This window comes from Peribacillus sp. TE19612 (genome assembly GCF_056279465.1).
This window is the reverse complement of sequence record NZ_JBWCCL010000009.1, coordinates 1-57671: the sequence shown is the minus strand read 5'-3', so window position 1 is coordinate 57671 and position 57671 is coordinate 1. Positions and strand designations below refer to the sequence as shown.

56 protein-coding genes, 1 pseudogene and 1 other annotated feature (1 of these 58 running past the window's edge) are annotated in these 57671 nt (G+C 41.8%); of the genes and pseudogenes, 45 read left to right on the top strand and 12 right to left on the bottom strand.

Translation table 11 applies throughout. The features are described 5' to 3' along the window. The 5 genes from ACZ9AO_RS16615 to kynU all read right to left on the bottom strand — a co-directional run. On the bottom strand, positions 1 to 326 hold the 5' portion of the coding sequence (locus tag ACZ9AO_RS16615; RefSeq protein ID WP_251541936.1) for a LysE family translocator. Its footprint begins 307 nt before the window's first position; only the first 326 of its 633 coding nucleotides appear in the window; its start codon is at positions 324 to 326; the stop codon falls past the left edge of the window. A 147-nt stretch (positions 327 to 473) separates the two neighbouring features. Further along, positions 474 to 1100, bottom strand: a complete 627-nt coding sequence (kynB, locus tag ACZ9AO_RS16610; RefSeq protein WP_476109492.1) for an arylformamidase — start codon at positions 1098 to 1100, stop codon at positions 474 to 476. Between the two features lie 39 nt (positions 1101 to 1139). After that, positions 1140 to 1994, bottom strand: coding sequence for a tryptophan 2,3-dioxygenase (gene kynA / locus ACZ9AO_RS16605; RefSeq protein ID WP_048679521.1), 855 nt, complete (start codon positions 1992 to 1994; stop codon positions 1140 to 1142). Between the two features lie 50 nt (positions 1995 to 2044). Further along, positions 2045 to 3466, bottom strand: coding sequence for an amino acid permease (locus tag ACZ9AO_RS16600; protein ID WP_251541932.1), 1422 nt, complete (start codon positions 3464 to 3466; stop codon positions 2045 to 2047). Positions 3467 to 3555: 89 nt separating this feature from the next. Next, positions 3556 to 4833: a kynureninase gene (kynU, locus tag ACZ9AO_RS16595; protein WP_430115815.1), complete on the bottom strand. Its 1278-nt coding sequence runs from the start codon at positions 4831 to 4833 to the stop codon at positions 3556 to 3558. Positions 4834 to 5005: 172 nt separating this feature from the next. Here kynU and ACZ9AO_RS16590 point away from each other — a divergent pair, with 172 nt between their 5' ends. The 7 genes from ACZ9AO_RS16590 (at position 5006) to ACZ9AO_RS16560 (ending at position 10005) form a co-directional block, all read left to right on the top strand. Next, entirely contained in the window at positions 5006 to 5620 is a 615-nt protein-coding gene (locus tag ACZ9AO_RS16590; RefSeq protein ID WP_476109491.1) for a TetR/AcrR family transcriptional regulator, read from the top strand. Between the two features lie 375 nt (positions 5621 to 5995). Next, positions 5996 to 6343 (top strand): lmo0954 family membrane protein, encoded by a 348-nt coding sequence (locus ACZ9AO_RS16585; protein ID WP_476109490.1) that lies wholly within the window; start codon positions 5996 to 5998, stop codon positions 6341 to 6343. Positions 6344 to 6362: 19 nt separating this feature from the next. After that, positions 6363 to 6998 carry a PspA/IM30 family protein gene (locus ACZ9AO_RS16580; RefSeq protein WP_034309579.1) on the top strand — a complete coding sequence of 212 codons (636 nt, stop codon included), beginning with the start codon at positions 6363 to 6365 and terminating at the stop codon, positions 6996 to 6998. Positions 6999 to 7155: 157 nt separating this feature from the next. Then, positions 7156 to 7902 (top strand): cell wall-active antibiotics response protein LiaF, encoded by a 747-nt coding sequence (gene liaF / locus ACZ9AO_RS16575; RefSeq protein ID WP_251541931.1) that lies wholly within the window; start codon positions 7156 to 7158, stop codon positions 7900 to 7902. Continuing rightward, complete coding sequence (locus tag ACZ9AO_RS16570; RefSeq protein WP_251541930.1) at positions 7899 to 8945, top strand: sensor histidine kinase; 1047 nt, start codon at positions 7899 to 7901, stop codon at positions 8943 to 8945. The genes liaF and ACZ9AO_RS16570 overlap by 4 nt, the downstream gene beginning before the upstream one ends. Beyond that, positions 8938 to 9579, top strand: a complete 642-nt coding sequence (locus ACZ9AO_RS16565; RefSeq protein ID WP_476109489.1) for a response regulator transcription factor — start codon at positions 8938 to 8940, stop codon at positions 9577 to 9579. Before ACZ9AO_RS16570 ends, ACZ9AO_RS16565 begins: the two co-directional genes overlap by 8 nt. Positions 9580 to 9705: 126 nt before the next feature. Further along, positions 9706 to 10005, top strand: a complete 300-nt coding sequence (locus ACZ9AO_RS16560) for a hypothetical protein (protein ID WP_230176629.1) — start codon at positions 9706 to 9708, stop codon at positions 10003 to 10005. A gap of 60 nt (positions 10006 to 10065) precedes the next feature. Here ACZ9AO_RS16560 and ACZ9AO_RS16555 read toward each other — a convergent pair whose 3' ends face one another. Next, positions 10066 to 11229 (bottom strand): MFS transporter, encoded by a 1164-nt coding sequence (locus ACZ9AO_RS16555; RefSeq protein ID WP_048679493.1) that lies wholly within the window; start codon positions 11227 to 11229, stop codon positions 10066 to 10068. A gap of 188 nt (positions 11230 to 11417) precedes the next feature. Between ACZ9AO_RS16555 and ACZ9AO_RS16550 the strand changes: the two genes are divergently transcribed. From ACZ9AO_RS16550 to ACZ9AO_RS16530, 5 genes are all read left to right on the top strand, one after another. After that, positions 11418 to 11651, top strand: coding sequence for a hypothetical protein (locus tag ACZ9AO_RS16550; protein WP_476109488.1), 234 nt, complete (start codon positions 11418 to 11420; stop codon positions 11649 to 11651). 146 nt (positions 11652 to 11797) lie between these two features. After that, positions 11798 to 12286 carry a hypothetical protein gene (locus tag ACZ9AO_RS16545; protein WP_476109487.1) on the top strand — a complete coding sequence of 163 codons (489 nt, stop codon included), beginning with the start codon at positions 11798 to 11800 and terminating at the stop codon, positions 12284 to 12286. Positions 12287 to 12621: 335 nt separating this feature from the next. Beyond that, positions 12622 to 12858: a binding site (T-box leader), on the top strand. A gap of 59 nt (positions 12859 to 12917) precedes the next feature. Continuing rightward, positions 12918 to 14267: an amino acid permease gene (locus ACZ9AO_RS16540; RefSeq protein WP_053536072.1), complete on the top strand. Its 1350-nt coding sequence runs from the start codon at positions 12918 to 12920 to the stop codon at positions 14265 to 14267. Between the two features lie 227 nt (positions 14268 to 14494). Continuing rightward, positions 14495 to 15151 (top strand): phosphatase PAP2 family protein, encoded by a 657-nt coding sequence (locus tag ACZ9AO_RS16535; protein WP_476109486.1) that lies wholly within the window; start codon positions 14495 to 14497, stop codon positions 15149 to 15151. Positions 15152 to 15298: 147 nt separating this feature from the next. Beyond that, positions 15299 to 16501, top strand: a complete 1203-nt coding sequence (locus ACZ9AO_RS16530) for a hypothetical protein (RefSeq protein WP_476109485.1) — start codon at positions 15299 to 15301, stop codon at positions 16499 to 16501. Between the two features lie 139 nt (positions 16502 to 16640). Here ACZ9AO_RS16530 and ACZ9AO_RS16525 read toward each other — a convergent pair whose 3' ends face one another. Continuing rightward, entirely contained in the window at positions 16641 to 18029 is a 1389-nt protein-coding gene (locus ACZ9AO_RS16525; protein ID WP_072273439.1) for an L-cystine transporter, read from the bottom strand. A 296-nt stretch (positions 18030 to 18325) separates the two neighbouring features. On the opposite strand from ACZ9AO_RS16525, the gene ACZ9AO_RS16520 reads away from it, so the two are divergent. From ACZ9AO_RS16520 to ACZ9AO_RS16505, 4 genes are all read left to right on the top strand, one after another. Further along, on the top strand, positions 18326 to 18835 hold the full coding sequence (locus ACZ9AO_RS16520) for a GNAT family N-acetyltransferase (protein WP_476109484.1): 510 nt from the start codon (positions 18326 to 18328) through the stop codon (positions 18833 to 18835). A 205-nt stretch (positions 18836 to 19040) separates the two neighbouring features. After that, positions 19041 to 19499, top strand: coding sequence for a VOC family protein (locus tag ACZ9AO_RS16515; RefSeq protein ID WP_251541924.1), 459 nt, complete (start codon positions 19041 to 19043; stop codon positions 19497 to 19499). A 251-nt stretch (positions 19500 to 19750) separates the two neighbouring features. Continuing rightward, entirely contained in the window at positions 19751 to 20593 is an 843-nt protein-coding gene (locus ACZ9AO_RS16510; RefSeq protein ID WP_476109483.1) for a pentapeptide repeat-containing protein, read from the top strand. A gap of 553 nt (positions 20594 to 21146) precedes the next feature. After that, on the top strand, positions 21147 to 21884 hold the full coding sequence (locus ACZ9AO_RS16505; protein ID WP_476109482.1) for a MerR family transcriptional regulator: 738 nt from the start codon (positions 21147 to 21149) through the stop codon (positions 21882 to 21884). A 260-nt stretch (positions 21885 to 22144) separates the two neighbouring features. Here the strand turns inward: ACZ9AO_RS16505 and ACZ9AO_RS16500 are convergent, their stop codons facing one another. Then, entirely contained in the window at positions 22145 to 22369 is a 225-nt protein-coding gene (locus ACZ9AO_RS16500) for a hypothetical protein (protein ID WP_476109481.1), read from the bottom strand. Between the two features lie 85 nt (positions 22370 to 22454). Here ACZ9AO_RS16500 and ACZ9AO_RS16495 point away from each other — a divergent pair, with 85 nt between their 5' ends. Next, complete coding sequence (locus ACZ9AO_RS16495) at positions 22455 to 22892, top strand: UPF0715 family protein (RefSeq protein ID WP_251541921.1); 438 nt, start codon at positions 22455 to 22457, stop codon at positions 22890 to 22892. Positions 22893 to 22908: 16 nt separating this feature from the next. On the opposite strand, the gene ACZ9AO_RS16490 is transcribed toward ACZ9AO_RS16495, so the two are convergent. Continuing rightward, complete coding sequence (locus tag ACZ9AO_RS16490) at positions 22909 to 23589, bottom strand: copper homeostasis protein CutC (protein WP_476109480.1); 681 nt, start codon at positions 23587 to 23589, stop codon at positions 22909 to 22911. Between the two features lie 218 nt (positions 23590 to 23807). Here ACZ9AO_RS16490 and ACZ9AO_RS16485 point away from each other — a divergent pair, with 218 nt between their 5' ends. The 4 genes from ACZ9AO_RS16485 to ACZ9AO_RS16470 all read left to right on the top strand — a co-directional run bounded on the left by ACZ9AO_RS16485 (position 23808) and on the right by ACZ9AO_RS16470 (position 26101). Next, positions 23808 to 24074: a transporter suffix domain-containing protein gene (locus ACZ9AO_RS16485; protein WP_034309540.1), complete on the top strand. Its 267-nt coding sequence runs from the start codon at positions 23808 to 23810 to the stop codon at positions 24072 to 24074. Positions 24075 to 24113: 39 nt separating this feature from the next. Further along, on the top strand, positions 24114 to 24740 hold the full coding sequence (locus ACZ9AO_RS16480) for an NUDIX hydrolase (RefSeq protein ID WP_476109479.1): 627 nt from the start codon (positions 24114 to 24116) through the stop codon (positions 24738 to 24740). A gap of 371 nt (positions 24741 to 25111) precedes the next feature. Continuing rightward, entirely contained in the window at positions 25112 to 25573 is a 462-nt protein-coding gene (locus ACZ9AO_RS16475; protein ID WP_063594528.1) for a DUF2690 domain-containing protein, read from the top strand. Positions 25574 to 25657: 84 nt separating this feature from the next. After that, a complete protein-coding gene (locus tag ACZ9AO_RS16470) occupies positions 25658 to 26101 on the top strand; it encodes a DUF2690 domain-containing protein (RefSeq protein WP_476109478.1) in 444 nt (147 codons plus the stop codon). 25 nt (positions 26102 to 26126) lie between these two features. On the opposite strand, the gene ACZ9AO_RS16465 is transcribed toward ACZ9AO_RS16470, so the two are convergent. Both ACZ9AO_RS16465 and ACZ9AO_RS16460 read right to left on the bottom strand, forming a co-directional pair. Continuing rightward, complete coding sequence (locus ACZ9AO_RS16465; protein WP_476109477.1) at positions 26127 to 26669, bottom strand: methylated-DNA--[protein]-cysteine S-methyltransferase; 543 nt, start codon at positions 26667 to 26669, stop codon at positions 26127 to 26129. Further along, positions 26659 to 27255 (bottom strand): bifunctional transcriptional activator/DNA repair enzyme AdaA, encoded by a 597-nt coding sequence (locus ACZ9AO_RS16460; RefSeq protein WP_476109476.1) that lies wholly within the window; start codon positions 27253 to 27255, stop codon positions 26659 to 26661. The genes ACZ9AO_RS16465 and ACZ9AO_RS16460 overlap by 11 nt, the downstream gene beginning before the upstream one ends. A gap of 181 nt (positions 27256 to 27436) precedes the next feature. Between ACZ9AO_RS16460 and ACZ9AO_RS16455 the strand changes: the two genes are divergently transcribed. From ACZ9AO_RS16455 to ACZ9AO_RS16365, 19 genes and pseudogenes are all read left to right on the top strand, one after another. Further along, entirely contained in the window at positions 27437 to 28363 is a 927-nt protein-coding gene (locus ACZ9AO_RS16455) for a DNA-3-methyladenine glycosylase family protein (protein WP_285856584.1), read from the top strand. 361 nt (positions 28364 to 28724) lie between these two features. Continuing rightward, a pseudogene (locus ACZ9AO_RS16450) lies at positions 28725 to 28925 on the top strand (collagen-like protein); the annotation flags it as partial. 283 nt (positions 28926 to 29208) lie between these two features. Next, positions 29209 to 30786 carry an ATP-binding protein gene (locus ACZ9AO_RS16445; protein ID WP_072273434.1) on the top strand — a complete coding sequence of 526 codons (1578 nt, stop codon included), beginning with the start codon at positions 29209 to 29211 and terminating at the stop codon, positions 30784 to 30786. A gap of 11 nt (positions 30787 to 30797) precedes the next feature. Further along, complete coding sequence (locus ACZ9AO_RS16440; protein WP_251541912.1) at positions 30798 to 31487, top strand: response regulator; 690 nt, start codon at positions 30798 to 30800, stop codon at positions 31485 to 31487. 134 nt (positions 31488 to 31621) lie between these two features. Continuing rightward, positions 31622 to 32503: a helix-turn-helix transcriptional regulator gene (locus ACZ9AO_RS16435; protein ID WP_289353483.1), complete on the top strand. Its 882-nt coding sequence runs from the start codon at positions 31622 to 31624 to the stop codon at positions 32501 to 32503. Positions 32504 to 32707: 204 nt separating this feature from the next. Further along, positions 32708 to 34000 carry a CitMHS family transporter gene (locus tag ACZ9AO_RS16430; RefSeq protein WP_063594521.1) on the top strand — a complete coding sequence of 431 codons (1293 nt, stop codon included), beginning with the start codon at positions 32708 to 32710 and terminating at the stop codon, positions 33998 to 34000. A 200-nt stretch (positions 34001 to 34200) separates the two neighbouring features. Next, the gene (locus ACZ9AO_RS16425) at positions 34201 to 36144 is read left to right on the top strand and encodes a PTS mannitol transporter subunit IICBA (protein ID WP_048683178.1); all 1944 of its coding nucleotides are present in this window, start codon (positions 34201 to 34203) and stop codon (positions 36142 to 36144) included. Positions 36145 to 36230: 86 nt separating this feature from the next. Continuing rightward, entirely contained in the window at positions 36231 to 38321 is a 2091-nt protein-coding gene (locus ACZ9AO_RS16420) for a BglG family transcription antiterminator (protein ID WP_476109475.1), read from the top strand. A 5-nt stretch (positions 38322 to 38326) separates the two neighbouring features. After that, complete coding sequence (locus tag ACZ9AO_RS16415; RefSeq protein WP_251541908.1) at positions 38327 to 39469, top strand: mannitol-1-phosphate 5-dehydrogenase; 1143 nt, start codon at positions 38327 to 38329, stop codon at positions 39467 to 39469. Between the two features lie 796 nt (positions 39470 to 40265). Then, positions 40266 to 41795 (top strand): nickel ABC transporter substrate-binding protein, encoded by a 1530-nt coding sequence (gene nikA / locus ACZ9AO_RS16410; RefSeq protein WP_251541907.1) that lies wholly within the window; start codon positions 40266 to 40268, stop codon positions 41793 to 41795. After that, on the top strand, positions 41796 to 42749 hold the full coding sequence (gene nikB / locus ACZ9AO_RS16405) for a nickel ABC transporter permease (RefSeq protein WP_034309495.1): 954 nt from the start codon (positions 41796 to 41798) through the stop codon (positions 42747 to 42749). Next, a complete protein-coding gene (gene nikC, locus ACZ9AO_RS16400) occupies positions 42740 to 43579 on the top strand; it encodes a nickel transporter permease (protein WP_394803348.1) in 840 nt (279 codons plus the stop codon). The genes nikB and nikC overlap by 10 nt, the downstream gene beginning before the upstream one ends. Beyond that, entirely contained in the window at positions 43576 to 44373 is a 798-nt protein-coding gene (locus tag ACZ9AO_RS16395) for an ABC transporter ATP-binding protein (RefSeq protein WP_063590346.1), read from the top strand. The genes nikC and ACZ9AO_RS16395 overlap by 4 nt, the downstream gene beginning before the upstream one ends. Then, on the top strand, positions 44370 to 45134 hold the full coding sequence (locus tag ACZ9AO_RS16390) for an ABC transporter ATP-binding protein (protein ID WP_251541902.1): 765 nt from the start codon (positions 44370 to 44372) through the stop codon (positions 45132 to 45134). The genes ACZ9AO_RS16395 and ACZ9AO_RS16390 overlap by 4 nt, the downstream gene beginning before the upstream one ends. A 68-nt stretch (positions 45135 to 45202) precedes the next feature. Then, entirely contained in the window at positions 45203 to 46540 is a 1338-nt protein-coding gene (locus ACZ9AO_RS16385) for an MATE family efflux transporter (protein WP_048683215.1), read from the top strand. Beyond that, entirely contained in the window at positions 46518 to 47336 is an 819-nt protein-coding gene (locus tag ACZ9AO_RS16380; RefSeq protein WP_476109474.1) for a nicotianamine synthase family protein, read from the top strand. The genes ACZ9AO_RS16385 and ACZ9AO_RS16380 overlap by 23 nt, the downstream gene beginning before the upstream one ends. A 140-nt stretch (positions 47337 to 47476) precedes the next feature. Further along, complete coding sequence (locus ACZ9AO_RS16375) at positions 47477 to 47881, top strand: DoxX family protein (protein WP_063594512.1); 405 nt, start codon at positions 47477 to 47479, stop codon at positions 47879 to 47881. Between the two features lie 4 nt (positions 47882 to 47885). Next, positions 47886 to 48731, top strand: a complete 846-nt coding sequence (locus ACZ9AO_RS16370) for a VOC family protein (RefSeq protein WP_476109473.1) — start codon at positions 47886 to 47888, stop codon at positions 48729 to 48731. 38 nt (positions 48732 to 48769) lie between these two features. Beyond that, positions 48770 to 49456 (top strand): FMN-dependent NADH-azoreductase, encoded by a 687-nt coding sequence (locus ACZ9AO_RS16365; RefSeq protein WP_251541896.1) that lies wholly within the window; start codon positions 48770 to 48772, stop codon positions 49454 to 49456. A gap of 578 nt (positions 49457 to 50034) precedes the next feature. Here the strand turns inward: ACZ9AO_RS16365 and ACZ9AO_RS16360 are convergent. Beyond that, positions 50035 to 51447 (bottom strand): sigma-54 interaction domain-containing protein, encoded by a 1413-nt coding sequence (locus ACZ9AO_RS16360; protein WP_476109472.1) that lies wholly within the window; start codon positions 51445 to 51447, stop codon positions 50035 to 50037. 381 nt (positions 51448 to 51828) lie between these two features. Here ACZ9AO_RS16360 and pruA point away from each other — a divergent pair, with 381 nt between their 5' ends. The 5 genes from pruA (at position 51829) to ACZ9AO_RS16335 (ending at position 57514) form a co-directional block, all read left to right on the top strand. Beyond that, positions 51829 to 53376: an L-glutamate gamma-semialdehyde dehydrogenase gene (pruA, locus tag ACZ9AO_RS16355; RefSeq protein WP_476109471.1), complete on the top strand. Its 1548-nt coding sequence runs from the start codon at positions 51829 to 51831 to the stop codon at positions 53374 to 53376. An 18-nt stretch (positions 53377 to 53394) separates the two neighbouring features. Further along, positions 53395 to 54588, top strand: a complete 1194-nt coding sequence (locus tag ACZ9AO_RS16350) for an ornithine--oxo-acid transaminase (RefSeq protein ID WP_034309472.1) — start codon at positions 53395 to 53397, stop codon at positions 54586 to 54588. A 22-nt stretch (positions 54589 to 54610) separates the two neighbouring features. Continuing rightward, on the top strand, positions 54611 to 55876 hold the full coding sequence (locus ACZ9AO_RS16345) for a Glu/Leu/Phe/Val family dehydrogenase (RefSeq protein ID WP_048686806.1): 1266 nt from the start codon (positions 54611 to 54613) through the stop codon (positions 55874 to 55876). Between the two features lie 37 nt (positions 55877 to 55913). Beyond that, positions 55914 to 56168, top strand: a complete 255-nt coding sequence (locus tag ACZ9AO_RS16340) for a biotin/lipoyl attachment domain-containing protein (protein WP_048686804.1) — start codon at positions 55914 to 55916, stop codon at positions 56166 to 56168. Positions 56169 to 56833: 665 nt separating this feature from the next. After that, positions 56834 to 57514 carry a DUF975 family protein gene (locus tag ACZ9AO_RS16335; RefSeq protein ID WP_476109470.1) on the top strand — a complete coding sequence of 227 codons (681 nt, stop codon included), beginning with the start codon at positions 56834 to 56836 and terminating at the stop codon, positions 57512 to 57514. Positions 57515 to 57671: the final 157 nt, after the last annotated feature.

The window sequence follows — 57671 nt, the reverse complement described above, 5'->3', positions numbered from 1 at the left end:
TACTTACTTTTGACCGTCGTTTCCGCCGCTGCGGCCACTTGCTTATTCCTTAATCCCCATAGTGTCTTGAAGCCTAGATATACCAAGTAAACGGCACCGACATACTTGAAGATGGAAAATAATAAAGCGGATTTCACAATGATTGCTGAAAGTCCGAACACGGCAGCAGATGTATGAATAAGCAGGGCACAGCATGTGCCGAACATCGTTTTAAAACCTCCCGACGTCCCAACGGTAACGGTGTTCCTTGTGGCTATTGCTGTATCTGGACCAGGTAAGATGATGAGAAGGATGCACATGATGATGAACAGATAAAAGTTTTCCATATTCGGACCTCCACTCTTAGTGATGAATTCTGAAAATTATAACATAGATGCCCGTGGTTTAGGGAGATAAATTTGATAGTTAATGATTACAACAAAAAACAAGCCAAATCAGTTTTTGATCTGGCTCGTTTTTTTGAAAACATTTTGTCAGGGCGACTTTTTCAACACAGCACGTACAGGACTTCCATCAGCTTCAACCAAAGGAAGAGGGAGGGCTGCCAACTCATAATTACCCGGTTCGATGCCGTCTAATACAAGTCCTTCCAAAATGTGAATGCCATGATCGGCAAGTTCATGGTGGGCAGACAGCTCTTTACTATCCAGTGGATCTACTGATGGTAAATCAAGTCCAATTAGACGGACGCCGTGTTCTGAAAGATATGCCGCTAATTCTGGATGGATATGTGGAATGGTTTGTGGAAACACACTTCGATCCTTCCATGCATCCGTGCGAATTAACAGACGGGTAACGCCTTGTAGATCTATATGGGATAATTCATTGACTCCGATGCTTGTCTTGTTTGGTAAATGGATAACTCGGGCATTTCCCATATATAAGTCGAGATCCAAATCAATCACTCTTTTTCCATCATCATCAAAATGAAAAGGTGCATCAATATGGGTACCGGTATGGATACTCATATTGATTTGACCTACATTGACAGATCCGCTCTGTTCTTTACTCCAATTGACTTTATAAGAGAAAGGTGTATCTCCAGGCCAGACTGCAACGTTATCATCCAGACGTTGTGAAATATCAATCCATGTCCCCATGCATTTACCTCCGTCTCTACTGGCTGTTTCTTGAATATCTTATAGCTTCGTTCTTAGACTCCATAGCTCTGGGAAAAAGTGTTGATCCAGTGCTCTTTTTAAATACGTTACACCTGATGATCCGCCAGTACCTTGTTTATTACCAATGATTCTTTCCACTGTAGTCATATGATTAAAACGCCATAATTGCTGTTGGTGGCCAATGTCCACTAACTTTTCGCCCAGCTCATATAAGTCCCAATATTGCTCAACATCGCGGTAAACTGTCAGCCAAGCCTCTTCAACACTGGCATTTGGTTCATACCTTTGTGACCAATCCCTGCTGATGGCTTCTTGATCAATAGGTAATCCGCGCGCCACAAGAGCATTGATCGCCGCGTCATAAATACTTGGCTCATGAAGGGCCTGCTGCATTTGCTCGTATAAATCCGTTTGGTGCTGATAGACGGATAGCGTATGGACATTTTTGTTTCCTAATGCAAATTCAATCAAGCGATTCTGATAAGATTGGAATCCGGAAGATTGTCCCAGTTTATCCCTGAACTCCATGTATTCAGCCGGCGTTAAAGTTGAAAGGACATTCCATGACTGGATCAATTGTTGCTGGATCCTAGAAACGCGGGACAGCATTTTAAACGAAGGTTCCAACCTGTTTTGGCGGATGGACTCAGTTGCTGCTGTCAATTCATGCAAAATGAGCTTCATCCATAGCTCACTCGCTTGATGGATAACGATAAATAGCATTTCATCATGATGATCGGAACATCTATGCTGACTGGTTAAAATCTTATCAAGGTGGAGGTAATCTCCATAGGACATCGATTTTTGAAAGTCGGTTTGAATTTCTTTCTCTAAACCCGTTATTGTTTGTTCATTTTTATCTGTATTCTTCATTCCGCAATCTCCTCACTTTTCCATATGCAAAAACTATTTATTCCGTCATTCTATTCTATCTTCTTTTCCAGAGATTCTTCCATTACATTATGGTTAATATTTCTTCTTTTTGAAACAGAATAAGCAACAGCTAAAAATAGTAACCAAGGTATCCCGAATTGAAGCATGATCTTGAAATCTGTAAACCATGTTGTAATCATTAAGCTGAATAGAAGAACGGCTCCTAGTATCGTTAAATAGGGAAAACCGATCATCCTTACAGGTAATTTGCGTCCGCCGGTTTTCTCCCATTTCACCCTGAAAAACAAATGGGAAATGAAGATCATGAACCAAGTGAACATAGCACCGAACATGGAAATCCCCATCATGAATGCATAGGATGATCCAGGAAGTAACGCATGAACGCCTGCAGCAATGAAAATCCCCGTTGTAGAGACAGCAAGCGCTTTTCCCGGAACGCCCCTTTTGTTTAACTTTCCTAAAAAGCTAGGTGCATGTTTTCCGCGTGCCAATGAAAACATCATCCGTGTTGAAGCATAGAGCTGAGCGTTCATGGCAGATAAAGCAGCCGTTAAAATAATAAAGTTCATGATCCCGGATGCACCAGGAATGTTCAAGATTTCCATTACTTTTACGAATGGACTTTCCTCGATCCCAGCTGTTTTCCACGGAACGATCATCAGCATGATGCCGATTGTCAACACATAGAAGGTGGATAAACGGAACACGGTCGCTTTTAATGCTTTTGGAACTGCTGCATCCGGATCTTTTGCTTCCCCTGATGTAACCGCTATCATTTCGGTTCCAAGAAAGCTGAATAAAGAAATAAATACGGCTACCCACATTCCCCACCAACCAAATGGGAAAAAACCGCCTTCATTTACAAAGTTCTCAGGTCCTATATGTGGCTGATCGGATGAACCGAATAGTACATAGGATCCAAGAAGGATAAACCCAACAATGGCACTTATTTTAATAAAGGAGAACCAATACTCAAATGTAGCGAATGTATTCACGCTGGTAGCATTTACATAAATCAGGACACCTGCAAACAGCAAAATCCATACGATTCCCGGTACGGTCGGAAACCAATACTTCATATACACGCTGACTGCACTTACTTCAACCCCAACAGCCAAAACATTGGCAATCCAATAAGAATAGCGGACAAGATAGCCTGCCATTGGAGACATGTACTTTTCAGCAATGGCCCCAAAAGATCCGGAAGTAGGATGGGCAACCGTCATTTCCGCTAAACAGCCCATCAACAGTAAAACAATGAACGCCCCGAGTGCATAGCTCAGCAATACACTTGGTCCTGCCGCTTGAATGGCAAGCCCGCTGCCAAGGAATAGACCTGTCCCGATGGCACAGCCCATTGCGATCATGGAAAGCTGATTTGTTTCCAGCTCACGTTTTAATCCTTTTTCTGGCTCATCTTTAAAGTTCGATTGAGTATTTTTGTTCTCCATAGTTCATCCCCTTTTTATCAAAAAAGATTTTATCCTGCCCTTATTAACTAACCATTTGAGGGATGAGCCCCATCTGGCGGAACTCCGGGTTATGCGACCACTTCACGCTCATTCTTGTATTTTTCATATTGTTTTTCTGACATGATTTTCTTGAGTATTTGTACAACTTCCCAAACTTCCGCATAAGAAGTATAGAGTGCAACCGGGGCGAGGCGAATGATGTTAGGTGCACGGAAATCTGGAATGACACCGTTCTCTTTCAGTGCCTTGCATATCCGTGCAGCTTCTTTATGCTCGAGGCTTACATGACCACCGCGGCGGATGTCTTCTCTGGGAGTTCCAATGAAAAATCCCATGTCTTCCAATTCGAATTCGACTAAATCCATTAAATATTGATTGATTTTCAGGGATTTTTCACGAATATTTTCAATTCCAGCTTCTATAAAAATGTCCAAAGACCCAATCAAAGGTGCACAACTTAACACATGCGGCGTGCCAATTTGATACGCTCCTGCTGATTCAGCTGGTGTTAAGGTATGTTCCATATCGAATTGTTTATCTTTTTTGGAGCCGAACCATCCAGCCAATCCAGGCATCGTCCCAAAATGTTTTCGATTTACATATAAACCGCCAACACCTCCAGGGCCGCCATTTAAATGTTTATAATTGCACCAATAAGCAAAATCCACATCCCATTCGCTGAATGAATGCGGGATGGCACCGATGGAATGACATCCGTCAAATCCGATTACAATTCCTCTTTTATGAGCTTCATCAGTCAATCGTTTCATATCCAGTATTTGACCGCTGCGATACAGGACCGTTGGCAAGATGATCAAAGCGATGTCATCGGTCATTGCTTCGATAATGTCATCCTCTTCAAGAAATCGGCCATCACGGCTTTTTACGCGGATGAGATCGGTTTCCGGATCGTATCCATGTGTACGCAGCTGACTTTGAAGAGCATAAATATCAGTCGGGAAGGTTAATTCATCAGCCAAAATCTTTCTGCGCATTCCTTCAGGCTTATAAAAAGTAGCTACTAGCTGATGCAGATTTACAGTTGTGGAGCCGGTTACAATAACTTCCTCGGGAGAAGCTCCGACCAATTGGGACATCTTCGCGCCCAATTTCTCAGCCATGAAAAACCATGGATGATTCCCTTGCGTCCATCCATCAATCCCATGCTCCTTCCAATCTTCCAAAGACTCCAGAAGAGTGCGTTCAGCCCTTTTCGAAAGAAGCCCCAATGAGTTTCCATCCATATAGATGGAATCCGGCTTTAAATAAAACTCTTCTCGAAAACCTTTAAGTGCATCATTCTCATCCATTTGTTTAGCGTGATCCAATGTATATTCAGAAACCATAATCATCCTCCTATATTAGTTTTTTTAAAATTCTAGGAGAATCGTACCAAAGAATATGACATGATGTCAATAAGTTAATTCAGAAAATTATAAACATTGAAACAAACTTTCCAACAAATGTTTTTTATTTTATGGAAATCCTTTATCCTAGAAGATAAGGGGAGGAATAAGCATGGAGAATGGCAAAGTAGGAGATAAACGGCATTTACGCTCGATCATGACACGACAAAAGCTATTGGAAGCTGCAAAGGAAATATTTCTTGAAGAAGGTTATCAAGCTGCGCTTATTTCCCAAATGATCAAAAGAGCAAACATCGGATACGGAACGGCCTATGTTCATTTTAAAGGGAAAGAGGATCTGTTAATTGTATTAATGGAGAATGTAATGGAGCAATTCTATGAAATTGCCGAGACCTCTTTCTTTCCAAAATCAAAAGACGAAGCAAAACATATCATCAACAGACAAGCTAATGCATTTTTGAAAATGGCAGAAGCTGAACGCAATATGATGCAAGTTTTCGAACAGGCCATTGGCATATCAACCATTATTTCAGATAAATGGAAAGCGATCCGCATGAAGTTCATCCAGCGAATTTCACAGGACGTCGCCTATGCACAGCAAAATGGGCTGGCAAGAACTGAACTAAACCATAAGCTTGTGGCAAGAGGATGGTTTTTCACAAATGAAATGTATCTGTGGGAAATCGTCCGAAACGAACATCAAAGTTCAGTAGAAGAAATTGCTCAAACCATTACCTCAGTTTACGTCGAAGGCTTATATGTGTAATGATAATGCAGCTCACCAATCTTCCGGTTATATACAATCGGAAGATTTTTTTATTTTCAAAACTCACGAGTAAAGCCGTAGAATTCAGGAGTAAATGCAAATTTACGAGTAAACTGCTCAAACTCACGAGTAAATAGCGCAAACTCAGGAGTATATCGCTCAAACTTTCGAATATATCGCTCAAATTCACCTATATATCACTCAAACTTACAAGTAAGTGCAAATTCCCGAGTAAACCAAACCGCCAAAACACTCTCATTAGCACCGGACTTACAGCGTCTACGCCTTAAGTCTTACTAGAAAATATAGCTAAGGCTCATTATACGAACCTGTAAAAGTAGATAAGATATAAACATAGAAAGGAGGACGAAAACAATGAAGAAATTTGGTTTATTTATTGTAGGACTGATCGCACTTTTCCTGTTGCTGGCGAACGTTGGTCCACTGATCAGCCTGGCGATTTGCTTGGCGATCCTATACTTTGGGTTCAAGCAGTTCATGAAGTCCGAATCGACAGGGGCGAAGATTGCGTGGGGGGCAGTCTCCATTATCGTGCTGATCGTTTCTATTTCCCATATCCCGGCAATATTGGGACTGGTGGCAGCTTATGTTCTTTACCTGGTTTATAAAAAATGGAATGAAAATGATGAAAGTGCATCATCGAAAGAAAGTGACCCATTCTCAAATTTTGAAAGAGAGTGGAAAGAGTTGAATAAGAACTAATAGAAGGGATGTAATGGGAATGGGTAATTTATTTTCAAGAATGAAACAAACGATTTCGGCTGATTTTCACGATCTGTTGGATAAAAAGGAGCAAAAAAATCCAATTGGGATGTTAAATCAATATTTGCGTCAATGTGAGCAGGAGACGGAAAAGGTCGGTAAGTTGCTTGAACGTCAATATCTTTTGAAAGAAGAGTTTACGCGTGAATATAATCAAGCGCAAAATCTAGCTGAAAAACGTAAGCATCAGGCTGAGATTGCCAAGCAGTCGGGAGAAACCGATTTGATGGAATTTGCTGTCAAGGAAAGCCTCCACTATGAAGAGCGGGCGCAAAGTTTGAAAGAGGCGCATAAAAGTGCAGAGGTTCAGTTGGCTGAGCTGGAGCGGAAATATGAAGAAATGAAACATAAGCTGAAGGATATGCATCTAAAGAGGTTGGAACTGATGGGCAGGGAAAATATTGCCCGGGCAAACAACCGAATCAATCGGGTTTTGGACGGAGGCAGTTCCGAAGCCAAACCGGTAGCGATGTTTGAAGAAATGGAGCATTATATCGATCGCATCGAGCACCAGGTCCATACGGATTATAATCGGCATACGATCGATGCCAGGATTGTCCAGCTTGAAAAAGAATTGGAACAGAAAGAAGCGTAAAGTTTTTTTAAGGCTTCGCTGTCATCCCCTGGCCTTTTGGAATGGAGGGCGGGGGAAAACAGGCTGTCAGAACGTGATAATTTCATGGTATTCTTAAAAGGCACGGGTTTCTGTGCCTTTTAAGAATATTATGATCATATACAGGGGAGGCGAACCGATGTTGAACAAGATGAAGACGGACTATATGGGATGGATACTTCTCATCGGAGTCGTCCTGCTTTTTTTAGAGATTTCATTTACGGGTGGGGGTCTCCTTTTTTCCATCGCTTTTTCAATAGGATGTATCTATTTAGGCAGGAAATTCCCAAAACGGACAATCGGGAAAATCCTATTTTTTATAGGGTTGGTTTCCCTTATCATTACAGTCTTGAATATGTTCGTCTTTAGATTTTTCCTAATGGCGATCCTCATTTATCTTTTGCTTTTATATTATCAGTCCAAAAAAAATCCTGATTGGGTCAGTCCCATTTTAACCAATGATGATTCGGACGAAGAAAAGATCAATAAGGAACGACTGCTGAAAACCGATTATCTATTTAAAAATAAGTTGTTTGGTCATCAACAAACGACCGAACATGTATATGAATGGAATTCCGTGAATGTTCAGGGCGGGGTCGGTGATACGGTTATCGATTTAAGCAAAACGATTTTACCGAAAGGCGATGCTGTCATTTCCATCAGGAATATCATTGGCAATATCACTGTCCTTGTACCGTATGGCATCGAAATCAGGGTCCATCATTCTGTCATTGCAGGCAGAGCGCGGATTTTTGAAAATAAGCCTGAATCCAGGGTCTTTAATCAAATTTATTCCTACCAAACGGAAGGGTTCAATGAAACGGATCACAAGGTTCATATCATCACTTCAATCTTAGTTGGCGATTTAGAGGTGAAGCGGATATGAGCATACTGACACGGCAGATATTGACTGCCCTTGGTGTTGCTTTCGTTCTTTCCCTTGCTTTGCCGGCGGTGGTTTTCTTCATCTTTCCTTTATCCGATTGGAGTTTATTGTGGGAGAAAGTGGTCATGGGATTACCCTTCGTCATATTTTTGCCAAGCCTGGTCATGACGGTAGGGCTGATTTATGGAGTCGTTTCGGGTATGTTTTGGAAGAGACAGCTTGAAAGGGTGGATGAAGGTCTACATTTCCTTGAACAGGGCCGCTTACCCTCGCAACAGGAAACGTATCCAATTCAAGAGATGGCTAAAATGGCGGAACGGATGCAACTGATCCATAAGCAAATCAATGAGCAGACTAAATTATCGCAAAAAATGGCGAATGAAAAGGCCATTGATCAGGAGAAACAGATCCAGGAAATCGTTTCCCAGGAACGAAACCGTTTAGCGCGGGAGCTGCATGATTCGGTGAGCCAGCAATTGTTTGCGGCTTCGATGTTCATGTCGGCCATCACCGAATCACAATCCGATATGGAAAAAACGGAAATGAAACAATTCAAGGTAGTGGAAGAAATGATCCATCAATCCCAGCTTGAGATGAGGGCGCTATTGCTTCACTTGAGGCCTGTTGCATTAAAGGGAAAATCTTTACATGAAGGAATGAAGGAGCTTCTTTTGGAATTGGCCCAAAAAGTGACGATGGATATAAATTGGAAGATGGAGCCTGTCACTCTGGATAAGGGGATTGAGGACCATCTGTTTCGGATTTTGCAAGAATCGATTTCCAATACGCTGAGACATGCAAAAGCGAATTCGCTTGAAGTGCTATTGATCGTTCGTGATGGAATGATCATTTTACGAATAACGGATGACGGCATTGGTTTTAACGTCGAGGAGTCGAAAACGGGATCATATGGTCTGCAAAACATGCATGAACGGGCTGTTGAATTAGGCGGGACGATGCAAATTGTAAGTGTTCCGAATAAAGGAACGAAACTTGAAGTGAAAATCCCATTATTAAATGCTGGAGGTGATCATCATGATTAAAGTATTATTTGTCGATGACCATGAAATGGTAAGGATAGGGGTATCGGCTTATTTATCCGCACAGTCGGATATCGAAGTGATCGGGGAAGCGGACAATGGTTTGAAAGCTGTCGAACTGGCAATGGAATTGCGTCCGGATATCATTTTGATGGATTTGGTGATGCCGGAAATGGACGGCATAGAAGCCACGAAACGAATTATTGAAAAATGGCCAGAAGCAAAAATCATCATTGTGACAAGCTTCCTGGATGATGAAAAAGTGTACCCGGCATTGGAAGCCGGAGCGACGAGCTATATGCTGAAAACATCAAAGGCCAGCGAGATTGCGAGAGCCGTCCGTTCCACTTTCCAGGGTCAAAGCATACTTGAACCTGAAGTGACGGGAAAAATGATGGAAAAGCTGCGTCGCCCAAAAATCACCCAGCTTCATGATCAATTGACAAACCGTGAAATGGAAATTTTACTGCTGATGACTCAAGGGAAAACGAATCAGGAAATTGCCGATGAACTATACATAGCCCTGAAAACAGCCAAAGTGCATGTCAGCAATATATTAAGCAAGCTTGCGGTGCAGGACCGCACGCAAGCAGTGATTTACGCATTTAAGCATTCGCTCGTTCAAGAAGAAGAGTAAAGAGCTTCTATTTACCAATAGAGGAAAGTTTGTTATATTTAGGTAAATATCCCATCCTGTAAAGTTCATTCAAGGTTGCTGATTGCAGCCTTTTTTACGGATTACAGGAAAAAAGTAGGTGAAATGATGTTGAGAGTGATTTTAGAATTATTTCGTATAATCACCATTATTTTTGTTATTGGAATGATAATGGGGCTCATCATTAATTCAATCTATGCGATTTTTGGAATAACCGTAGAGAATACCACGGGCGGATGGATTGTTGGTATGGCAATTTTTCCATTACTTTATGTACTCTATAAAAACCGGCTTCAATTTTCAGGTTTCTATAAAAATGGCAAACAAGTAAAACTCTCAAACAGGACAACTACTATACTGCTTTGCTTCTCTGTGTTAATGTTGACGGTTGCCCCTTTATTTCGCTAACGGAATGTAAAAAGAGCATGTTTTAATCAAAACATGCTCTTTTTAATACCGTTTTTTAGATTATACAGCTTCCTCTGCTGTATCGAGCCTCGTTCCGTATATCCGATAAAGAACCAAAGCGAAAACCATTCCTATAAAGGAGATGGAGGAAATGAACAAGTAAAGGGTCTTCCCTCCATATGCTCCATATATGGCTCCGCCTATATAAGAAGCGATGATTCCAGAAACCCCGAAGAATAGCAGCGCCAGTACGGTCTGGCCTGTGGCACGCCATTCCACTGGAACGATCCGGTAAAGATATTGGATGGCCGCCGAGTAGAAAATCGGGAAAGTCAATAGCTGCATGACTTGCAAATAAGCTAATAGCTGTGGATCGGTAATCCACGCAGAGACGAAATAACGGATAAAGAAAAACGCTGCTGCAAACGAAATGATGATGATTTCCTTACCTTTGCGCAGCCACCAAAAGCTTAGGGCGAATACAACGATTTCACTTCCCGCCGCCAAGAACCAGGTCAAGCCTACAAGCTTGGCACTTCCCCCAAGTTCCCTGATATATACTCCAAGGAAGGTATCGTTCATCCTTGCTGGAACAGCACAGATAAAGACCAATAACAGAAAGAGAAGCGTCTCTTTATTGCTGAAAAAATGCTTAAGGCTGCTTAAGGTGACAGGTTTACCTGAAACGGGAGCATCAGGCATCATCCAGCTGACAATGAAGCTGATCAAACCTATTCCTGCAAAAAGGAACGCAAGGCTGTTCGCTCCGAAATATGACATAACATAGCCGGTGATCAGCGATATGACCGCATAACCCAATGCACCATATGTCCGGATGGAGCCGTAGCTGATCCCGGATTTCTCTGCCATCGTAAAATTGAGGCTTTCCGTCAGGGGATCGATCGGCATCAGAAAGAAATATAGTAGCATGGCAAACAGGATGAGCTGAAGATAACTGCTTGAATCATAGAGGAAATAACCGATTACGCTCGAGAAAAAGATGAGTAACAACAGGACTTTTCGTATAGTCCTTGTTTTGTCGCTGATCATTCCCCATAAAGGCTGGGTAATGAGGGTGACAAAACCTCCTGTACCGATGATGAATCCGATTTGGGCTGGACGCAAACCTTGATCAGCCAGATAGACTGGGAGAAACGGAATGAAAATGGCAAGCAGTCCAAAATATAAAAAGTTAAAACTCTTTAATAATCGTATTGCTTTCATAAAAAATATGATACCTCACGTGTTCTATAGAGTGGATTGATTTCAGACCATGTTATTGTATCATTGATGACAGAATTTGAAAAAATAGTTTTAAAATAGATTTGGTTTCGAGGGTAAATCTCACTTTTAAAAAATGGATGTAAATGATAGAATTAACACTTATTGTTAATTAAAGAGGGTGGTAATTCATGGGCCAGGACACAAAAGTGATTCAAGAGTTGCTGCAATTGAAGCAAAAAGTCGGTCATCTTGAAGACTTATTAATGCAGCAACAGAATAAAAGGGAAAAAGCAGGACCATTTCGAATCTTCCTGGACGCAGTAGGCTCACTGCTATTTGGATTAATTGTTGTAGGACCGGTTATAGTGATTGTCGTTGGGGTTCTGATGGTGGCTGCATCATGGTTAGGGATGGAATTTTAAACGTTTAGGAGATTATGAATATATTATTTGATTAGGTGACCAGTGGGAATGGATAGGGAAATGGTTTTTTTTCTATAATGTAATTTTATTTGCATCGAATGCACGATTTAAGTATTGCATCTTTTCTTAAAAGGGGGATTTTTAAAGTGAAAGTATTGCTACCTTTTGCAATAGCCATGATTGCACTTACAGGGTGTTCTGCAATAGCCGATAACGGAACCAGTGAATTGAAATGGTATAAAACCATAGAAGAAACGATTAATCATGGCATTAAAGAAGAAAAGATAAAAAAAGAAGACATCATTGGAGAAGTTAGTGAAAACGGAGAAACATTTGTTATTTATAAGAAACAATTTGAAGAAGGCTTGGGAGTAGGGGTATCAAGCATTAGTGAGCAAGAAGGAAAGTTTGCTTGGTATGACCCTGATCAAGATGTTCTTGTTAAAAACGATAAAGTCAAAAAGAATTCCTCCCAGATCAGTTGGGGAACAACAACACAATCAGGAAAGGATTTTACAATTTACACTGGATTAAGTGAAGATCAAAGTCCTATCGTTAAAACACGAACTAGTGAAGTAAGCCCTGCGATAGACAAGAAAAGTGGGGTTTATTTCCATATAGAATCTGCTAAATAAGTCATAAGAACATTTGTTGAATTTACGAAACTACTGGTCCATAAAGGGCACTCTTTGTCTTAAGGAAACCTTGCAAATATGCTTCAACCATCATGGGTTCTTCATTTTCATCTTTTAAGACTATCCAGCACCTGATTCTGCAGCCGCATGATGTTCATTAAGTGCTATTAAATTTGTATATTATTTGTCCGCCAGTATCTTATAATTGGGTCAAGTGCTTTCACGATTTCCCCTAATTTGTTTCTTTGAAAATATTATCTTAAGAAAGTTATTGACAAATTTACCTTGAGTCCGTATAGTATGGGATATTATTAAAAATATTCAGATATAATTTTTCAAACGCAATGAACAGGAGTAGTAAAAGCTCATTATTCGGTGAAGAGAGCTGCGGGTTGGTGCAACGCAGTCCAATGATACTTTGAACTTGCCTGGGAGTGGTAAAGCGAAAGATAGGAATGATTCGATTCTTTTGTTTTAACGATTAACCTTCGTTACAAGGTTTTTAAAGCAGGGTTCTTTAAAGAGCCAATAAGAGTGGTACCGCGGTAAGCTTAAGGCATATCGTCTCTTTCTTCATTTGATTATGAAGGAAGAGACGATATGCTTTTTTTGATTTTTGGGAGGTAAGGATATGGAAACGGACAAACGGAATTTACAGAGGACAATGACTTCAAGGCATATTACGATGATGGCATTAGGCGGTGCCATCGGGGCAGGTTTATTTAAAGGAAGCAGTTCAGCCATTGATATGGCAGGCCCTTCCGTAATCATTGCGTACTTGATAGGAGGAATCATCCTATTATTCATCATGCAAGGTTTAGCTGAAATGGCGGTCCGCAATAGCGGTGCACGAACATTCAGGGATTTGGTCCAATCGATCTTAGGAAAGTATCCTGCCTATTTCCTGGATTGGATTTATTGGAAAATGTGGGTGTTGAATATCGCGGCCGAATCAGTGGTTGCGGCGATTTTCCTTCAATATTGGCTGCCCGGATATCCAATCTGGATATTGGCATTAGCTGTTTCGGTTTTGGTTACTGCGGTTAACTTGCTGTCGGTAAAGGTTTTTGCTGAAACGGAGTACTGGCTTGCTTTAATTAAGATTACGGTCATCATTGTGTTCATCATGGCTGGATTATTGTTGCTGCTCGTTACTTTTGGTGATCATACCGCGGTCGGTTTTTCTAACTTGACCGAACATGGCGGTTTCTTTCCGAATGGATCGACAGGGTTGATCACGGCGATGCTGGTGGTAATCTATTCATATGGCGGTACGGAAATCATCGGGGTCACATTAGCTGAAACGAAAAATCCTGAAAAAGTGGTTCCAAAGGCCGTTCGCAGTACATTGGTCAGGATCATTTCTTTCTATATCATTCCTTTTTTCATCATCGTTAGCTTAATTCCTTGGAACGAAGTAAACGGGGTGAAAGAAAGTCCGTTTGTAATGGTCTTTCAAATGATTGGGATTCCAGGTGCCGACCATATCATGAATGCCGTTGTTCTATTAGCGATCATATCATCGATGAACTCCGGGTTGTATGGTTCATCCCGCGTTCTGTATACACAAGCCGTGGATGGTCGCGTTCCGAAAATCTTTTCCCGTTTATCCAAGAAGAAAGTACCTGTTCCCGCAATATTAATGTGTACTTCCGCATTATATGGCGGTGTATTGATTTCCTTATTTGCCGGAAGCAAGACCTTCGATTTCCTAATGGGTTCGCTTGGATATACCGTATTATTCATCTGGTTGATCATTGCTTTCGCCCATTTAAAATCACGTAAACAACAGTCCGGAAAAACAAGTGCCTATTCGGTAAAATGGTTCCCGTATACGACTTGGGCTGCGATCATCGCTTTAATAACGATCCTGATCGGAATCATTTTCACGACATCCATAGTCGTTACGATCATTACACTTTGCATCTACATCTTCATTTCCTTAACGTATGTATGGAAAAAACGCCATAACAAAATCTAGAGATGGCGGAGTGATCACTTTTGCCTTCCCGCATATAAGTTTCATATCAAGCCGTGGTATATGCCATGGCTTTCGTTATGTATTCTTAGTCGGATGAAAAGTAAGAGATATCCATTTTACTAGTCCATGGGAATCATTAACTTTAGCGATTAAAGAGTTAATCTAGTGAAAAATGTAGTATAATAATCTTTGGAAAAAAACCAATATATTGAAAGCCGGAGCGAGCTATGAAAAACAATTCCCTACTATCCTTTCACCCGTTATATTATTTATTACTTTTGATGATTACTAGTTCCATCTATTCAATCATCAATCAATCTTCAGGTCATGCTGTCGATGTTACGACTATAATAGATGGGGAGATTCCCTTTATTAAAGAATTTGCCGTTCCTTATTTACTTTGGTATCCGTATATTTATGGATTGCTGATTTACTATTGCTTCGTTGAACGAAAGCACTATTTCGTCGGATTAGGCAGTTTGATATCGGGGAAACTTCTCTGTTTTATAGTATATTGCCTTTGGCAAACGACAGTTCCGCGTCCAGAAGTCGTGGGCAACGATATCTTTGCCCAGTTAATGCGGTTCATCTATAGTCATGATCAACCTGTCAACTGCCTCCCCAGCATACATGTACTGACCACATTCATCATGATGATCGTCGCCCATAAGCGGAAAGAAGAGCACAAATGGGAGTATGCCAGTGTCACTGCATTCGGAACACTGATCATCCTTTCCACGCTATTTACGAAACAGCATGCTGTATTGGATGTACTCGCAGGAATCCTCCTTGCATGCGGGGTATATGCAGCCGTCCAGTATACGTTCCATGCGCTATCGGCTTTTCAGGCCAATCATTACGCAGCGAGGCAAATTAAAAAGTGACCACAGGAAAAAGCCACTGTAAGAATATTCGCTCCCATGAGTTGATATGTTACAGCGGTTTTTTTTTATTGAATGATTGGGCATTTATGTAAATTATATATGGTATTATGTTTTTAATCGAATGGAAACAGTGGAGGGAGGAAAAGAATGCCGCACCATCTTGATCGAATGGCTGAAGACTTGGTTAAAGCAAAGTTGGAAAATTATTGGCCGGATTTTGAACTTGTTGCCTTTGCAATATATGACAAGAGTAATGTTTATCTATTTAATCATCCTAAATTCAGTAACAATCCACCATGTACATATCATATTTTAAAGTGGGATACCGAGTTTACTGCTGACACAATCATTATGTATGAAGAATATCCCACTGCAATTGTTAATATGGATCACTATAAGGAATATGAAGATTTGTTTTCAATGCTGGTTCATGAATTGTTTCACGGCTATCAATATATAAAGGATGAAAAACGGTTTCCCGATGAAATGCTGGGAATCACATATCCGCTGTCAAAAGAAAATGTGGAATTAAGAAATCAGGAACGAACAAATCTTTATTGTGCAATGTTGGAAAATGACCTAATTAAGAAGAAACAATACCTTAATGCCTTCATTGCCCTAAGGGAAAAAAGAGCAGCCATGATTGAAGAGTACCTGACATATGAAAATTTGATTGAAACTATCGAGGGACCTGCGTGGTATGTCGAATTGAAGGCTTACTCGGAAAAAAGCCCGCTTGATTACGATTCGGTTTTAAAAAAGTATGCACAACAACTAACAAACAAATATGAATCTACTTCTCGTATTAGAAGAAGTTGTTATAGTTCCGGTTTATTTATGTGTTTGTTACTTGAGGAGCTTTCACCAGGCTGGATGGAAAGTTTTTTTGATAGAGAAGATACATTATATGACCTATTAAAACAGCAGTCCGGTGACTATATGGAGCATTCAATGGCTGATGTGAAAATAAGTCCTGAAACAGAGGAAGTCATTAATTTTGCTATCGAAAAGAGAATGAAAGCATTTGAAGAGTTTAATAAACAAGCAGGCATTCATTTATATATTGAAGGGAAAATAATTGCTAAATCCTTTGACCCGATGAATATCATCCCATTAGAAGATAGACTGTTACATAAGAGCTTTATAAAAGTAAGAATGAACAATGAAGATTTTCTTATTCAACAACCGGTTATTGCCCATGTTGATCATGGAATTCAAAACATAAATAAATTACATCTGATAGTAGGGAATGAACCCTCTGAAACCAATGATTCGCTAACCATTGATGGCGTTGGAGAAATAAAGGGAAGATATAAGAAACAAGAAAATATCTGGTATGTACTTATTTAAAATGAATTTTATCTTAACTGGGTTTCAAGCATCAATCCCTTATTACTTTTTGCACCAAGAATCTTGGTTGAATTGAATGTACAGCCTATGTAAAAAAGCATCGAACCTCCAATGACAGGAAGTCCGATGCTTTTTTCTTTTACATTTCAGCTTCAATTTTCAAAGATGATTCTTCGCTGAACTGTTCTTTATCCAGGTCGCCCGTTATTTTACTAGTCAGAATACCGGAAGTCATGCTTCCGCTGACATTCACGGCCGTTCTACCCATATCGATCAATGGCTCGACGGAAATCAACAGGCCGGCCAAGGCGATTGGCAGGTTCATTGCAGATAATACAAGGATGGCAGCGAATGTTGCTCCTCCGCCTACACCTGCAACCCCGAAAGAACTAATGGCCACGATGGCAATCAACATGGCGATAAAGGAAGGATCTAGCGGGTTGATCCCAACCGTTGGAGCGATCATGACCGCTAACATGGCCGGATAGATTCCGGCACAGCCGTTTTGACCGATCGACAAACCGAAGGATCCGGCAAAGTTGGCAATACCTTCGGACACCCCTAGTTGTTTCTGTGTTTGGATGTTCAATGGCAGAGCGCCAGCACTTGTTCTTGAAGTGAAGGCAAACGATAATACTGGGAAAGCTTTTCTCAAATATACGATTGGATTCAATCCTGCAAGCATCAGCAATAGCAAATGGATAAGGAACATGACAATCAGGGCCACATATGAGGCACCTACGAATTTCCCTAATTTCAGGATGGCATCCAAATCACTCGTAGCTACCGTCTTCGTCATGATCGCCAAGATCCCGTAAGGTGTTAAACGCAGGATCAATGTTACTACGCGCATGATGATGCTGTGCAATGTATCTACTATTTTAGCAAAAAATTCAGCATGTTCAGGCTGTTTCCTTTTGACTCCTAAATAGGCAATCCCAAGAAATGCAGCAAAAATTACAACGGAAATGGTTGATGTCGGGCGTGCACCCGTTAAATCAAGGAACGGATTGGACGGAATCAATTCAAGAATTTGCTGTGGCATCGTTTTATCCTGAATCGTACCGTATGTTTCCGATATTTGATCTCCGCGGCTTAACTCCGCTTCCCCTTGCTCAATTTGAACGGCTTCCAAATTGAATACAGTTGCCGAGGTGATCCCGACAGCAGCTGCAATCGCAGTCGTTCCAAGCAGGATTCCGATGATCAGGACACTGATCTTTCCAATATTGCTAGTCAGTTTCAATCTTGTGAATGCGGATAAGATTGAAATGAAGACAAGCGGCATGACGATCATTTGCAGGAACTTGACATAGCCGGAACCTACAATGTTAAACCAATCGACCGATTTAACGATCGCCTCTGACTGAGGTTCATAGAAATACTGCAAAAGAAGTCCGAATACAATTCCTAAACCAAGTCCAGTAAAGACCCTTTTTGTAAAGGAAATATGCTTCTTATTCATGTAAAATAAAACGCCTAAAAGAACGAGCATTATGGCAAGATTTAAAAACACATAACCAATCATATATATTCCTCCTAATTCCGATTAATCAAATGAGAATAATAAATATCTGAAGCCTATGATACATCATCCGTTGATTTTTTACCAGAAGAAAATAATTTATTTTTGACTTTACAAGTAATTCATGTATTTATCTTTATTCAGGAACTGGATTTGAGGGAACAATAAAGGGATGCTGAATCAAGCTAGGGTACAAATCTTTATCTATCTATATATATCAGGAAGGATAAGCCCTTTGTTTTCTTGAATGATAGATTAGGCCGCATGCTTAGCGTTTTTTTTGAAAGGGTGGAAGAATGATGGATATATACATTGACAGGCTTAATGAACGGGATGCACAAGCGTTATTTGCATTTGAATGCAATAATAGAAGGTTTTTCGAACAAACGGTCCCAGGCCGGGGTGATGATTATTATAGCTTTGGAACGTTTGGAATCAGGCATAAGGAATTATTAAAAGAACAAGAAGAAGTCATCTCCTCTTTTTATTTGATTAAGGATGGTTCAGGCATAATCGTCGGCAGGATTAATCTTGTGGATATCGACCCCATCAAGGGTACGGCTCATGTCGGTTATAGAATCGGTGAAGCGTTTACGCAAAAAGGGATTGCAAATGAAGCTTTAAAGCTTTTGATGAAGCTGGCGCCGGATTTGAATGTGACTCAAATACATGCCAAAACGACAAGTGACAATATCGCCTCCCAAAAGGTTTTGGTAAAAAACGGTTTTGAACGGATTTCGATTAATGAGGAAATTAGTGCGGATTCGGGTCAAAAGCTAATATTCTTCCATTATAGTAGGAACCTTTAAATCCATTTTCTTCTATATAATAGAACGCATTCCATTTTTAAATTGTGAAAAGAGGGAGGTAGCGGCTGTCACAGAAAGGACCTTCCCTGTAAACTAACCGAGGATAGACCGCTTGATTGTCGCAAAGGACTTAAGAGTAAATAATTGTGAGTTATTTTCCCGGCAAAAGAGTTCCTTTACTTAAAAGAAGAAAGGTGAATCTAATATGATAGAAGGTTTATATGAAGCCCATTTACCAGTCAAGAACCTGGACATCTCTATGGATTTTTATAAGAAAATAGGCTTGAAACTAGCTTGGAGGGATGAAGATACTGCCTTCTTTTGGATCGAGGAAAACAAAAGCTGGGTCGGCTTATGGGAAGGGAAGGAATATCAAACTCCATACCACCCTTCACTAAGGCATATCGCCTTTCGGGTAACTTATGATAATATGAAAAATGCATTAACTTGGCTCAAATCCTTGCAAATTGAAGTCGTTCCTTTTGGAAAAAGGACAACGATTGAACCATTTGTGCGTCCGAACCAAGGAAACGCTTCCGTCTATTTCAATGATCCCGATGGCAATAGTCTCGAACTTATGTGTTCGATAAAAGTCCCTGATGCATATAAGCATATGACCGAAAAACTTTCGCTTGAAGAATGGGAAGAACTAATAACCAGGTGAACTTTGTAAAGGAAAATTTCCCCGCCCAGTCTCAATCATTAATTTTTTATAGAAGTATGAGCAATCAATATGGAATGGCTAAGGGCACTTGCTTCCCTCTAATGATTAATTTCAGATTTCTTGTTTATTTGTATTTTGTTAATATATAGATTAATTGGGTTTTTTGATAAAATGAAAACAAAAAAATATTCTGTATGAAACTTTTGATTTAAAAAAGGCAGAGCCAGTGTTTTATAGAAGGAAGTGTAAGAATGCAATTAACAAATAACGATAGTATCCATAATCAATTACGTGCAGACTGTGAGAATTGTTTTGGTCTGTGCTGTGTAGCCCTGCCTTATGCAAAGTCTGCTGATTTTGCATTTGATAAAGATGGAGGTACACCATGTTCAAACCTTCAATCCGATTATCGTTGCGGCATCCATGAAAATCTCAGAGCAAAAGGGTATAAAGGCTGCACGGTATATGAATGCTTCGGTGCCGGTCAAAAGGTATCCCAGCTCACCTATGATGGAAATGATTGGAGGGACAACCCAGCATCAGCAAAGGAAATGTTCGAAGTTTTTCCAATTGTGCAACAACTCCATGAAATGCTTTGCTACTTAAATGAAGCACTGAATATAGAAGATGCGCAACCTCTTCACCGAGAATTGCAGGCCGCTTTTGAAGACACGGAATATCTCACTAAACAAAGTCCAAAGTCTATCATGGACCTGAATGTACCAGCTCATAGAACGATCGTTAACGATTTACTTCTGCGCACAAGTGAAATGGTGCGTGCAAAGGTTTCATTTAAGAAAAATAAGAAAAAGCCGAACAAAATAGGCAGGGGAAGTGACCTGATCGGTGCAAAATTGAGAGGTGCTGACCTTAGGGGAGCGAACTTAAGAGGGGCTTTGCTTATTGCATCCGACCTCAGGGAAGCAGACATGAGAGTGACGGACCTGATCGGTGCAGATTTTAGGGACGCCGATTTAAGCGGTGCCGATCTCACCGGAAGTTTCTTCATCACACAAGCACAGGTTAACTCGGCTAAAGGCGACACGAAGACAAAATTACCACACTCATTATGCATTCCCGATCATTGGAGGTAGAAGGATGTTTAATTACCATGAGTAAAAGCGCGAAATTCGCGAGTAAAAGTGCCAAACTCACGAGTAAAAGCGCGAAACTCACGAGTAAAAGCGTAAAACTCACGAGTAAAGCCCAAACTCATGAGTAAAAGTGCCAAACTTACGAGTAAAAGCGTGAAACTCATGAGTAAAAGCGTGAAATTCACGAGTAAAAGGAGGAAACTCACGAGTAAAGCCCAAACTCATGAGTAAAAGTGCCAAACTTACGAGTAAAAGCGTGAAACTCACGAGTAAAAGCGTGAAACTCACGAGTAAAAGCGCGAAACTCGCGAGTAAATGCGTTAAACTTACGAGTAATGGGAAATTTACTACATAGTGCATGACATCAATAGCGGACAAGTAAATTAGATTTGGCTTTATTCCGAAGCTTTTACAAAGAGTGAACTATACCAACAGCGATTCTTCATTAGGAAGGATCGTCTTTTAAATTTGGGCGGGAAATGTTCATTTTTCCTTTGACTCTGACGTTGCGTGATACCTTAATGTAAATGATATCGAAAGGAGGTAAGAAGCAGTGGCAATGAAAGTGAAGGAGCTAGCCGATTTGGTTGGCATTAGTGTGCGGACACTGCATTATTATGATGAAATCGGGTTATTATCGCCGGAGGAAATAACCGATGCAGGTTATAGGCTTTATTCGAATGATAATCTTGAGATGTTGCAGCAAATCCTGTTTTTCAGGGAACTTGGCATGCCATTAAAGGAAATAAAACAAATGGTAAACAGCTCTTCGTTTGATAAACAAGATGCGTTAAAGCAACATCAAAAAATGTTACGGGAGAAACGCAGTCAGCTCGATAAATTAATTAAGACGGTCGAAAAATCGATCAAGCATATGAAAGGGGAAATTCAGATGACGAATAAAGAGAAATTTGAAGGATTTGACTTCAGTCAGAATCCATATGAAGAAGAGGCTCGCAAGCTTTGGGGGGATAAAGCTGTCGATGAGTCGAAGGCTAAAGTGGCGGGCATGTCCAAAGATGCACAGAAAGTTGTATCGGAGATCTATTTAAAACTTGCGGCAATCCGAGATGCTTCGCCTAAGTCGGAGGAGGCACAAGAGGCCATTAAAGAATGGTATGATTGTTTGAACAATAACTTCGGCACATACTCGCTGGATGCTTTCAAAGGATTAGGTCAAATGTACATGGACGATCAACGCTTCACCAAAAATATCGATCAATACGGTGAAGGATTGGCAAAATTCATGTGTGATGCGATGGGGTATTTTGCTGATGCTAACAAAAATTAAAGCTCAAGATTAAGAAATTTCAAAATAAGAAGGTTGCTCAGGCAACCTTCTTATTGGAGCTGGATATCAGGTAATAGCCAACCCCTATGGTCTATACCCGTATGAAAAATTGAATATGAATATGAAAAGTAAAAAAACGGCCAAAGATGGAATGAAACTAATTAGCACCCATCCCTTCGCTTCCTTACTTTTCACACTTGTGAACCATTTAAAATAAATGAACAGGAGAATGATTAAAAAGGACCATGAATAATAACCAGTCATCGTGTCAACCCAGGCTGAATTTTTATCCCAGTAGGCGTCAGGCACAGGAGTGATATTTTCATACCGTTCATCAATTTTATTTTTTGTGGTAATGAGATATAGGAAATGACAGAGTAATAAACGACAATGGCGGCTTTTACCAACCAGGGTATGAATCTATTGGAAAGGACGATTAAAAAGATGATGGCCAGAAACACGAATAACTCGATATATAGCTCCAAAATAAAAACACCTCCATTTTATATAGTATAATGATTATGTAAAAATTCCCATTATATTATGGTAGACTGCGAGGTACTGGTTAAAATGGAACTTTGGAAAATCAGTCAAAAGGTTTCGGAGCTAAGCGATGTGATTCCTTATTATTTTTTTAGTCTAGTTTCTTCCTGTCTGTCGCTTTCCACGGTGTTGGTTGTATTCAGCCTGGGTACCTGGGGAGTGATTGGCATTATCGTGATTTCTTTTTATGTCGTTATCCCTTATTTATTATTTGCTGTTCCGGTACAGGTCCTTTTCAATAAACATCCTAAAAAATTCAGTTTAAACTATTTTTGCCTTTATATTTTTTTCTCTTTGCCGGCCGTATTCATTTATAGTTCGGTGCTTAATTTTGACTTCAGCATGGATATTTTAACTACAAAGAATTACTATGCAATCAGCCTTTTAGCGGCACTGTTTTTTTGGTTTTGGGATTCGGTCTTTTTACAAAAAAAAGCTCTCAGACAAACAAAAGGGACCGGTTAAATGGTCCCTTTCAACATTACTTCTTTAGCAAGTTTACGATTTCTTTAGCTTTTTCTAATGTAACTCCTTCAATGATACTGTTGTTTTTTCGAACAGCCGTACCGAAATGATAGTGACCGGTATGCAGTTCGGAATGGATAGAAAGGATATTATCCTTATTCAATCCGCTTCCAACCAGTATGGCTATGTCGCCGCAGACTCTTTTCATTTGTTGAATCGTTTTCATGCGGCTAGGGAAATCCCCATGCCCGCCTGAGGTCAATATCGTAGTGATTTCTGGATATTGTGCTAGCATTTCAGCTGAAATGGCAGGGTCGTGCGTATCATCGATGGCTCGGTGGAATGTAATCTCCAAACCTTCACATACGGTCAATAGTTCTTCGAGGTATGGTCGATTGATTTCATTTTTTTCATTTAATGCACCTAATACAACCCCGTTCGCTCCCAGTGATCGAATGATTTGGATATCTTTTTTCATGATTTCCAAATCCTTTTGCGTATAGCAAAACGACTGGCTATGAGGCCTTACCATCACGTTGACTGGTATCTTCACTGAATGGACGACAGCTTCTATCAGGGCGTGGCTTGGAGTTAATCCACCCTCGGCTAAAGAACTGACAAGCTCGATTCGGTCTGCGCCCGATTCTTCGATTATAAGGGCATCTTCTATCGTTGTGGCAATGAATTCAATGTACATTGGATTTTCCTTTCCTGCATGCAAGTGTTATATGAATATTAAATCCATTAAAAATCGTAAAGTCAATTCATTAATAGTTTTCCTCAAATGGAATATCTTTATTTCTCAAATTTATGAAACGAAATAAACATTCAAACGTATAAAAAAAGAATATATTCAATGGTATATTTGTTCGGTGGGGTAATTAAATGAAAATCATCATGACGGAGGTTATTTAATTGGATAAAGAAAGTAAGGAAATAAAGAAATCGAGATTTTACAAAGTAGGGATGGGGTTCCTTATCATTTCCCTTCTCACTTGGATCATTCCTGTCGCAGCTCCTTTTACGCCATTTTCGACTGCGGTTAAGGCTGGGGTCATAACAGGTGCGATTGTCTTTGCGGAAGTGATGTTTTGGGCAGGCGCGCTTTTGGTCGGGAAAGAAGTGGCCGCTAAATATAAAGGCTATTTAAACCCGAAAAATTGGAGAAAAGAAAAAGGCTGAAGCTGTTTTTTATAAAAAAGGGCTGGGAGTGAAGCTCCAATGGAAACTGAGTTGTTGAAAGTTTTCGATTCCAATCGCATTCAAACCGGCGTGGCTTCGCGAGAGGAAGTACATAGATTGGGACATTGGCATGAGGTTTTCCATTGCTGGTTCGCAAGTTCGGAAGCGGGCGTGGATTACCTATATCTTCAGCATCGTTGTGCGATGAAAAAAGATTATCCGAATCTATGGGATATTACGGCTGCCGGCCATTTATTGGCTCATGAAACGGTATACGACGGAGTAAGGGAGATTAAAGAAGAGCTAGGCATTGACGTTTCCTTTGACGAGTTGGTTCCATTAGGGATTATTGAATACCATCAAACGAAAGAAGGTTTCATCGATAAAGAACTGGCAAACGTCTTTCTATATGAACGTACACATGGCTTCGATGATTTCACCCTGCAGCCAGAAGAGGTTTCCGGGATGGTGAAGGTAGTGCTGACTGACTTCGAAGAGCTTTGGACAGAAGCGAAGGACAAAGTGAATATTAAGGGATTTGAAATGAATCACGAAGGCCGCAGGATGATGATCGATCGATTTGTAGGACGGAGTGAGTTCGTTCCGCATGATCGTTCCTATTATAATAGCATCATTAAATTAATCAGAGAAAACCTCGCTAAATGAAAATAAAGCCCTGACAAAACGATTCGTGTTTTGTCGGGGCTTTTCTTTTTTCTTGAAAAAACATTAAGTATATTGACCTGTATCTTTCCTGATCAACGGCAGTCTATTGGCTCGTTTTGTTCCAGCTTGATACGCATAAGTTCTTAGTTGTTACCTTATTTGTCCTGACTGGCTCATAGGGATAATGACTTTGTCTCTGTGATGATTCAGCTGATAAAGCGAGACACACCAGATTGTAGTGATGATGCCAGGCGGCAGCGTAAGGGCGGGGATGTAGTTTTTCATGAACTAGGGAATTTATCACTTGTAAGAATATTACAAAATCGTAAGATGAACAGTGTATAAATTTTGTTAAGGGGATGAGTGAAATAATGAAAAAAATGGTTTTATGCATTTCATTTTTTGTAGCTTCTTTAGTCCTTTTTGGCTCCCTTGATTCTTTTGCGAGCAAAGCTTCAGCAGAAACACACACCTATGATGGAAAAAGTCCTTACTATAATAGTTGTGCGAATAGCGCTGTCACGAAGAAGTCGGTGAAAATTTATGCCAATGGCGGTTCTGCCAATTTGGAGTTGAAATTCAGCACTGTCTGTAAAACAGCCTGGGCGAAGATTACTCTAAGCAGACCGGCTAAAGCAGATGGTGAGGCAACGGCATTGGTTGTCCGCAATACTGATAATAAACAATTCAGCTGTGCATCTCCTGGAGGAAATGGTGAAATAAATAAAGGTCAAACGTCATGCTATACACCGATGGTATATGATTTAGATCCGCGAAAAGCAAAAGCGGTAGCCTTTTGGCCATATACCGCAGGTGAAACCGACTGGTATTAATGAAAAAAGAAAAACCTTCATCTATATTTTTGCAAAGAAAGGATGAATGAATTGAATAAAAAGCTTAAAATGATAGGTTTATCCATGGTGATGACACTGTCGATGTTTATTGTCGACCTTGGATTTGGAAAAAATCAAGCACTGGCCGAAACACACACCTATGATGGAAAAAGTCCATACTATAATAGTTGTGCAAATTCGGCGGTAACGAAGGATAAAAAATGGATCGATTCCAATTCGTACGTAGAATTGAAATACAGCACTGTGTGTAAAACCGCCTGGGCAAAAGTGACCGTAACACGCCCCGCCGTATACAATCATGAAGCGGATGCGAGAATCGTCCGAAGTACTGATGGTAAGGCCTATACCTGCTCTAGTTCCGGGGGCAATGGTGTTGTGAATATCGGGCAGACCTCATGCTATACACCAATGGTATATGATTATGACCCGCGCAAAGCACAGGCTCAAGGGATCCATGCGATTCCAAATAGTGATGCCTATAATAAAGCGGTGACTATTTGGTACTAAAAAACAAAAACGCAAAAAAGCATCCTTATAGCCGGATGCTTTTTTTTCGGTCAGATTGTGCTTCCAATTGAAGTAGATATCGTTTCATCTCCGTACCTCCACGGTATCCGGTAATGGCCCCGTTTTTTCCGATAACCCGGTGACATGGCACCGTGATCAGAATTGGGTTGGCGCCAATGGCCGTACCAACCGCCCGAACAGCTGCAGGTCTTTGGATGATTTGGGCAATATCGGAATAGGAACAGGTTTGTCCATAGGGTATTTGATTCAGCGCTGCCCAAATTTCTTGTTGAAAGGGGGTGCCTTTTATATCTGCGGGAAGAGAGAAAGTCTGTCTGGTTCCTTCGAAATATTCTTGTAGTTCTGTAAGATAGGGATTTAATGCTTTTTTATTTTCAACAAGGTTCGCATTTGGAAAGCGTTTTTGCATCAAGGACTTCAGTTCTTCATACGTTTGACCGGGAGAGCCTACATAGCAAAGCCCTTTTTCCGTCCTGGCCACATATAATTGCCACTTATCATAATGCAATATGGCCCAGTCAATGGTTTGTTTTTTATCATTCTTCATTTGCTTCACGCTCCAAAGCTTGAGTTTTGAGATAAGCATTCCTATATCCTGAAGGGGTATTCCCCATTTTCCTTTTGAATAACGTCATGAAATAGGGCGTACTGGAGAACCCGGCAGCGAAGCCTATTTCAGTTATCGGCAGTTCGGAGGTTTCCAGCAGCCTCACCGCTTTTTCAAGGCGAAGCCGCTGAATGTATTCAGTGGGCGATATTCCCTTCACTCGCTTGAATGATCGTTGTAAATGATACGGGCTGCCGTGGGAAATATCCGCCAATTTGTTCAAAGTGAGGGGTTCGCTGTAATGGGTGTCGATCCATTCGGCTATTTGTTCACCCCATTCTTCTGTCGGCACATTCAGTCCTTCCGGTTTACATCGTTTACAAGGCCGGAACTCCTCTTCCAAAGCCATCATGGCATTTTTGAAGATCTTCACGTTTTCCTTTTTAGGCACCCTTGATTTACAGGAGGGCCTGCAAAAGATGCCTGTCGTAATTACCCCGTATAAAAAATGATCATCATATGCTGCATCACAATCTATAATAGCTTTCCAATATTCATTCGGGAAATCTGCTTTTTTCGGATTCACTACATTCACCTCTCCATTTAGTATACAAGAAAGGGTTGATATACAAACATTTTGATAATATAAAAGCAAGATAACGTAATTGTTCAATGGAATTTGTTAAAATTAGGGAGTTAAATGAAAGAGCAAGATAACGTACTTATTTTTTATTAGAATAAAGGGAACGGGACATAGGAGGAGCAGAATGAAAGAGACATTATCAAATGATGAAGGTATGAATGAATTGAGAATTCGTGCACCAAAAGAGTTTAGTTTTTCGGAAAATCTTAAATATTTATCAAGATCCTCCAATGAATGTCTGTTCGATATTGTTGATCAAAAGATTTATCGAGCACTTGTTGTCGAAAACGAGACACTTTTAGTAGAAATCAGTGCTTTGAATGAAACGGAGCTGAACGTTCGTTTTCCAGGACGAACTGCCCCGGTGGAAAATCAGGTAAAGGATGCTGTTTCCCAATACGTTCGTCACTGGTTCGATCTTGAGACAAATCTGCTTCCTTTTTATGAATTGGCCCAAAAGGACCCTTTATTGCAAAAGCCGGTAAGCCAATTCTTCGGCTTGAGAAATATGGGCATCCCTGATTTATTTGAAGCGATTGCCTGGGGAATACTTGGTCAGCAGATTAACTTAACTTATGCCTATACCTTGAAACGGAGGCTTGTGGAGGGATTTGGTGAATATGTTGAATTCGAAGGAAAGCAATATTGGCTGTTTCCGACACCTGATGCGATCGCGAAATTGACCGTCGAAGATTTTTCCGATTTGAGGATGACAGTAAAGAAGTGTGAATATTTAATAGGTGTTGCTCAACTGATTGCAGAAGGGGAACTTACTAAAGAAAAGCTATTGAATGCAAAGGATGTAAAAGAGGCTGAAAAAATGCTGACCAACATACGGGGAATCGGTCCGTGGACAGCGAACTATGTTTTGATGCGCTGTTTGCGTTTTCCAGCAGCCTTTCCCATCGATGACGTCGGGCTGCATAATTCCATGAAACTGCTCATGCAAACAGAAGCAAAACCAACGAAAGCGGAAATCCGGAAACTATCGGAAGCGTGGGCCGATTGGGAATCCTATGCAACCTTCTATTTATGGAGATTGCTATATTGAATCCCGGAGATAAAACAGCAAGTAACGTCGATATATCTCTATATTCGGAGATAAAACTATAGAATTCGTCGATATATCTCCATATTCGGAGATAAAACAGCAAGTAACGTCGATATATCTCCATATTAGGAGATAAACCTATAAATTACGTCGATATATCTCCATTTTCGGAGATAAAACTGCAAGTAACTTCGAAATATCCCTATATCCGGAGATAAAACAGTAGATTTCGTCGATTTATCTCTATATTCGGAGATAAAACTATAGAAATCGTCGATATATCTTTATATTCGGAGATAAAACAGAAGATTACGTCGATATAACTCCATATTCGGAGATAAAACTGCAAATAACGTCGATTTCAGCATTTGCCGTAGATCCGGGTGCGATTTCGTTTTGTCTGTTCAGGAATACTTTTATATGGCTAAACAATGGTGCACGTTTCTGGTATTATCCCATTTTCGTCGGTCCGCGTTCTGTAGCTGGCTTCAGGTGGAATGGCAGATTCTGGACGATTTTTGGCATTAATACAAGACAAATCAATTCATTTAGCTGTTTTTGAAAAAATGCTCAAAGGAGATGTTTCCTTTGAGCATTTTATGTTTCTGATTGTTTTGCTTTCAAGACAGAACTAGCATTGTCCAAAGAGAAACATCATTAAGATTACAAGGTGGAAAACAACTGCTCCTTGAACTTCGCACCATCATCGGCGTGTCCATCTTTCTTAAAATAGGACACTGAGAAATAAACGGCCAACAATGTTCAATATTTAATAGAAATGGTAAAATCATTATGCTCCTATAAAAATTAGTGAATGAAAATGAAAATAGAGGATGCTGTTGAATATGAGGAAAGTATCGCTGGAAACCAAGATTCTCGGGTTAGTTCTATCATTGAGCCTGTTTTTGATCCTGTTATTGACGACTACTTTTTCCTATATGGAAGGAAGGCAAATAGCGAAGGATAAAGGTCAATTGGCGTTGGAGCTTTCAAAGACGATTAGCTTCATGCCTACCGTTACAGAGGCTTTTGAGACGGATGATCCCGCTGGCATCATCCAGCCGATTGCCGAAAAGATCCGCAGGGAAACAGGTGCTGAGTTCATCGTTGTAGGGAATGCAGAGGGAATTCGCTATTCCCATCCGCTGGCTTCCGAAATTGGGAAGCGGATGGAAGGCGGGGATAATAGCAGGGCCATTCGGGAAGGCGAATATTATGTCTCCGAAGCGGCAGGATCACTCGGTCTTTCCATTCGGGGGAAGTCACCGGTATTCAATGAGGATGGAAAAATAATTGGAATCGTCTCCGTCGGTTTTTTGGTGGACGATGTCCGCGCCCAAATTTTCAAGGATTTGTCCAAGGAGATGATTGTATCTTTAGTGGCCATCATGATCTCGATCATTGGCAGTTATATGCTGGCAAGGAGCATACGTAAAGATACACTGGGGCTGGAACCATTTGAAATCGCCAATTTATATAAAGAAAAAAATGCAGTGCTTCAATCGGTGAAAGAAGGGATTCTGGCCATTGACCAAAATGGGCTGATTACCTCGATGAATCAGCCGGCGAAAAAATTGCTGGATATTAAAGAGTCCGTTCGCCATTTGAACGTCGATGGCCTATTTCCTTCGAAATATTTATTCGAGGTGCTGAAGTCCGGTGAACCGCAAGTGGATAAGGAGATTTCATGGGAAGACAAATCCGTTATCGTCAATTGTACGCCGATTTTCGATAGTGAAGGGGTAAGCGGTGTTGTCGCTTCGTTCCGTGATCGAACGGAAATTGAGGAAATGGTCAACACATTATCGGAAGTGAAGATGCATTCAGAGGATTTAAGGGCACAAACCCATGAATTTACCAATAAACTATACGTCCTATCAGGATTGATACAATTAGGGGAATATGATGAAGCAATCGATATGATTCAAAGCGAAACATCAGAATTGCATTCCCTGAACCGTGTCGTGTTCGAACAGATAAAGGATACAAAGGTACAAGCCCTGTTACTTGGCAAGATCGGGAAAGCATCGGAAAAGAAGATCATCTTTGAAATAGACGCACAAAGCTACCTAGAGAAACTGCCGGATCATATAAAATTGTCACAACTAACATTGATTCTAGGCAACATTATCGATAATGCACTTGAAGCGGTTTCAAGCATGGAAGAGCCGCTCGTGAAATTTTTCGCCACAGATATCGGAAATGATATGGTATTTGAAGTGAGTGATAACGGAAAAGGAATACCTGAGGATGCCATCGCCCATATTTTCGATCGGGGTTTCACTTCGAAAAACAGCGGAAGTCCAAGTGGTTATGGACTTTCGAATGCTGATCATGTCGTCAAGGAGCTGGGCGGCATCATCGAGGTTCAAAGCGAGGATGGGAACACCATATTCACCGTTTATCTTCCTAAAGAACAGTGAGGAGGGAAAGAATGCAGAAGATAAGAGCAGTCATCGCAGAAGATGATTTTCGTGTAGCGGATATCCATGAAAAATTCTTGAAAAACTTTGATGAAATAGAAGTGGTCGGAAAAGCTGTCAATGCCAAAAAAACGCTTCGGATCTTGGAACAGAAAAGCCCGGATCTGCTTTTGCTTGATGTTTATATGCCGGATCAGCTTGGTACAGACCTCCTTCCGGACATACGGAAAAAATTCCCGAATGTGGATATCATCATGATTACCGCGGCAACGGATAAAGAACAACTGGAAAAGGCGCTTCACTATGGTGTGGAGAATTATTTAATTAAACCAGTGGAGATGAAGCGCTTCAACCAAGTTATCGAAGAGTATCTGAAGAAAGTCCATCTGATGAAATCCAAACAAGAGATAGATCAGGATTTTGTGGATCTCATTTTGAAAAAGGGTTCATCCGTTTTGGAATCGAACGATGGGCTGGACCTGCCGAAAGGGGTCGACGAAATCACTTTGGCGAAGGTGATAGAGGTACTCGAAGCAAGCGATATCGGTTTGTCGGCTGAACAAGTGAGCGGACAGATCGGTGCTTCCAGGACAACTGCGAGACGCTATCTGGAATACTTGATTTCCGTTAAGAAATGTAAAGCGGAAGTCGTATATGGGGTAGTGGGGAGACCTGAGCGAAGATATTATAAAATCCAATAGAATTAAGTGAGAGACACCTTCTAGATTGAAGGTGTTTTTTTTATGATGCATCGTTTGAAAGATTATGAAAAAAGCAATATATGTCAAAAAAACGATATGTTAATCTGTTATCCTTTTCTTAAGGAGGTTCGGAAATGAGATATAGCCCCATCATCCAAAAAACGATTGAATATATAGAGAATAGCTTACAAGCCGAATTGTCCTTGGAGAACATCGCACGGTTCGCAGGTTTTTCGAAGTTTCATTATCATCGTATTTTTCACAAAGAGGTTGGCGTGACCGTATCGGAATATATTCGATATCGAAGAATTGCCAATGCAGCTAACATGCTGCTTTATACCGATGAAAAAATAATCGATATTGCTTTATATTACCGCTTTGAAACACAGGAATCCTTTACTCGTTCATTCAAGAAATATTATGACCTGCCGCCAGGGCAATATCGGAAACTCGTAAGTAAACTAACCTTGCAAAAGGAGGAAATGACGATGAAAAACGAACAATTATTAAAAGGCTGGAATTTAAGCGGGAGTCATCCATTCAATTATCAAATGGGAATTGACCGGGAGACATTCCATAAAGGACAGGCATCAGGATTCCTGAAATCCGTCACTGCCGAATCCCAGGAGGAATTTGCAACGATGATGCAGCAATTCAAGGCCGAAAATTACCTTGGTAAAAGAATGAAACTGTCGGGTTTTTTAAAATCAAAAGGTGTTGATGGATTTTGTGGTTTATGGATGAGGGTGGATAATGCGCTTCAGGATGTTTTGCAATTCGACAATATGGGGGATCGGCCCATCGTCAACGATACGGAATGGAACCATTATTATATTGTCCTGGATGTACCCGAAAACAGTGCCATCATTTCATTCGGGGTCCTTCTTTCAGGGCGCGGCCAAGTATGGATTGATGAACTGGAATTCGAGGAAGTCAGTATCGATACACCAACGACCAATATAGACTACGGCTGTGACCTATTGGACGGACCGGCAAATTTATCATTTGAAGAATAAATGCGCCTAAATAATCGCTGAATTCCTTAAAGAACGCGCCATTCAACCCGGGGAGTGGCGTTCGGTTCATCCTCGAAAAATCGCTTCCGTGAACACAATGAACACAATTAACAAAATAGTTTTAAAACACAATAAATTGAGAACGCTTACAAATGAAGCGGTTTCATATACACTTTATCTTATTAGAAGATAGGAGTGATAGATATGCTCGCTTTATTAGGATACTTGATGATATTAGTGTTTATGATTTTAATTATGACAGGGCGACTTTCAGCCATGATAGCTTTGATTGCAGTACCAAGTGCCTTTGCACTTATTGGCGGGTTTGGCGGTAAAATGGGTGAGATGGCGCTGGAAGGCATCAAAGACGTTGCGCCAACGGGAATCATGATTTTATTTGCGATCCTTTTCTTTGGCATTTTGATTGATGCTGGGGTTTTTGACCCAATCATCAATACGATCCTTAAGGTTGTAAAAGGAGATCCGGTGAAAATTGCCATCGGCACGGCAGTCCTGGCCTTGCTGATTTCCTTGGATGGAGATGGTACGACTACATATATGATAACGATTTCAGCCATGCTTCCGCTATATAAACGGATTGGAATGAGACCGCTAGTATTGGCCGGTATTGCCGTTTCGTCATCTGGAGTCATGAACCTTCTTCCTTGGGGAGGCCCTACAGCACGGGTGATGACCGCTTTAAAACTTGAAATGTCCGATGTTTTCACCCCTGTCATTCCTGCGATGATTGGCGGAGTCCTATTCGTCCTTTTCATGGCATATTGCCTGGGTAAAAAAGAAAGAAAGAGAATCGGGATCATTGAAGTCGATTATCATGCTGTGGCACAGCACGCGGCTGCAACGGAAGATGCTTATCTTAAACGGCCTAAATTGATCATATTCAATTACGCATTGACTCTTACACTGCTGGTTGCGCTGATTATGGAACTTATGCCTTCAGCGGTTCTGTTCATGGTAGGTTTCGCGATTGCCATTACGGTTAACTATCCGAAACTCAGTGATCAGAAGGAACGTGTAGCAAACTATGCGGACAATGCTTTATCTGTTATTTCGATGATTTTTGCGGCAGGTGTTTTCACTGGGATCCTTGCCGGAACGGAGATGGTCGATGCCATGGCAAACTCTTTGATTCAGCATATTCCAGATCAAATGGGCGCACATTTTGCTGTCATCACAGCCATCATCTCAGCACCTTTTACGTTCTTCATGTCTAATGACGCATTTTATTATGGGGTGCTCCCATTACTTGCTAAAGCGGGAGCTGCTTATGGAATTGACCCTGCCCTGATCGGCAGAGCTTCACTATTGGGGCTTCCTGTCCATCTATTAAGCCCGCTTGTTCCATCTACCTATCTATTGGTTGGAATGGTAGGGGAAGATTTCGGTGCCTTGCAGCGCACTTTCCTGAAATGGGCATGCGGATCGACGCTTGTCATGATAGTGGTTTGCGTCCTATTGGGAATCATCCCGCTATAAAGCTCTAAGAGTCCCGTTCGTCACGTTGGCGAACGGGACTCTTTTCTGTCTGCATCAAGCGCTGAATAAATCTGGAAAAGTGAGATACATTATGTTTGTCTTCTCTTTCGCGACAAAGTTAGCTTTTTCTTTTATTGAATGAGGGATGTACGTACCTTAAGATTAAAGGAAACTATTAATAAGAAGGGAAGAGAGCAAAAATGGCTCACTTTAATATAAAAGTTGCAGTTCAAAAGTTCGGTAACTTTCTAAGTTCAATGGTCATGCCGAATATATCAGCTTTCATAGCATGGGGGCTAATCACTGCCCTATTCATCCCATCTGGTTTCCTGCCAAATGAAAGCCTTGCCAAAATGGTTACACCGATGGTTACGTTTTTATTGCCGCTTTTAATTGGGTATACGGGCGGTAAGCTAATCCATGACCACCGCGGCGGCGTAGTCGGTGCCATTGCGACAATGGGCGTCATCGTCGGATCTGACATCCCGATGTTCCTTGGAGCCATGATAATGGGACCGTTCGGCGGTTATGTCATCAAGAAATTCGATCAATTGATTGAAGGGAAAATAAAAGCAGGTTTTGAAATGCTTGTTAATAATTTCTCGGCGGGGATTATTGGCGGCTTATTGTCCATTCTATCCTTCTTGGCCATCGGGCCTGCTGTTGACGTATTTACAGGCTGGCTTGTAGCAGGAGTCGATTGGCTTGTCGGTACAGGTTTACTGCCGTTGACAAGTATCCTGATCGAGCCTGCCAAGGTCTTGTTCTTGAACAATGCCATCAATCATGGTGTACTATCACCAATTGGTGTAGAGCAAGTTAAACAAACAGGGGCTTCCATCCTGTTCCTTCTGGAATCGAATCCAGGACCAGGTATCGGCGTACTGCTTGCTTATTGCTTTTTTGGAAAGGGAACGGCGAAGAAATCGGCGCCAGGAGCTGCCATCATTCATTTCTTCGGCGGGATCCATGAAATTTATTTCCCTTATATCCTAATGAAGCCGATGTTATTCTTAGCCGTCATTCTTGGAGGCATGAGTGGAGTTTTCACTTTGGTCCTACTGGGCGGAGGATTGTTCGCTCCAGCATCTCCAGGCAGCATACTTGCCATTACAGCGGTAACTCCGCATAATGCAGGTGCATATATTGCTAACTTTGCAGGCGTCATCGTAGCCGCCCTTGTTTCATTCATCGTCGGTGCATTCATCCTGAAAACAGGAAAGCAATCTGAAGAGAATATTGAAGATGCCGCGAAAAAAATGCAAGAAATGAAAGGCAAGAAAAGCTCTGTTGCCGATGTATTCGCTTCAGATCCTGGAACGATGCCAACAAACGTCAGCAAAATAATATTTGCCTGCGATGCCGGGATGGGATCAAGTGCGATGGGGGCTTCGCTGCTTCGCAAGAAGGTGAAGGAAGCCGGATTGAATATCACTGTTACAAATACGGCAATCTCAAACATTCCTGCTGATGCACAAATCGTCATTACACAGGAAGAGTTAACTCCAAGGGCACAGAATAAAGTGCCGAATGCCTATCATGTATCCGTCGATAATTTCCTATCGAGCCCCGAATACGATTCATTGCTTGCACGGCTTCAGGATGACGGTACCGATGAGCTGCATGAAATCGTCGAAGATGCTGAAGAGAAGGTTCCCGGTGTTCGTGAACATTCAATCGAGCCTGGCATCGACGAGGATGAGCAGGAAGGTAATGAATTGCTTCGCGAAGAAAATGTCTTCCTTAATCAACAATTCGCCAATAAGGAAGAAGCGATCCGCTTTGCGGGAAGAGCTTTGGTCAATGCAGGTTACGTTAAGGAAAGCTATATTGAAGCGATGATTGCCCGTGATGAATTGACTTCAACCTATATGGGGAATGATGTAGCCATTCCGCACGGAACCGAGGAAGCTAAGAAAGATGTCCTTAAATCTGGATTTACCGTTTTACAAATTCCTGATGGTGTCGACTTTGACGGCCAAAAGGCACGATTGATATTCGGCATTGCCGGCAAGGACGGGACACATCTTGAAATTCTATCTGGCATTGCAGTTACATGCTCTGACATGGAGAATATTGAAAAGATGGTTAAAGCCACATCAGCCAGGGAATTGATGGATATTATAAGTGTAGAAAATAATTAAATACTCTTAACCAAGAATAGAAAAGCGATTTACGCTTTTCTATTCAGTATTTTCTCGTGTTACTCCACCAGAAATGAGTTGGTAGCATGTATATTACTTCAAGGGAAAAATCAATCATAGAATTGATCATAAAAACTTCAGGAAAACATACAGCCTTATCCATTGCGACACAATTGAATGTTAGTGTCCGGACGGTTCAACGCGATCTGAAGTCCATAGAAAAAATCCTGCAATCATTCGAGTTGCATTTAACACGCAATACACATGAGGGACTGTCCATCGACGGGAAGAATGAACAAGTCTTTCGGCTTGTACAGCACCTGATGGGCAATCATCCGATCGATCAAACGCCACAAGAAAGAAAGCTGCATCTTCTTTTAGCTTTACTGCAGGAAGAATCATATAAAACTCAAGTTCTTGCGGGGGATCTCGGTATAAGCATTACGACTCTTACAACCTATTTGGACGAACTGACCGAATGGTTAAAGAATTTTAATATCGTGATTACCAGAAAAAGGGGAGTCGGAATAGAGCTTGCCGGCACCGAAGAAAATAAACGGAAAGCCCAGGCAGCCTATTTCTTGCACTTCTTTAATGAAGAGCTGATTGAAAGTTTATTTTTGCTGCAAGAAGGAAAATTTCCAGAAGCGAAAATCCTCGACTATTTCGATCCCGAATATCTTCTGGCTATCGATGGGGTGCTGAACTCAACTTTTAACAGTGCCCATTCCCGATTGGCGGATAGCGGGTATATAGGGTTAATTGTACATATTTATGTAACCCTGCAAAGGAATGAAAGCCAATATTTTTTGGAGAAGGACTTCAATAAAATAAGCGAACTTTCCGATGAGAATAATCTCATGAATAAAATAGGCAAGGAACTCAGAACCATGCTGGAAGTTTCTTTTACCATCGATGATATAAGCTACCTTGCAGCGATCCTTAAAGGCTCCAGGCTTCATGCGGCTGATGCCGTTCCCTATGACAGTGTATTGCTTGGCCAGCTGATAAGAAACCTGATAAAAGATGTTTCGGCACAACTGCAAATCGATTTGACCAAGGATTTCCCATTGTATCAGGGGCTCCTTGCCCATATGGAACCATCGCTTTTCCGGATCAAACAGGAAATGGGATTGTACAACCCATTAACCGAAGATATTAAGCGAAAGTACCCGGTCCTCTTTCTGGCAGTGAAGACCAGTCTGGAAAAGGGATTCAAAGAAATAAAAGAATTTCCTGAAGATGAAATAGCCTTCATCGTCCTTCATTTCGGATCTGCATTAGTGCTTCGGGAGGAAGAAATATCAATAAGGGCACTCATCGTCTGCCCGACAGGTATCGGTACGTCGAAGATGCTTGCAAGCCGGATCAAAAAGGAAATCATCGAAATCGAGACTGTAGAAATCAAGACGATTAAAGACATCCAGCAGCAGGGCAGTCTGAAAAACTATGATGTGATCATTTCTACCGTACGGCTTCCGTATATCGATAGTGATTATATCCTTGTATCCCCTCTATTGAGTGAAGAGAATATTTTGAACATCAGGAATTATTTAAGGAAGAATATCGAAAACTTCACGAAGAATAAGCGTTATGGCATTCAGTCAGCCGATAAGGATACCGTGACCAAAAAAGAGGATGGCGAACTGAAAGAAGTGCTGCTGGAATTGAAAGACGCCCAGCAGAGCATCGAGTCGATCATGGATAATTTCCGGTTTTATCGGCTGCCGCATCGGAAAGGACATCCAGAAATCATCGAAGAAATGGTGAGGATGGCTGAAACGGAAGAGCTGCTGATGGGTGCGGATGATGTGGTCAAATCCTTGAAGGAACGGGAAAAAAAGGGCGGTTTAGGCATTCCCGGCACGGGAATGGGCCTTTTCCATACGAGACATAAGAATGTAAAAGAACTGATATTCCAGGTGGCCCACCTGGAGGAATATCGTTTGGTCAAAGGTATGGACGGAAATGACGTCCATATGAAAAATTTACTGCTGATGCTGGCACCTGAAGAATTGAGTGTGAAGCAGCAGGAAATCGTCAGCTTAATAAGTTCAAGCTTAATTGAAAGCAATGAATCCATCATGATTTTTTCATCTTCGGACGAAGAAATGATTAGAAGAAGGCTGGAAGCCATATTTTTGGATTATTTATATACTAACTTGATAAAGGGATGATTGTAATGAAACAAGCAGTACATTTCGGTGCAGGAAACATTGGAAGAGGATTTATCGGAGCACTTTTTTCACAATCTGGATATCATGTGACATTTGTAGATATAGCTGATCAAATCATCGATCAGTTAAATGATAAAAAGCAATATCAAGTCAAACTGGCCACTGATCAACAAGAATCAGTCACTGTGAAAAATGTTTCGGGTTTAAACAGTTTAAAGCAGGAAGAGGATGTCATTAAAGCAATTTCCGAAGCAACCTACCTCACCACTGCTATCGGTCCCAATATTTTGCCTCATATCGCTCCTTTAATTGCAAAAGGATTAGCATCAAGAGTGAAGGAAACCGATGAAAAACTATATGTGATCGCTTGCGAAAACCAAATATCGGCAACAGACCTATTAGAAGGCTACATTTTGGAAAACTTGGATCAAGCTACTAAGGAAAAACTAGCCGATAAAGTCTACTTCTTTAACTCAGCAGTCGATCGCATCGTTCCTATCCAAAATAACGAAGGATCACTCGATGTTTTGGTGGAACCTTATTATGAATGGGTCGTTGAAACGAAGGAAAGCATACCTGCCGTTGAAGGGATGACCATTGTAAAAGAACTCGCCCCATTCATTGAGAGAAAACTGTTTACCGTTAATACAGGACATGCCGTCATTGCTTACCTCGGTTATCTCAAAAATAAAAAATCAACCATAGACCAGTCATTGGAAGACGCGAGCATTGTGGAGCAAGTCAAGAAAACCCTAGGCGAAACGGGCGCCTATTTAATAAAGCAATACGGTTTGGATGCAGGTGAGCATCAGCAGTATATCGAAAAAATCATTAATCGTTTTAAAAACTCCTACCTTAATGACTCGGTGAATAGAGTCGGACGTTCACCGCTGCGTAAACTCGGGCCAAACGACCGTCTCGTGCGCCCTGCCGTAGAAGCAAAGAAAGCCGGCCTATCCTATACTAATCTGGCGAAAGCGATAGCGGCCGCTTTACTCTTTGATTTTAACGAAGATGAAGAAGCCCTTAAACTGCAAACGATGATCAAAGAACACGGTGTAGCTTCAGCACTTAAGGAAGTTAGCGGATTGGACGAGAATAGCGAAATAACCGAAGAAGTCATCAACCACTACAACAACTTGAAATAAAAACAGAAGAACTCCTGAAATCTTTTTCAGGAGTTTTTTACTTAATCAAAAAGCCAATCTATAGAAGGAACTGGCATCCGATAATCTATAAAACTCAAAAAAAAAACCTTGTAAACAGTAATCATTACGTTTTATAATGGAAGACAGTCAAGACAAGAGAGAGTGTTTCAAAGTATAAATCGTAATCGTTTTGATTTATTTGACGAAAAGGGCTGAAAGAATGAATTGAAAAAGGAGGATTCATACAATAAATCGAGAATTTGGTGCATTTTTTAATAATTTGGTGCTATTGCAAGAGATTTAGAGCTATTATTCACGAATTTAGTTAGAGCAAATACTCGTGAGTTTGGAGCAAATACTCGTGAGTTTGGAGCAAATACTCGTGAATTAGAGCAAATACTCGTGAATTTAAAGCAAATACTCGTGAATTTGGATCAAATATCGTGAGTTTGGAGCAAATACTCGTGAATTTAGAGCAAATACTCGTGAATTTGGAGCAAATACTCGTGAGTTGGAGCAAATACTCGTGAGTTGGAGCAAATACTCGTGAATTTGGAGGAAATACTCGTGAGTTTGGAGCAAATACTCGTGAATTTAGAGCAAATACTCGTGAGTTTAGCACATTTACTCGTGAATGAATCTTTAATCTCGAGGAGGATTACATAGTTTGATTTGGATAAGCAATCGGCGATGTGTTACGTCGTTTGTCATGATGGTAAAGCTGCAATCTAAATCGTAATCAATACGATTTTAAAACAGCCAATTAAAATAGTTGAGGTAATGGGGGAAATATATCGTGTTCAGAAAATGTAAATTGATATTTATTGTATGTTTATCATTCTTTCTTTTGGCTGCTTGTTCCACCGAGTCTGCGAAGGATCAAGCGGGAGGGAAGAAAGAAGTGAACTTGCTTTTTAATTTTGCGACTAGCTCGCTTGATCCGAATGTTGATACTAGTTATGTGTCGCTTAGGGCTGGCATCACTGAGACATTGGTCCATCTCAATGATGAGGATTTGACCATCGAACCTTGGCTGGCGAAGAGCTGGGATAGCAAGGATGGTCAATTATGGAATTTTGAATTAAGGGAGGGTGTGACGTTTCAGAATGGAAAGCCGATGGATGGCAAAGCGGTGAAGGCTTCCTTGGAGAGGGCGATGAAAGATAGTCCGGCGATCAAGAATGCTTTGCGGATTGAGTCGATTGAAGCGGACGGGAATGCGCTGACCATTAAGACGGAGGTTCCTTTTCCTGAGTTTCCTTCTGAATTGGTTCATCCAAATACATCGATTATTGATGTGAAGGAAAGTGACTATATAAACAAGCCGATAGGAACCGGGCCATTTGCCGTTTCGAAATTCATACCAGGTACGGCTGTTGATTTAATCCGATATGAGTCTTACTGGGATGGAGCCGCAAAGCTTGAGAGAGCTAGGTTTTCGTTTAATGAAGATGCCAATGCACGGTCTCTTGCCCTTGAATCGGGAGACGCTGATATTGTTTTCCGTCCGGAAGTGGAAAGCCTGGAAAATTTAGAGGCGAAAGATGGTGTGAAGGTTGAATCGACATCGACTTTCCGCGTACATCAAATGACGATGAATTTGGAACGTAAAGCATTGCAGGACATACACGTCCGGAAGGCGGTTGATGCCTTGATCGATCGTTCATCCATTGCGGAAACGATTTTACATGGTCATGCAGAAGTGGCGACGGGGCCATTCCCATCCACTTTCTCTTTTGCTCCGGATTATCCGAAAAAAGCGAATGGAATGGAAGCCGCTAAGGCGTTTCTTGATCAGGCGGGATATAAGAAAGTGGATGGTGTCATGCAAAAAGACGGTAAACCGTTAACGTTTACACTGCTTACATACAGTTCACGTGCCGACCTGCCGTTAATTGCCCAAGTTTTTCAATCGGATGCCGGTCAGTTGGGGATTGATGTGAAAATCAAGCAAATAGAAATCCCTGAAGAGTATATGGCTTCCAATCGCGATTGGGATTTAACGACCTACAGCAATTTAACGGCTCCGAGAGGGGATGCCGGATATTATTTAAATGCTACTTATCATCCAAAGGGTGCCTTGAACTTCAGTGGGGCTGATGATGATCGCCTGACGTCCCTGATTGATGAGCTGAACGTGACGGTCGGGCAGGAGGAGCGCTCGGATTTAGCTGAGGAGATTGCGATGTATGTGGATGAACAAGTGTATAATTCATTCATTTTACATCCGAATACACTTGTTGCTTATGATGCCGATAAAGTTAAAAACTGGATCACTTCGAGAAGCGAATACTACATGCTGACGAATGAATTGGATGTGAAGTGAATGTTTCGCATCTTAGTCCGCCGATTCATTGAGGTCGCGATTTTTGTTCTTGTGATTACATTCATTTCTTTCCTTTTTGTTAGGCTTGCTCCAGGCGACCCGGTTCTCTCGATACTTCAAGTGGATGATGTGTCGGTCACAAACGAGCAAGTCAATGAGCTTCGTGAAGAATTAGGGTTCAATGATCCGCTGTTCGTGCAGTATGGCAATTGGTTTGCGGACTTTATCCGGTTGGATTTTGGGCATTCCTACCTGACGAATCAGCCAGTGATGGAAATGATCATGAGCGGGCTGCCTGCAACACTTGAGCTGGCGGTTGGCGCATTGCTTGTCATGCTTGGTATAGCGATTCCGTTAGGTTCGCTTGCTGCCTTGTACAGGGGGAGCTGGATCGATCAATTCAGCCGGGCCGTTTCTTTATTGGGGGCAGCCATTCCTAGCTTTTGGCTGGGGCTGCTTTTGATAGATTTATTTGCGGTACGATGGGGAGCCCTTCCAACGATGGGCAGGGACGGGTTTCGTTCTTTGATTCTTCCGTCGGTCACGCTGGGGCTGGCCATCACAAGTGTGTACGTCCGTTTGCTGCGTTCGAGTTTGATAGATTCCCTCAGTCATGATTTCATCAGGGCTGCCCGATCTAGGGGGATTTCAGAGATGCGGATATTCTTTGCCCATGCATTTCGTTATAGCTTGCCCCCGGTCATTACCGTATTCGGCGTCAGCCTTGGAAGCCTGATCGGCGGTGTAGTCGTGATCGAAGTTATTTTTGCCTATCCGGGCATAGGTAAGATGGTCGTGGACTCGATTCGGTCGCGGGATTATCCAGTCATCCAAGGGTACCTGCTGGTCATGGCCATCATTGTATTCATGGTTAATAGTGCCGTGGATTTATCTTATCGTTATTTAAATCCGGAGCTAAGACTGAAGGAAAGGAAACATGGAAAATGGAGTTAGTTATCAAAGAAAAATCCAAAAGGCGCTGGAGAATGACCGTCCTATTTACGGTAATGGCGACAGTCCTTGCCGTTGCGGCTTACACCTTTCTTATTCTGAAACATGATCCGGCACTGGTCAATCTGGAAGAAAGGCTATGGCCGGCGAGCATGGAACATCCGTTAGGGACGGATCATCTAGGGCGTGATGTATTGACGCGCCTTCTGCTTGGCGCACAGCTGACGGTTGGCTACGGCCTCTTATCTTTGTTTGCCGCAGTTATCATCGGCGTCCCGTTCGGGATGATTGCCGGTTTTAAAGGAGGTCTGATCGATCGGGTCTTCATGCGCATTGCCGACGCGTTTCTCGCCTTCCCAGATACGATCGTTGCCATTGTTCTTAGCGGTTTATTAGGACCGGGAATCGAAAATCTCCTGTTGGCGATCGTTCTGGTGAAATGGGTGAATTATGCCCGGCTTGTGCGAAGTACGGTGATCACCGAACGTCAGAAGGAATATGTCACAGTTGCTAAAATCAATGGATTGAGTTCATTTGGGATCATGCGGAAGCATCTATTTCCGCACCTAATCGGGAATGTGCTTGTCCTTTCTAGCCTCGATTTAGGAAAAATCATTTTGCTCATATCTTCCTTATCATATATCGGGCTCGGTGCGCAGCCGCCGGCACCGGAGTGGGGAGCCATGCTGAATGATGCCCGTCCATATTTTCAATCCAATATGTTGCTGATGATTTACCCAGGGCTCGCTATCGTATTTGTCGTCCTTCTAACCAACATGCTCGGTGATTATTTGCGCGATGCATTCGACGTGAAAAAGGAGGTGGGATCATGAGCATTTTATCCGTGAGGCAGCTGCATATCATGGGAAAGCAAAATCATATCGTCAAGGATCTTTCATTAGATGTGCAGGAGGGTGAGTGGTTCGCACTTGTCGGACAAAGCGGGAGCGGCAAAAGCATGACGGCCATGGCAATATGTCAGCTGCTTGCACCCAATCTTCAAGCAAAGGGGGAGATATGGTACGGGGAAAAGAATTTATTAACCCTATCTTCCTCAGAAATCAGGAAGGTTCGCGGAAAGCGCCTGGCCTATATTTTTCAAGATTACCAGGGTTCATTCACACCGTTCCTTACCATCGGTCAGCATTTCGACGAATATCAGCGTACACATTTGAACCTTTCCAAAAAGGCAAGGAGGCAGCAAGCGGTCAATGCGCTCATATCGGTGGGCCTGAATGAAGATATCTACGGCAGATACCCTTTTCAATTAAGCGGCGGTCAGCTTCAACGCGTATCCATTTCAATGGCCCTGCTGCTTGAACCTGATATCTTGATAGCGGATGAACCGACCACAGCCTTGGACAGTGTATCTTCCTTTAAGGTTTTACAGCTATTATCAAAGCTCCAAAAAGAAACCGGATGTGCAATCTTGTTCATTACCCATGATTTACGTCATGTCAGGAAGTATGCGGACCGCATTGCGGTCATGAAAGACGGGGCCATCATAGAGACCGGTGATAAAAATCAGGTATTGAATCATCCGCAGCATGCTTATACGAATGAACTGATTCAATCATCGCCATCATTGAGGAGAATTCCATTTAAGCTTGAAGGAGTGTCAGGATGAGTTTATTAGACGTACGAAATGTCCATAAAAGCTATGATAACGGAGTGGAAATACTAAGGAACGTGAATTTCAGCATGGAAAGGAAGGAATGCCTCGGGTTAGTGGGGGAGAGCGGCTGCGGAAAAAGCACACTGGCAAGACTCATCCTTCAGATTGAATCTTTTGACCAGGGCAGCATCCTATTTGAAGGGACCGAGCTGCAAAACAAAAGCGAACGCAGTTTAAAACCGTATCGCAAGAACATCCAGGCCGTTTTGCAAAATCCTGCATCGGCTTTAAATCCAAAACTAAGGATAAAGGATTCACTAATGGATCCATATCTTCAATTTGGCAGCCAGGTCAATTTGAAATATTTTACGTATACAAGTGAAGCGAACTTTATCGGACAGCTCCTGGAAACGGTGGAGCTTCCAAGGAGTTTTGCTGAACGTTACCCGCATGAGCTAAGCGGCGGACAAAAGCAGCGGGTGACCATTGCACGTGCAATCAGCATCGAACCGGCCCTCATTATATTGGATGAACCTGCTTCAAGCCTGGACGTGCTTTCCCAAGCGGCGGTGCTGAAATTGTTAGGCGGGCTGCGGGAGACTTTGGACACTTCCTACCTTTTTATTTCTCATGATCTATCGGCTGTACAGGAGATGAGCCAACGGATCATGGTGATGAAAGGGGGTGTTATTGTGGATTCATTCGAAAAAGAACAGCTTTTTTGCAGCGATCGCCATTCATACACAAAAGAACTGATTTCGATGTTTGAATAATGAAGTTTGAGTTTTAAATCGTAATGGTTTCGATTAAGTTGCGGTTTGATACTTAAGGAGGAAGTAAGGTGAACCATCGATCATATTTGGCCTTGGCCATTCCTCTGACCATATCGACGATAACGACGCCATTGATAGGCGCGGTGGACACCGCTGTTGTGGGTCAGTTGCCAAACCCTGCTTATTTAGGCGGCGTAGCTATAGGTACGGTTATATTCAATACCTTATATTGGCTGTTTGGTTTTTTACGTGTGAGCACTTCGGGATTTGCTGCACAAGCACTTGGGGCAAACGACGGAAAGCAAGGCGTTTTAGCCTTTTTAAGGCCTTTTATACTGGCGATTGTTGCAGGGGGAGGTTTCATCCTGCTTCAGGGGCCAATTGAACAGGTTTCCTTAACACTGATGAATCCCGATGCTGATGTTCGAAGATATGCGGCAGAATACTTCAGCATTCGAATATGGGGAATCCCATTCACTTTAATGAATTACGTCATCTTGGGATGGCTGATGGGGATGTCCAAGATCAAGGTTTCGCTAGTTTTACAGGTGTTCATGAACCTGATGAACATTGCCTTGGATTTCCTATTTGTTCATGGATTCCAGTGGGGTGTGCCAGGGGTAGCGATAGCGACCCTCCTTTCGGAAGTGACCGCCTTTTTCATTGGACTGATCATTATTGTGAAAGCGTCGCCGCATCGAATGGAAATGCCCCCGTTGAAAGAGATGTTCGATCCTTCATCCATTAAGAAAATGATGTCGGTGAATCGGGATTTATTCATCAGGACGCTTTGCCTGTTGGCAGTTTTTAATATCTTCACGGCAAAGGGGGCCTCATATGGGACGGAGATATTGGCGGCGAATGCCGTACTCATCCAAATTCACTATATGATGGCTTACTTCTTTGACGGGCTCGCAAATGCTTCAAGCATCCTTGTTGGAAAAGCGATTGGTGCGAGAGATAAGCACTTATATAAAAAGACCCTGATCCTGTCGTTGCAGTGGGGTGTTCTGTCCTCCATATTGCTCGCTGTCAGTTACTATTTATGCGGTAATGCCATCCTAGCACTTTTCACAAGGATACCAAGTGTCATCGAGCTGGCAAACATTTATGGAATCTGGCTTATTTTGTTTCCTTTAACGGCCAGTGTAGGCATCGTTTTCTACGGTGTTTTTACTGGGGCAACAGAAGCTGCCCCGATTCGTAACTCGATGATTTATTCCCTGATTGCCTTTATGATAACACTTTATATTTTTGTCCCGGCCTATCAAAACCATGCATTATGGCTGGCCTTTACAGTATTCAGCCTAGGACGTTCGGTATTTTTGGCATTGTATATACCACGGTTAAGCGAAAAAATATTTCCAAATAGGAGTGTGCGCCTTGAAAACGATCAAATGGTCTAGAAATCAGGAAAAAATCATTCATACATATATGGATACTTATAAAATTTTACTAGAAGAAGATGATTTATCACCAAATAACGAAATCATCAATCGCGTTTTGGCCGAACTGGTTTCGATGATATCGAAACCTTTGGACCAGCATGTGGCAGAAGAAATTCTTAACCATGATGAAATCCGATCGATTCGGGATACCATGCTTGAAAAGCTGACGATTGCTGAAACATTGATGGAGAATCATTATGCCAAATTATTCGTTGGCAGTGTGAACTCCCTGGATGACTTCCGTTCTTTCATTTATTGGGATAACTACAAAGAACTGATTCAAACGGAAATCAATGAATTGAATAAGGTGAAAAATGATATTCGATCATTTGCATTTGTAGGGACTGGGCCTCTGCCATTAAGTCCTTTGCTGCTAAAACGGGAGTTGGGTGCGAAAATGACATGTCTCGATATTGATGAACAAGCCCATTCACTTGGCCGGCGCATCGTCCAAGAACTGGATAAAGAAGGGGATTCAGACTATATCTTGAATGATGGCGCCCTTCATGACTACACGGAGTTCGACCTGGTGTGGATTGCCAGCCTGGTTCCTAATAAAGAAGAAATACTGGAACGGATATATCAGACAAACCCTGATGCAACCGTCGCAATACGGTCGGTGGACGGCATTCATCAATTATTATATGAGCCCGTTGATGCAACAAAATTCAGTAAGGTGGCATGTGAGGAAGTCGGGAGAACCATTGCGGATTCTTTCATCATTAATTCAACCATTTATTACACATTTAAATAGTGGCACCATGGAACGAGTTGCTTCGGCAATTCGTTTTTATTTAGGGGAAAAAAGAAATTCCAATAAACTTACTTGACATTATAAGCTTATGAAAATATAATTACTTACATAAAGTAACCAACAAAAAGGAGAATTCATACATGAATAAAAATGATGCAGCCCACGTTTTTTTAAGGGTGATATTAGGTCTTACTTTTTTCATTCACGGCGTTTCAAAGTTTCAAGGGGGCATAGGAAATACGGCGGGATTTTTTGATAGCCTTGGCATTCCTGGATTCATGGCTTACATCGTTGCAGGAATCGAATTGATCGGAGGACTTGCGGTTATACTGGGTTTGGGAACACGAATCGTATCCGTCCTATTTGCGGTCATTATGGCGGGGGCGATTTTCACGGCTAAATTACCTGCCGGTTTTCTAGGAAACGGGCAAGCAGCGGGTTACGAATTGGACTTGGCACTGCTTGCGATGTCTGTCTATCTAGCGTGTGCCAACCGCACGGTTCTTTCTTTGGATAACGTGATTTTCAATAAAAAAGGGAAGTGACAATATGGAAAAATTTCACCAAAAACCAATTACATTTGTTGGCGAAGTCAGTATAAATGTTTTGGATTTGAATAAGGCCATTCTGTTTTATCAAGAAATCATCGGTCTTCAAGTATTGAAGAAAACCGACCGGCAAGCTGTTTTGACGACAGACGGAAAAACCCCGTTGCTGATACTTGAGCAGCCTGCGGATGTGATTCCGAAAGAAGGGCGGACGACGGGCTTATATCACTTTGCCCTGTTGCTGCCGAGCCGTGCCGACTTATCGATTTTTTTACGCCATTTACTTCAAACGAAATATCCATTTGGAGCGGCGGATCATGAAGTGAGTGAAGCGCTGTACATTACCGATCCGGATGGAAATGGCATCGAAGTATACTCTGACCGGCCATCAGCTGATTGGAGATGGGCCGGCGGGGAGGTCGAAATGGGCACAGATCCGTTGGATGGGAATGACCTGCTGAAAGAAAGTGATGGTGAGTGGAGCAAACTGCCTGCAGGTACCTTGATGGGGCATATACATCTGCATGTAGCGGATTTACGTAAAACGGAGGAGTTTTACATGCAAGGTCTTGGGTTTGCCGTCGTGAATCGATATGGGGGAGCGCTCTTTACTTCAACCGGCGGATATCATCATCATATCGGATTGAACACATGGAATGGCGTTGGTGCCCCTGCCCCGAAGGAAAATAGTGTGGGGCTAAACTGGTATACACTCGTTTATGCAGATGAAGAAGCGAGAAACAAAGTAACGGAGCAACTGGAAGGAATCGGGGCTGTCGTCACGGAAAAAGAAGGGTTTTTCGCTGTAACAGATCCATCAGGCAATGAGATTCATTTAGTGATCTAAATGATAAGAATAATATAGAAAGCAATGGTGAGAGGATAATGGGATTCTTAAGCAAATTATTTGGAAATAAAGAAGCCGCGGCAGAAGAGAATGGGAAAATGACAAAAGTGTTATTCGTGAAAGTGAACGATCGTCCAGCAGATCAGGCAATCAGCTCGAAAATGTATGACACATTCTTACAAACATATAAAGAGACACACCGTGCGGATGAAGTGACCGAGCTGGATTTATTTAAAGAAGAGCTTCCTTACTATGGAAATACGGCGATTACCGGACTATATAAACGCAACCAAGGTCTTGAACTGACAGCTGAAGAGGAAAATGCCGCAAAACTGGTTGACCAATATTTAAATCAATTCATGGCCATGGATAAAGTGGTATTCGCTTTCCCTCTATGGAACTCAACGGTTCCTGCACCGTTAATCACCTATCTTTCTTATTTGGCACAAGCCGGTAAAATGTTCAATTATACGGCGGAAGGTCCTGTCGGGTATGCTGGAGATAAAAAAGTCATGCTATTGAATGCCCGCGGTTCTGATTATGCATTAGAAGGAATGGCTTCCGCTGAAATGGCCGTGAGTTTAGTGAAAAATATCATTGGGCTATGGGGAATCAACAATCCGGAAACCGTGGTCATTGAAGGCCATAATCAGTATCCGGATCGGTCACAAAAAATCATCGCGGATGGTTTGGAAAACGTTGCAAAAGCGGCAGAAGCATTCTGATTGCAAAGCGAAAAGAATAGCAGGCAAAGAAAGGCCTCCATATCAATGGGGGCCTTTAGACTGTAGACAAATTCGTGGAAAGCGACTTTGCCTGCATTTTTTTATTTGAAAAACATTTCAGCTGATTTCACCCTTTCCGCCGACTGTCTGCCAAGCCTCCTCGACGCAAGCGTCTGCGGGGTCTCGGCTAGCCAGTTATTCGGCAGGAGTGTCGCAAATTTCTTCAATGAGGGTTAATCCCATATAAATGAATACAAAATCATGGAGTATAACCAACTCTTGTTTTTAATTCATTGTAATCATTTCCTCGTTAAATTCTTGTTAGGGATTCGGAATGTGACCAACCTAAAGTTTTTATAAAAAACATTCCATTTGATTGGAACGGAAGGTACGAGACTCCTGCGGGAAAAGCGAGTCCAAGGGAGACCCCACAGGCGCAAAGAGCGCCGAGGAGGCTCCCGGACCGCCCGCGGAAAGCGAGTGCCTGGAGTGGAGATCAACTTCCTAACCGCTCCCTTTCCGCCGGTAAACAAAAGGCCCTCCATATTAATGGGGGCCTTCTTTGTGCAGGGATGAAGTTATTTGACCTGGTACTTTTTCAAACGGTATTGAAGGCTTTGGCGGCTAATATTCAGGGCCTTGGCTGCTTGGGAGATATTCATGCCATGTTCCTTCAATATTTTCTCCAAGTATTGCTTTTCAGTATTGGCGATATAATCATCAAGAGATAAGGTTGACTCCTGTAAATCTCCATTTGCATGAGTCTCTTTTCTTCCGGGATGAATGTCTTCCAAATGGGCTTTCTTCCTAAATAGAGCCGGAAGGTGGGGTATGGAAATCTTTGTATCGCCAGGTTCCATTAAATTCATGGCCCCCTCAATGATATGTTCAAGTTCCCTTACGTTCCCGGGCCAGTCGTAATCATAAAAAAGCGAGTAGACTTCTTCGCTGATCCCTTCTATATTCAATTCGAACAGCGCATTGAATTTCTCGGTGAAGGATTGAGCCAGCAAAGGAATATCCTCTTTCCGTTCACGAAGAGGCGGGATGAATAACGAAACGACACTTAATCGGTAGTATAAATCCTTTCGTAAATGGTCATTTGAAATGGCATCTATCGGATCTTCATTTATCGTTGCAATGACCCTAACGTCGATTTTTTTATCCTTTGTATCCCCAACGCGGCGAATCGTCCTTTCTTGAAGGGCCCGTAATAATTTCGCTTGCATGTTCGGATTTAATGAGTTGATTTCATCTAGCAGGATGGTACCGCCCTGTGCCTGTTCGAATAATCCAGGCCTTTCGATCGATCCGGTGAAGGCGCCTTTCTTTGTGCCGAAGAGTATTCCTTCAATTAGACTGTCTGGCAGGGCAGCACAGTTTTGGCTGATGAAAGGTTGTGTCGAACGGCTGCTGCCATTATGGATGCTTTGGGCGAAGAGCTCCTTTCCGGTGCCCGTTTCCCCAACGATGAGGATGGAGGATGCAGTTCGGGTCGAGCGCTTGCTCTTTTCTATGACTTCCAGGAAATTTTCACTCGTTCCGATGATGCTGTCAAACGTATATTTGGTATCGCCCTTATTCAATATATTATCTTTAATGATTCTTTCCAGATTCGTTATATCCTTTGCCACTTCAATGGCTCCGATGATATTTTCCTTTTGATCCAAAATCGGAAACGTATTATTGATTGTAGTAATTTCCTGGCCAAGATTATTGAAATAGGTCTGCTTCGAGTTCTCGGTTGTCTTCCCCGAATGAAGTGCCCTTATTAATGTACTCTCCGTTTCTTCCTTGAATTTAAAGATTTCGTGGATCTTCTTCCCTAACACTTCTTCTGAGTCCATTCCTTCGATTTCTGCCATTTTCTTGTTATATACAATCGTCCGCCCTTTTATATCGATTATATGTATCCCTGTATCGATTACATCCACAAGCGAATAGAGGATGGATTGGAAACCATCTATTTTAATGATTTGATCTAAATTCATGAATGCCTCCCGTTTTTCTTCTTTTCTTAGAGTTATTGTAGAGGAATTGAAGCAAAGGCGCAAATAAAATTTGCACAGCAAGATTATTTTGCATTGAAGTGCAAAAATATTTTGCGGAAAAAGTGCAAAAATGCTGTTTTTTATGGTTTTTCTAGTTGGCATGAAATTTGCATTAATAAAAAGTGTAAGATTTAAGCGACAAAAATAGGGATTAGAGCAAAAAATAATGGCATACTATGTCAATTTTGCCCTTAAAGTGCTAAATTTCATTGCGTTTTTAAAGAAAAAACATAATTTTTTCGAAAAAATGAAAAGTTGGCACGGAACTTGCTTGTTAAATAAGGGAGAAGTAAAAACATAAATTTAGGGAGATGAGACATAATGGTCCAACCATATAAACACGAACCATTTACTAATTTTAAAATCGAAGAAAACAATAAAGCTTTTCAAGCAGCATTGAATGATGTAGCTAATGATCTAGGGAAGAAATATCCGCTGATCATTAATGGTGAAAAAGTGTTTACTGATGAAGTCATTACCTCTGTAAACCCAGCAAATAAAGAAGAAGTTATCGGAACCGTATCCAAAGCGAATAAAGATCTTGCTGAGCTAGCGATGCAAGCGGCAGATAAGACATTCCAAACTTGGAGAAAAACGAAAGCGGAAGTGCGTGCAAACATTTTATTCAGGGCTGCAGCGATCGTTCGCAGAAGAAAACACTATTTCTCGGCTCTATTGGTTAAAGAAGCAGGGAAGCCTTGGAATGAGGCGGATGCAGATACAGCGGAAGCGATCGACTTCATGGAATACTATGCACGTCAAATGCTGAAGCTTAAAGACGGCATGCCAGTGGAAAGCCGTCCGATTGAACACAATGCTTTCAATTATATTCCGCTTGGTGTCGGTGTCATCATCTCACCTTGGAATTTCCCGTTTGCGATCATGGCAGGCATGACGACGGCTGCTCTTGTTTCAGGTAATACAGTCTTATTGAAACCGGCCAGTACAACACCGGTCATTGCAGCTAAATTCATCGAAGTGCTGGAAGAAGCGGGCATGCCTGCAGGAGTTGTGAACTTCATTCCAGGAAGCGGTGCCGAAGTAGGCGATTATTTAGTAGATCATCCTCGTACACGTTTCATCAGCTTTACCGGATCTCGTGATGTCGGTATCCGTATTTATGAGCGTGCGGCAAAAGTACATGAAGGCCAAATCTGGTTAAAACGTGTCATCGCTGAAATGGGCGGTAAAGATACGATCGTTGTTGATAAAGAGGCTGATCTGGAATTGGCGGCACAATCAATCGTCGCTTCTGCATTCGGATTCTCCGGTCAAAAATGTTCTGCTTGTTCACGTGCTGTCATAGTGGAAGATGTATATGACCAAGTCTTGAATCGTGCCATTGAATTAACGAAAGAAAAAACGATCGGGGAACCAACAGATCTAAACAACTTCATGGGTCCGGTCATCGATCAAGCAGCTTTCGATAAAGTAATGAGCTATGTTGAAATCGGTAAAGAAGAAGGGAAAATTGTAACAGGGGGAGAAGGAGACAATTCAAAAGGTTTCTTCATCCAGCCAACTATCATTGCCGATGTGGATGAGAACGCACGTGTGATGAAAGAAGAGATTTTCGGACCGGTGGTTGCATTCTGTAAGGCAAAAGATTTCAATCATGCAATCGAGATTGCCAATAATACGGATTATGGATTAACGGGTGCAGTCATCTCTAACAACATTGAACATATCGAACAAGCGCGTGAGGATTTCCACGTAGGTAACCTGTACTTCAATCGCGGCTGTACTGGTGCCATTGTAGGATACCAGCCATTTGGCGGATTCAATATGTCAGGTACGGATTCAAAAGCGGGCGGTCCTGATTATCTAGTTCTTCACCTTCAAGGTAAAACAACATCTGAAACGCTATAAATTTTAGGGGGAATCAACATGACAACTTTAACGGAAAAATTAATCGAGCAAACAGAACAATATGGTGCAAACAATTATAATCCACTTCCAATCGTCATTTCGAAGGCAGAAGGAGTTTGGGTGGAAGATCCTGAAGGCAACAAATATATGGATATGCTTAGTGCCTATTCAGCAGTGAACCAAGGCCACAGGCATCCGAAAATCATCGACGAATTAAAAAAACAAGCTGATCGCGTAACATTGACATCCCGTGCATTCCATAGTGATAAATTAGGACCATGGTATGAAATGGTTTCACGCATTACGCAAAAAGACATGGCACTGCCTATGAATACAGGTGCTGAAGCCGTTGAAACAGCCATCAAAGCTGTTAGACGCTGGGGCTATGATGTTAAGGGAATCGCAGAAAACCAAGCTGAAATCATTGCTTGTATCGGGAACTTCCATGGCCGTACGATGGCAGCCGTGTCCTTGTCATCCGATGATGAATATAGAAGGGGCTTTGGACCGATGCTGCCAGGGATCAAGCTTATCCCTTACGGCGATCTTGATGCATTGAAAGAAGCGATTACACCGCAAACGGCTGGATTTTTAATCGAACCGATTCAAGGTGAAGCTGGAATTATCATTCCGCCACAAGGATTCTTAAAAGAAGCTTACGATTTATGTAAAGAAAATAATGTCCTATTCGTTTCTGATGAAATTCAGTCAGGACTTGGACGTTCAGGAAAAATGTTTGCCTCTGACTGGGATGGAGTAGTTCCCGATATGTACATTTTAGGTAAAGCGCTGGGCGGTGGGGTTTTCCCAATCTCTTGCGTAGCTGCGAACCGTGAAATCCTTGGCGTATTCAATCCTGGTTCCCATGGTTCTACATTCGGCGGCAATCCATTGGCATGTGCGGTTTCCATCGCTTCATTGGAAGTCCTTGAAGAAGAGAAGCTTGCGGAACGTTCATTGGAGCTTGGGCAATACTTTATGGATAGTTTAAAAGAAATCAAGAATCCAATGATTAAAGACATCCGCGGCCGAGGCTTATTCATCGGAGTCGAATTAACAGAAGCAGCAAGACCTTATTGTGAGCAGCTTAAAGAAGAAAAACTGCTATGTAAAGAAACACATGATACAGTTATCCGTTTTGCTCCGCCATTAGTGATTACTAAAGAGGACTTGGATTGGGCAATCGAACGCATTAAAAAAGTTTTATCCTAATATACCTATGAGGTGAATTCCATTGAGTACAACAATCAAAGAAGAAAAAGAAACTGCCAGCTTGCTTGATTCAACACAGGTCGTAATCAAGGAGGCGCTGGATAAGCTTGGCTATTCTGAAGAAGTGTTCGAGCTTTTGAAGGAACCTCTGCGGATGCTTACCGTCCGGATCCCAATTAAGATGGATGACAATTCGACGAAGATTTTCACTGGATACCGTGCCCAGCACAACGATGCTGTCGGTCCGACGAAAGGCGGAATCCGTTTTCATCCTGAAGTAGATGAGGAAGAAGTCAAGGCACTTTCAATGTGGATGAGTTTGAAATGCGGAATCGTGAATCTGCCATATGGCGGAGGAAAAGGCGGCATCATCTGTGATCCGCGCCAAATGTCAATCGGTGAATTGGAAAGGCTTAGCCGTGGATACGTTCGGGCAATCAGCCAAATAGTGGGGCCGACTAAAGATATCCCGGCCCCGGATGTTTATACGAATTCACAAATCATGGCATGGATGATGGATGAGTACAGTAGAATAAGAGAACACGATTCTCCTGGTTTCATTACAGGTAAGCCACTGGTACTGGGCGGTTCACACGGCAGGGAAAAGGCGACTGCACAAGGTGTCACCATCTGTATCGAGGAAGCGGCTAAGCGTAAGGGCATAGAATTGAAAGGTGCTCGCATCATCGTCCAAGGGTTTGGGAACGCAGGAAGCTTTTTGGCCAAATTCATGCATGATGCAGGTGCGAAAGTGATTGGCATATCGGACGCATATGGTGCCATCTATAAACCTGAGGGTCTGGATATCGATTACTTACTTGATAAAAGGGATAGCTTTGGAACGGTAACGACACTATTCGATCATACAATCACAAACCAGGAGCTTCTGGAACAAGATTGTGATATTTTAGTGCCTGCTGCCATTTCCAATCAAATCACCAAAGAAAATGCCCATCTTATCAAAGCTCAAATTGTCGTCGAGGCCGCGAATGGACCTACCACATTGGAGGCAACCAAGATCTTGACGGAACGCAATGTGCTTCTCGTACCTGATGTATTGGCAAGTTCAGGCGGTGTGACAGTTTCTTACTTCGAATGGGTTCAAAATAATCAAGGTTATTATTGGGAAGATGAAGAGGTCCAAACCAAATTAAAAGCGTTATTGGTCAACTCATTTAATCAAATATATGAAATGTCCGAGACGAGAAAAGTGGATATGAGGCTGGCAGCGTATATGGTGGGTGTCAGAAAAATGGCAGAAGCCTCGATATTCCGCGGCTGGGTATAAGCTATAGTCTAATAATGGGGAGTGGAGGAGTGATTCCGTGTTAAAACCGATTCATACCATCGAGTGTGCTCAGGATGGGACCGTCGAGCAAGTTTACGTTCAAAAGGATTCCTATGTTTATGAATGGGAAAGGCTCTTTTTAGTGAAGACGGAAGATGGGAAATTGATTGATGTTTCAATAGGTGCCAGTGGTCACATTACTGAAATTAATGTTTCGGCAGGGGATCCTATTAATAGAAAGCTTCCTTTAGCTTTACTCCAAGACGATTTTGTTATAACTGGCTCTGATTGATTATAGGAAAGAGGGTGTTCCAAAGGCGGAAGCGATTCCTGCTTTGGGATGCTCTTTTTTTGTTGTGATCATTTATAAGGTGATGACAAAGCCAGGAAAAAGTTTGAAAAGAAAAAACGATGAGGGCTCGATCGTGGTGTGAAGAACAAGAAGGACAATCCCACTTACGAAGATTCATCCCACACTTCAATCAGATCGTAAGGTCGATAAGTGGTGGGGAGTTCAACCATGCTGTTCGAAAGATTTTGGGATAATTAAATGAGTGGCCCGGTCTACCTGGGAAAAGGAAAAAAGAACTAGATTAACATAAGGACTTTTAACCAAGATAAATACATGCTCCTTCGCTGGCCATACGTCTTAACAGGGGATGGTTCCGCGAAGGTATTTTTGATTTGGAAGGGCATATTGTCTTATTCCCGTTCATAAACTTTTACAAGCCAGTACCAAGGCAAGAAAGGAGTGGATCATGGTTGCTCGAAACCGGTTGACTCTATCTGTGTGCGCTTTCTAGGAATTTAAGCCCACGACTAGAAGCTAGTATGTTAAAATACAAATTGAGATTTATACATCAAATAAATAGTGGTTTTTCTGAATCTATCCATATTTTCAATAAAAAAGAAAACATTCAGAATTCCGCCATTTAAAAGAGGGGAGTTAATCAGAGTATGAGAATCTCAGAATTAAAGAGGAAAGCCCTTCAGTCGTTGGGAGGTAAATGGGGAGTAACTGTTTCGCTTATGTTGCTGTTATTCTTGATCAACCTCATTTTTCCTTTAATTGTCGAAGTGATCGGAAGCGGTGGGTTTTCAGAATGGCTCATGCAGGAAGAAACACCGTTATGGTCTGATATCTTCAGCATGGTCTTTTCCATTGCCTTAATCCCGCTTACCATTTCAACCACTTGGTTCTACCTGAATTTAGTTAGGGAAGGGAATCTTGGCATTCCGGAAGTGTTCGCTATCTATAAAGATGGAAAAACCTCTTTCAAGCTTATTGGGGCATCCATCTTACAAGCAATTTTCATCTTTTTATGGTCATTATTATTAATCATTCCGGGTATCATCAAGGCCATCGCTTATTCGCAGCAGTTTTTCTTATTGAAGGATCATCCTGAATACACGGTGCTTGAAGCCATTACAGAGAGCAAAAAAAGAATGAAGGGCTTGAAATGGAAGTATTTCCTTATGCACCTAAGCTTCATCGGGTGGGGCATCCTTTGCATGTTCACGCTGGGAATTGGTTTACTATGGTTGATTCCTTATGCAGGAACAACAACGGCTGCATTCTATGAAGAATTGATTGTGCCTCAAGAAGATATTGACGATGATCAACAAATAGAGGGATAAAAGATTAACCGAAAGCATAGGCTATCGGTTTCAGACTGTAGACAAACTCGATTTTAATCGAGTTGAACTGCCCCGTAAATGTTAGACACCAAACTAACATTTACGGGGTGTTTTTTATGGCTAATTTTTCTGCCGAACAGAAAATATTCATTGTACG

Excerpts from the sequence above, each read along its gene's own strand:
- ACZ9AO_RS16370 (WP_476109473.1), top strand. The coding sequence starts at position 47,886 with ATGGAAAAATTTCACCAAAAACCAATTACATTTGTTGGCGAAGTCAGT.
- ACZ9AO_RS16490 (WP_476109480.1), bottom strand. The coding sequence starts at position 23,589 with ATGTACATTGAATTCATTGCCACAACGATAGAAGATGCCCTTATAATC.
- liaF (WP_251541931.1), top strand. The coding sequence starts at position 7,156 with ATGTTGAACAAGATGAAGACGGACTATATGGGATGGATACTTCTCATC.
- nikB (WP_034309495.1), top strand. The coding sequence starts at position 41,796 with ATGTTTCGCATCTTAGTCCGCCGATTCATTGAGGTCGCGATTTTTGTT.
- ACZ9AO_RS16420 (WP_476109475.1), top strand. The coding sequence starts at position 36,231 with ATGTATATTACTTCAAGGGAAAAATCAATCATAGAATTGATCATAAAA.
- ACZ9AO_RS16480 (WP_476109479.1), top strand. The coding sequence starts at position 24,114 with ATGGAAACTGAGTTGTTGAAAGTTTTCGATTCCAATCGCATTCAAACC.
- ACZ9AO_RS16425 (WP_048683178.1), top strand. The coding sequence starts at position 34,201 with ATGGCTCACTTTAATATAAAAGTTGCAGTTCAAAAGTTCGGTAACTTT.
- ACZ9AO_RS16555 (WP_048679493.1), bottom strand. The coding sequence starts at position 11,229 with ATGAAAGCAATACGATTATTAAAGAGTTTTAACTTTTTATATTTTGGA.
- ACZ9AO_RS16365 (WP_251541896.1), top strand. The coding sequence starts at position 48,770 with ATGGGATTCTTAAGCAAATTATTTGGAAATAAAGAAGCCGCGGCAGAA.
- ACZ9AO_RS16350 (WP_034309472.1), top strand. The coding sequence starts at position 53,395 with ATGACAACTTTAACGGAAAAATTAATCGAGCAAACAGAACAATATGGT.
- kynA (WP_048679521.1), bottom strand. The coding sequence starts at position 1,994 with ATGAAGAATACAGATAAAAATGAACAAACAATAACGGGTTTAGAGAAA.
- ACZ9AO_RS16580 (WP_034309579.1), top strand. The coding sequence starts at position 6,363 with ATGGGTAATTTATTTTCAAGAATGAAACAAACGATTTCGGCTGATTTT.
- ACZ9AO_RS16550 (WP_476109488.1), top strand. The coding sequence starts at position 11,418 with ATGGGCCAGGACACAAAAGTGATTCAAGAGTTGCTGCAATTGAAGCAA.
- ACZ9AO_RS16590 (WP_476109491.1), top strand. The coding sequence starts at position 5,006 with ATGGAGAATGGCAAAGTAGGAGATAAACGGCATTTACGCTCGATCATG.
- ACZ9AO_RS16470 (WP_476109478.1), top strand. The coding sequence starts at position 25,658 with ATGGTGATGACACTGTCGATGTTTATTGTCGACCTTGGATTTGGAAAA.
- kynU (WP_430115815.1), bottom strand. The coding sequence starts at position 4,833 with ATGGTTTCTGAATATACATTGGATCACGCTAAACAAATGGATGAGAAT.
- ACZ9AO_RS16540 (WP_053536072.1), top strand. The coding sequence starts at position 12,918 with ATGGAAACGGACAAACGGAATTTACAGAGGACAATGACTTCAAGGCAT.
- ACZ9AO_RS16475 (WP_063594528.1), top strand. The coding sequence starts at position 25,112 with ATGAAAAAAATGGTTTTATGCATTTCATTTTTTGTAGCTTCTTTAGTC.
- ACZ9AO_RS16495 (WP_251541921.1), top strand. The coding sequence starts at position 22,455 with ATGGAACTTTGGAAAATCAGTCAAAAGGTTTCGGAGCTAAGCGATGTG.
- ACZ9AO_RS16415 (WP_251541908.1), top strand. The coding sequence starts at position 38,327 with ATGAAACAAGCAGTACATTTCGGTGCAGGAAACATTGGAAGAGGATTT.
- nikC (WP_394803348.1), top strand. The coding sequence starts at position 42,740 with ATGGAGTTAGTTATCAAAGAAAAATCCAAAAGGCGCTGGAGAATGACC.
- pruA (WP_476109471.1), top strand. The coding sequence starts at position 51,829 with ATGGTCCAACCATATAAACACGAACCATTTACTAATTTTAAAATCGAA.
- ACZ9AO_RS16510 (WP_476109483.1), top strand. The coding sequence starts at position 19,751 with ATGCAATTAACAAATAACGATAGTATCCATAATCAATTACGTGCAGAC.
- ACZ9AO_RS16455 (WP_285856584.1), top strand. The coding sequence starts at position 27,437 with ATGAAAGAGACATTATCAAATGATGAAGGTATGAATGAATTGAGAATT.
- ACZ9AO_RS16530 (WP_476109485.1), top strand. The coding sequence starts at position 15,299 with ATGCCGCACCATCTTGATCGAATGGCTGAAGACTTGGTTAAAGCAAAG.
- ACZ9AO_RS16360 (WP_476109472.1), bottom strand. The coding sequence starts at position 51,447 with ATGAATTTAGATCAAATCATTAAAATAGATGGTTTCCAATCCATCCTC.
- ACZ9AO_RS16465 (WP_476109477.1), bottom strand. The coding sequence starts at position 26,669 with ATGAAGAATGATAAAAAACAAACCATTGACTGGGCCATATTGCATTAT.
- ACZ9AO_RS16565 (WP_476109489.1), top strand. The coding sequence starts at position 8,938 with ATGATTAAAGTATTATTTGTCGATGACCATGAAATGGTAAGGATAGGG.
- ACZ9AO_RS16535 (WP_476109486.1), top strand. The coding sequence starts at position 14,495 with ATGAAAAACAATTCCCTACTATCCTTTCACCCGTTATATTATTTATTA.
- ACZ9AO_RS16560 (WP_230176629.1), top strand. The coding sequence starts at position 9,706 with ATGTTGAGAGTGATTTTAGAATTATTTCGTATAATCACCATTATTTTT.
- ACZ9AO_RS16570 (WP_251541930.1), top strand. The coding sequence starts at position 7,899 with ATGAGCATACTGACACGGCAGATATTGACTGCCCTTGGTGTTGCTTTC.
- ACZ9AO_RS16520 (WP_476109484.1), top strand. The coding sequence starts at position 18,326 with ATGGATATATACATTGACAGGCTTAATGAACGGGATGCACAAGCGTTA.
- kynB (WP_476109492.1), bottom strand. The coding sequence starts at position 1,100 with ATGGGGACATGGATTGATATTTCACAACGTCTGGATGATAACGTTGCA.
- ACZ9AO_RS16335 (WP_476109470.1), top strand. The coding sequence starts at position 56,834 with ATGAGAATCTCAGAATTAAAGAGGAAAGCCCTTCAGTCGTTGGGAGGT.
- ACZ9AO_RS16395 (WP_063590346.1), top strand. The coding sequence starts at position 43,576 with ATGAGCATTTTATCCGTGAGGCAGCTGCATATCATGGGAAAGCAAAAT.
- ACZ9AO_RS16585 (WP_476109490.1), top strand. The coding sequence starts at position 5,996 with ATGAAGAAATTTGGTTTATTTATTGTAGGACTGATCGCACTTTTCCTG.
- ACZ9AO_RS16390 (WP_251541902.1), top strand. The coding sequence starts at position 44,370 with ATGAGTTTATTAGACGTACGAAATGTCCATAAAAGCTATGATAACGGA.
- ACZ9AO_RS16435 (WP_289353483.1), top strand. The coding sequence starts at position 31,622 with ATGAGATATAGCCCCATCATCCAAAAAACGATTGAATATATAGAGAAT.
- ACZ9AO_RS16525 (WP_072273439.1), bottom strand. The coding sequence starts at position 18,029 with ATGATTGGTTATGTGTTTTTAAATCTTGCCATAATGCTCGTTCTTTTA.
- ACZ9AO_RS16600 (WP_251541932.1), bottom strand. The coding sequence starts at position 3,466 with ATGGAGAACAAAAATACTCAATCGAACTTTAAAGATGAGCCAGAAAAA.
- ACZ9AO_RS16445 (WP_072273434.1), top strand. The coding sequence starts at position 29,209 with ATGAGGAAAGTATCGCTGGAAACCAAGATTCTCGGGTTAGTTCTATCA.
- ACZ9AO_RS16430 (WP_063594521.1), top strand. The coding sequence starts at position 32,708 with ATGCTCGCTTTATTAGGATACTTGATGATATTAGTGTTTATGATTTTA.
- ACZ9AO_RS16440 (WP_251541912.1), top strand. The coding sequence starts at position 30,798 with ATGCAGAAGATAAGAGCAGTCATCGCAGAAGATGATTTTCGTGTAGCG.
- ACZ9AO_RS16375 (WP_063594512.1), top strand. The coding sequence starts at position 47,477 with ATGAATAAAAATGATGCAGCCCACGTTTTTTTAAGGGTGATATTAGGT.
- ACZ9AO_RS16515 (WP_251541924.1), top strand. The coding sequence starts at position 19,041 with ATGATAGAAGGTTTATATGAAGCCCATTTACCAGTCAAGAACCTGGAC.